56 protein-coding genes (1 of these 56 running past the window's edge) are annotated in these 57,671 nt (G+C 31.2%); 17 read left to right on the top strand and 39 right to left on the bottom strand.

What is annotated here, in order from left to right; all coding sequences use genetic code 11:
• The 4 genes from N4A42_RS00835 to lptB all read left to right on the top strand — a co-directional run.
• A protein-coding gene (locus N4A42_RS00835) for a KpsF/GutQ family sugar-phosphate isomerase (RefSeq protein ID WP_294068595.1) crosses the window boundary here: on the top strand, positions 1 to 154 show its 3' end. The gene continues 812 nt to the left of window position 1, outside the view; only the last 154 of its 966 coding nucleotides appear in the window; the start codon falls outside the window, past its left edge; it ends in the stop codon at positions 152 to 154.
• Complete coding sequence (tatC, locus tag N4A42_RS00830) at positions 154 to 978, top strand: twin-arginine translocase subunit TatC (RefSeq protein ID WP_294068593.1); 825 nt, start codon at positions 154 to 156, stop codon at positions 976 to 978. The genes N4A42_RS00835 and tatC overlap by 1 nt, the downstream gene beginning before the upstream one ends.
• Entirely contained in the window at positions 971 to 1,318 is a 348-nt protein-coding gene (locus N4A42_RS00825) for a carboxymuconolactone decarboxylase family protein (RefSeq protein WP_294068591.1), read from the top strand. Before tatC ends, N4A42_RS00825 begins: the two co-directional genes overlap by 8 nt.
• A gap of 73 nt (positions 1,319 to 1,391) precedes the next feature.
• The gene (gene lptB / locus N4A42_RS00820) at positions 1,392 to 2,132 is read left to right on the top strand and encodes an LPS export ABC transporter ATP-binding protein (RefSeq protein ID WP_294068589.1); all 741 of its coding nucleotides are present in this window, start codon (positions 1,392 to 1,394) and stop codon (positions 2,130 to 2,132) included.
• A 13-nt stretch (positions 2,133 to 2,145) separates the two neighbouring features.
• On the opposite strand, the gene N4A42_RS00815 is transcribed toward lptB, so the two are convergent.
• The 3 genes from N4A42_RS00815 to N4A42_RS00805 all read right to left on the bottom strand — a co-directional run bounded on the left by N4A42_RS00815 (position 2,146) and on the right by N4A42_RS00805 (position 4,158).
• Complete coding sequence (locus N4A42_RS00815) at positions 2,146 to 2,448, bottom strand: hypothetical protein (RefSeq protein WP_294068588.1); 303 nt, start codon at positions 2,446 to 2,448, stop codon at positions 2,146 to 2,148.
• A 122-nt stretch (positions 2,449 to 2,570) separates the two neighbouring features.
• Complete coding sequence (locus N4A42_RS00810; protein ID WP_294068586.1) at positions 2,571 to 3,380, bottom strand: tellurium resistance protein TerC; 810 nt, start codon at positions 3,378 to 3,380, stop codon at positions 2,571 to 2,573.
• Between the two features lie 19 nt (positions 3,381 to 3,399).
• Positions 3,400 to 4,158, bottom strand: coding sequence for a CDP-alcohol phosphatidyltransferase family protein (locus tag N4A42_RS00805; RefSeq protein WP_294068584.1), 759 nt, complete (start codon positions 4,156 to 4,158; stop codon positions 3,400 to 3,402).
• Positions 4,159 to 4,301: 143 nt separating this feature from the next.
• Here N4A42_RS00805 and N4A42_RS00800 point away from each other — a divergent pair, with 143 nt between their 5' ends.
• Positions 4,302 to 5,372 (top strand): PorV/PorQ family protein, encoded by a 1,071-nt coding sequence (locus N4A42_RS00800; protein ID WP_294068582.1) that lies wholly within the window; start codon positions 4,302 to 4,304, stop codon positions 5,370 to 5,372.
• 11 nt (positions 5,373 to 5,383) lie between these two features.
• Positions 5,384 to 6,547, top strand: a complete 1,164-nt coding sequence (locus N4A42_RS00795; RefSeq protein ID WP_294068580.1) for a DUF4105 domain-containing protein — start codon at positions 5,384 to 5,386, stop codon at positions 6,545 to 6,547.
• Positions 6,548 to 6,550: 3 nt separating this feature from the next.
• On the opposite strand, the gene N4A42_RS00790 is transcribed toward N4A42_RS00795, so the two are convergent.
• The 26 genes from N4A42_RS00790 to N4A42_RS00665 form a co-directional block, all read right to left on the bottom strand.
• Entirely contained in the window at positions 6,551 to 7,945 is a 1,395-nt protein-coding gene (locus N4A42_RS00790; RefSeq protein ID WP_294068578.1) for a sugar transferase, read from the bottom strand.
• A gap of 54 nt (positions 7,946 to 7,999) precedes the next feature.
• Complete coding sequence (locus N4A42_RS00785; RefSeq protein WP_294068576.1) at positions 8,000 to 9,007, bottom strand: glycosyltransferase family 4 protein; 1,008 nt, start codon at positions 9,005 to 9,007, stop codon at positions 8,000 to 8,002.
• The gene (locus tag N4A42_RS00780) at positions 8,961 to 10,313 is read right to left on the bottom strand and encodes an O-antigen ligase family protein (protein ID WP_294068574.1); all 1,353 of its coding nucleotides are present in this window, start codon (positions 10,311 to 10,313) and stop codon (positions 8,961 to 8,963) included. Before N4A42_RS00780 ends, N4A42_RS00785 begins: the two co-directional genes overlap by 47 nt.
• Positions 10,314 to 10,336: 23 nt before the next feature.
• Positions 10,337 to 11,077, bottom strand: coding sequence for a transglutaminase domain-containing protein (locus tag N4A42_RS00775; RefSeq protein ID WP_294068572.1), 741 nt, complete (start codon positions 11,075 to 11,077; stop codon positions 10,337 to 10,339).
• A gap of 198 nt (positions 11,078 to 11,275) precedes the next feature.
• Positions 11,276 to 12,400, bottom strand: a complete 1,125-nt coding sequence (locus N4A42_RS00770; RefSeq protein ID WP_294068570.1) for a glycosyltransferase — start codon at positions 12,398 to 12,400, stop codon at positions 11,276 to 11,278.
• 6 nt (positions 12,401 to 12,406) lie between these two features.
• A complete protein-coding gene (locus N4A42_RS00765; RefSeq protein ID WP_294068568.1) occupies positions 12,407 to 13,480 on the bottom strand; it encodes a glycosyltransferase in 1,074 nt (357 codons plus the stop codon).
• A 2-nt stretch (positions 13,481 to 13,482) separates the two neighbouring features.
• Complete coding sequence (locus N4A42_RS00760; RefSeq protein WP_294068567.1) at positions 13,483 to 14,805, bottom strand: glycosyltransferase family 2 protein; 1,323 nt, start codon at positions 14,803 to 14,805, stop codon at positions 13,483 to 13,485.
• Positions 14,798 to 15,331 carry a DapH/DapD/GlmU-related protein gene (locus N4A42_RS00755; RefSeq protein WP_294068565.1) on the bottom strand — a complete coding sequence of 178 codons (534 nt, stop codon included), beginning with the start codon at positions 15,329 to 15,331 and terminating at the stop codon, positions 14,798 to 14,800. Before N4A42_RS00755 ends, N4A42_RS00760 begins: the two co-directional genes overlap by 8 nt.
• Before the next feature lie 40 nt (positions 15,332 to 15,371).
• The gene (locus tag N4A42_RS00750; RefSeq protein ID WP_294068563.1) at positions 15,372 to 16,433 is read right to left on the bottom strand and encodes an exostosin family protein; all 1,062 of its coding nucleotides are present in this window, start codon (positions 16,431 to 16,433) and stop codon (positions 15,372 to 15,374) included.
• 53 nt (positions 16,434 to 16,486) lie between these two features.
• Positions 16,487 to 17,668, bottom strand: coding sequence for a glycosyltransferase family 4 protein (locus N4A42_RS00745; RefSeq protein WP_294068561.1), 1,182 nt, complete (start codon positions 17,666 to 17,668; stop codon positions 16,487 to 16,489).
• 13 nt (positions 17,669 to 17,681) lie between these two features.
• Complete coding sequence (locus tag N4A42_RS00740; RefSeq protein WP_294068559.1) at positions 17,682 to 18,527, bottom strand: sulfotransferase domain-containing protein; 846 nt, start codon at positions 18,525 to 18,527, stop codon at positions 17,682 to 17,684.
• 10 nt (positions 18,528 to 18,537) lie between these two features.
• Positions 18,538 to 19,584 (bottom strand): glycosyltransferase family 4 protein, encoded by a 1,047-nt coding sequence (locus tag N4A42_RS00735; protein ID WP_294068558.1) that lies wholly within the window; start codon positions 19,582 to 19,584, stop codon positions 18,538 to 18,540.
• 2 nt (positions 19,585 to 19,586) lie between these two features.
• Positions 19,587 to 20,969: an asparagine synthase-related protein gene (locus N4A42_RS00730; protein ID WP_294068556.1), complete on the bottom strand. Its 1,383-nt coding sequence runs from the start codon at positions 20,967 to 20,969 to the stop codon at positions 19,587 to 19,589.
• Between the two features lie 15 nt (positions 20,970 to 20,984).
• Positions 20,985 to 22,178, bottom strand: a complete 1,194-nt coding sequence (locus tag N4A42_RS00725; RefSeq protein ID WP_294068554.1) for a glycosyltransferase family 4 protein — start codon at positions 22,176 to 22,178, stop codon at positions 20,985 to 20,987.
• Positions 22,179 to 22,185: 7 nt separating this feature from the next.
• Positions 22,186 to 23,187 carry a glycosyltransferase family 2 protein gene (locus tag N4A42_RS00720; protein WP_294068552.1) on the bottom strand — a complete coding sequence of 334 codons (1,002 nt, stop codon included), beginning with the start codon at positions 23,185 to 23,187 and terminating at the stop codon, positions 22,186 to 22,188.
• A 25-nt stretch (positions 23,188 to 23,212) separates the two neighbouring features.
• Positions 23,213 to 23,926, bottom strand: a complete 714-nt coding sequence (locus N4A42_RS00715) for a bifunctional 2-polyprenyl-6-hydroxyphenol methylase/3-demethylubiquinol 3-O-methyltransferase UbiG (protein WP_294068551.1) — start codon at positions 23,924 to 23,926, stop codon at positions 23,213 to 23,215.
• Position 23,927: 1 nt separating this feature from the next.
• On the bottom strand, positions 23,928 to 24,872 hold the full coding sequence (locus N4A42_RS00710) for a glycosyltransferase family A protein (protein ID WP_294068549.1): 945 nt from the start codon (positions 24,870 to 24,872) through the stop codon (positions 23,928 to 23,930).
• Between the two features lie 32 nt (positions 24,873 to 24,904).
• Complete coding sequence (locus N4A42_RS00705) at positions 24,905 to 26,038, bottom strand: polysaccharide pyruvyl transferase family protein (protein ID WP_294068547.1); 1,134 nt, start codon at positions 26,036 to 26,038, stop codon at positions 24,905 to 24,907.
• Positions 26,019 to 26,942 carry a nitroreductase family protein gene (locus tag N4A42_RS00700; protein WP_294068546.1) on the bottom strand — a complete coding sequence of 308 codons (924 nt, stop codon included), beginning with the start codon at positions 26,940 to 26,942 and terminating at the stop codon, positions 26,019 to 26,021. The genes N4A42_RS00705 and N4A42_RS00700 overlap by 20 nt, the downstream gene beginning before the upstream one ends.
• A gap of 136 nt (positions 26,943 to 27,078) precedes the next feature.
• The gene (locus tag N4A42_RS00695) at positions 27,079 to 28,332 is read right to left on the bottom strand and encodes an ABC transporter ATP-binding protein (RefSeq protein WP_294068545.1); all 1,254 of its coding nucleotides are present in this window, start codon (positions 28,330 to 28,332) and stop codon (positions 27,079 to 27,081) included.
• 5 nt (positions 28,333 to 28,337) lie between these two features.
• Positions 28,338 to 29,204 carry an ABC transporter permease gene (locus tag N4A42_RS00690; RefSeq protein ID WP_294068543.1) on the bottom strand — a complete coding sequence of 289 codons (867 nt, stop codon included), beginning with the start codon at positions 29,202 to 29,204 and terminating at the stop codon, positions 28,338 to 28,340.
• A 79-nt stretch (positions 29,205 to 29,283) separates the two neighbouring features.
• Positions 29,284 to 30,261, bottom strand: coding sequence for an SDR family oxidoreductase (locus N4A42_RS00685; RefSeq protein ID WP_294068542.1), 978 nt, complete (start codon positions 30,259 to 30,261; stop codon positions 29,284 to 29,286).
• Positions 30,262 to 30,281: 20 nt separating this feature from the next.
• On the bottom strand, positions 30,282 to 31,577 hold the full coding sequence (locus N4A42_RS00680; RefSeq protein ID WP_294068541.1) for a nucleotide sugar dehydrogenase: 1,296 nt from the start codon (positions 31,575 to 31,577) through the stop codon (positions 30,282 to 30,284).
• On the bottom strand, positions 31,574 to 32,164 hold the full coding sequence (locus N4A42_RS00675; protein WP_294068540.1) for a sugar transferase: 591 nt from the start codon (positions 32,162 to 32,164) through the stop codon (positions 31,574 to 31,576). Before N4A42_RS00675 ends, N4A42_RS00680 begins: the two co-directional genes overlap by 4 nt.
• Positions 32,165 to 32,182: 18 nt before the next feature.
• Positions 32,183 to 34,660, bottom strand: a complete 2,478-nt coding sequence (locus N4A42_RS00670) for a polysaccharide biosynthesis tyrosine autokinase (RefSeq protein ID WP_294068539.1) — start codon at positions 34,658 to 34,660, stop codon at positions 32,183 to 32,185.
• A gap of 2 nt (positions 34,661 to 34,662) precedes the next feature.
• A complete protein-coding gene (locus N4A42_RS00665) occupies positions 34,663 to 35,463 on the bottom strand; it encodes a polysaccharide biosynthesis/export family protein (RefSeq protein ID WP_294068538.1) in 801 nt (266 codons plus the stop codon).
• Between the two features lie 101 nt (positions 35,464 to 35,564).
• On the opposite strand from N4A42_RS00665, the gene N4A42_RS00660 reads away from it, so the two are divergent.
• The 6 genes from N4A42_RS00660 to secA all read left to right on the top strand — a co-directional run bounded on the left by N4A42_RS00660 (position 35,565) and on the right by secA (position 43,815).
• Positions 35,565 to 37,427: an ABC-F family ATP-binding cassette domain-containing protein gene (locus N4A42_RS00660; protein WP_294068536.1), complete on the top strand. Its 1,863-nt coding sequence runs from the start codon at positions 35,565 to 35,567 to the stop codon at positions 37,425 to 37,427.
• A gap of 69 nt (positions 37,428 to 37,496) precedes the next feature.
• Positions 37,497 to 38,258: an O-methyltransferase gene (locus tag N4A42_RS00655; RefSeq protein ID WP_294068535.1), complete on the top strand. Its 762-nt coding sequence runs from the start codon at positions 37,497 to 37,499 to the stop codon at positions 38,256 to 38,258.
• A gap of 90 nt (positions 38,259 to 38,348) precedes the next feature.
• A complete protein-coding gene (locus N4A42_RS00650) occupies positions 38,349 to 39,035 on the top strand; it encodes an ABC transporter ATP-binding protein (protein WP_294068533.1) in 687 nt (228 codons plus the stop codon).
• Between the two features lie 135 nt (positions 39,036 to 39,170).
• Positions 39,171 to 39,746 carry a cob(I)yrinic acid a,c-diamide adenosyltransferase gene (locus tag N4A42_RS00645; RefSeq protein WP_294068531.1) on the top strand — a complete coding sequence of 192 codons (576 nt, stop codon included), beginning with the start codon at positions 39,171 to 39,173 and terminating at the stop codon, positions 39,744 to 39,746.
• Positions 39,747 to 39,996: 250 nt separating this feature from the next.
• Positions 39,997 to 40,218 carry a DUF2795 domain-containing protein gene (locus N4A42_RS00640; protein ID WP_008272287.1) on the top strand — a complete coding sequence of 74 codons (222 nt, stop codon included), beginning with the start codon at positions 39,997 to 39,999 and terminating at the stop codon, positions 40,216 to 40,218.
• Positions 40,219 to 40,458: 240 nt separating this feature from the next.
• Positions 40,459 to 43,815: a preprotein translocase subunit SecA gene (gene secA / locus N4A42_RS00635; protein WP_294068499.1), complete on the top strand. Its 3,357-nt coding sequence runs from the start codon at positions 40,459 to 40,461 to the stop codon at positions 43,813 to 43,815.
• A gap of 372 nt (positions 43,816 to 44,187) precedes the next feature.
• Here secA and N4A42_RS00630 read toward each other — a convergent pair whose 3' ends face one another.
• Positions 44,188 to 44,610 (bottom strand): DoxX family protein, encoded by a 423-nt coding sequence (locus N4A42_RS00630; RefSeq protein ID WP_294068497.1) that lies wholly within the window; start codon positions 44,608 to 44,610, stop codon positions 44,188 to 44,190.
• Positions 44,611 to 44,872: 262 nt separating this feature from the next.
• On the opposite strand from N4A42_RS00630, the gene N4A42_RS00625 reads away from it, so the two are divergent.
• Positions 44,873 to 45,283, top strand: coding sequence for a hypothetical protein (locus N4A42_RS00625; protein ID WP_294068495.1), 411 nt, complete (start codon positions 44,873 to 44,875; stop codon positions 45,281 to 45,283).
• Complete coding sequence (locus N4A42_RS00620; RefSeq protein WP_294068493.1) at positions 45,280 to 45,804, top strand: nuclear transport factor 2 family protein; 525 nt, start codon at positions 45,280 to 45,282, stop codon at positions 45,802 to 45,804. Before N4A42_RS00625 ends, N4A42_RS00620 begins: the two co-directional genes overlap by 4 nt.
• A 174-nt stretch (positions 45,805 to 45,978) precedes the next feature.
• On the opposite strand, the gene N4A42_RS00615 is transcribed toward N4A42_RS00620, so the two are convergent.
• The 3 genes from N4A42_RS00615 to N4A42_RS00605 all read right to left on the bottom strand — a co-directional run bounded on the left by N4A42_RS00615 (position 45,979) and on the right by N4A42_RS00605 (position 48,797).
• The gene (locus tag N4A42_RS00615; RefSeq protein WP_294068491.1) at positions 45,979 to 47,604 is read right to left on the bottom strand and encodes a hypothetical protein; all 1,626 of its coding nucleotides are present in this window, start codon (positions 47,602 to 47,604) and stop codon (positions 45,979 to 45,981) included.
• A gap of 79 nt (positions 47,605 to 47,683) precedes the next feature.
• Positions 47,684 to 48,256 carry a hypothetical protein gene (locus N4A42_RS00610; protein WP_294068490.1) on the bottom strand — a complete coding sequence of 191 codons (573 nt, stop codon included), beginning with the start codon at positions 48,254 to 48,256 and terminating at the stop codon, positions 47,684 to 47,686.
• A complete protein-coding gene (locus N4A42_RS00605; protein WP_294068615.1) occupies positions 48,240 to 48,797 on the bottom strand; it encodes an RNA polymerase sigma factor in 558 nt (185 codons plus the stop codon). The genes N4A42_RS00610 and N4A42_RS00605 overlap by 17 nt, the downstream gene beginning before the upstream one ends.
• Positions 48,798 to 49,001: 204 nt before the next feature.
• On the opposite strand from N4A42_RS00605, the gene N4A42_RS00600 reads away from it, so the two are divergent.
• The 3 genes from N4A42_RS00600 (at position 49,002) to N4A42_RS00590 (ending at position 51,447) form a co-directional block, all read left to right on the top strand.
• The gene (locus tag N4A42_RS00600) at positions 49,002 to 49,565 is read left to right on the top strand and encodes a DUF2911 domain-containing protein (protein ID WP_294068488.1); all 564 of its coding nucleotides are present in this window, start codon (positions 49,002 to 49,004) and stop codon (positions 49,563 to 49,565) included.
• 12 nt (positions 49,566 to 49,577) lie between these two features.
• On the top strand, positions 49,578 to 50,657 hold the full coding sequence (meaB, locus tag N4A42_RS00595) for a methylmalonyl Co-A mutase-associated GTPase MeaB (RefSeq protein WP_294068486.1): 1,080 nt from the start codon (positions 49,578 to 49,580) through the stop codon (positions 50,655 to 50,657).
• A gap of 73 nt (positions 50,658 to 50,730) precedes the next feature.
• Positions 50,731 to 51,447 (top strand): glycosyltransferase family 2 protein, encoded by a 717-nt coding sequence (locus N4A42_RS00590; protein ID WP_294068484.1) that lies wholly within the window; start codon positions 50,731 to 50,733, stop codon positions 51,445 to 51,447.
• 59 nt (positions 51,448 to 51,506) lie between these two features.
• On the opposite strand, the gene N4A42_RS00585 is transcribed toward N4A42_RS00590, so the two are convergent.
• From N4A42_RS00585 to mnmA, 6 genes are all read right to left on the bottom strand, one after another.
• Positions 51,507 to 52,073, bottom strand: a complete 567-nt coding sequence (locus tag N4A42_RS00585; RefSeq protein WP_294068482.1) for a phosphatase PAP2 family protein — start codon at positions 52,071 to 52,073, stop codon at positions 51,507 to 51,509.
• Positions 52,073 to 52,300: a hypothetical protein gene (locus N4A42_RS00580; RefSeq protein WP_294068480.1), complete on the bottom strand. Its 228-nt coding sequence runs from the start codon at positions 52,298 to 52,300 to the stop codon at positions 52,073 to 52,075. Before N4A42_RS00580 ends, N4A42_RS00585 begins: the two co-directional genes overlap by 1 nt.
• A gap of 65 nt (positions 52,301 to 52,365) precedes the next feature.
• Positions 52,366 to 53,742, bottom strand: a complete 1,377-nt coding sequence (locus N4A42_RS00575; RefSeq protein WP_294068613.1) for an MATE family efflux transporter — start codon at positions 53,740 to 53,742, stop codon at positions 52,366 to 52,368.
• A gap of 120 nt (positions 53,743 to 53,862) precedes the next feature.
• Positions 53,863 to 54,804: a nitronate monooxygenase gene (locus tag N4A42_RS00570; protein WP_294068478.1), complete on the bottom strand. Its 942-nt coding sequence runs from the start codon at positions 54,802 to 54,804 to the stop codon at positions 53,863 to 53,865.
• 270 nt (positions 54,805 to 55,074) lie between these two features.
• Entirely contained in the window at positions 55,075 to 56,691 is a 1,617-nt protein-coding gene (locus N4A42_RS00565; RefSeq protein ID WP_294068476.1) for a S8 family serine peptidase, read from the bottom strand.
• An 82-nt stretch (positions 56,692 to 56,773) separates the two neighbouring features.
• Positions 56,774 to 57,671: tRNA 2-thiouridine(34) synthase MnmA (gene mnmA / locus N4A42_RS00560; RefSeq protein ID WP_294068474.1), on the bottom strand; the 898-nt coding region annotated here is incomplete at its 5' end.

The raw sequence follows: 57,671 nt of genomic DNA, 5'->3' as shown, positions 1-57,671 counted from the left end.
TACAAACCCAAGGCGTATTACTGAAGACGCCATGGCTGTAGATGCCAAAGAACTCATGGAAGAATTTGGTATTTCTCAATTATTAGTAGAACATAACGAAAAATATGCTGGTGTAGTTCATCTACATGATTTAATAAAAGAAGGCATTATATAATGACAAAAAAGAGTATTGACGACATGTCTTTTTTAGACCATCTTGAAGAGTTAAGATGGCATCTTATTAGAGCAACTTTAGGTATTGTAATTGCGGCTACTATTGCTGGTATTTTTTATAAATTTATTTTTGATGTGATTATTTTTGGTCCAACAAGAATGAGTTTCCCCACCTATGAGGGGCTTTGCAACATGTCACAACTTATTGGTGTAAAAGACACTACATTTTGTGCTGAAAAGTTTCCGTTCATTATTCAAAACAGAACTGTTGCAGGACAGTTCTCTGCGCATATATGGACCTCAATTTATGCAGGATTTATAATCGCTTTTCCATATGTACTATATCAGTTATGGAGCTTTATTAGCCCTGGATTAATGCCAAACGAACGTAAAAACTCTAAAGGCTTTTTAATTATTGCTTCGTTTTTATTCTTTTTGGGCGTAGTCTTTGGTTATTATATTATAACTCCGTTGTCTATCAACTTTTTAGCCAACTATAACATTAGTGAGCAAATTTCAAATGAGTTTGATATTAGCTCTGTTATTGCTATAGTCCGTTCATCATCTCTAGCATCTGGTTTTGTATTTGAGTTACCTATTATCATCTATTTTTTAACTAAAATAGGATTAGTAACTCCTCAATTTTTAAGAAAATACAGAAAGTATGCCCTAGTTATTGTTTTAATACTATCTGCAATTATTACTCCACCAGATATTGCGAGCCAGGTCATTGTTGCTATACCAATATTAATACTCTACCAAGTTAGTATTTATATTTCAGCAATTGTTGTAAGAAATCAAAAAAGAAAAACTAAACATGTCTGATATCGTTAAAGAATTCAATGATTATCGTTCTAAAATGAACGATAAAATTTTAGCTGATAATAATAAAATTGTAAAGCGTATTTTTAACCTAGACACTAATGCATTTACCGAAGGTGCTTTAGATAAAAAAACCAAAGAACTACTTGGATTAGTAGCTTCTACGGTACTACGTTGCGATGATTGTGTAAAATATCATTTAGAAGCTTCGTATAATGAAGGCTTAACCAAATCCGAAGTTAGTGAAGCACTTGGTATTGCAACACTTATTGGTGGTACCATTGTTATTCCGCATTTAAGACGTGCGCACGAGTATTGGGAAGCGTTGGAAAATCAAGGTTAAACTTTTAACAAAACGCCATCTATTTTAACCGAATCTATATGATTTTGCTATTTTTAACGTTTTAAGTAAACTTATGAAATTACGTGCAGAAAATTTAATGAAGTCCTATAGCGGACGAAAAGTAGTTAAAGATGTATCTCTTGAGGTAAATCAAGGTGAAATTGTAGGTTTACTTGGTCCTAATGGTGCTGGTAAAACCACTTCGTTTTATATGATTGTAGGTATCATAAAACCTAATGGAGGAAACATTTACTTAGACAGTACCAATATTACCAAATTTCCTATGTATAAACGTGCTCAAAACGGTATTGGTTATTTGGCACAAGAGGCTTCTGTTTTTAGAAAACTAAGTATTGAAGATAACATTTTAAGTGTGTTGCAGCTTACTAAATTAAGTAAAAAAGAGCAGCACGAAAAGATGGAATCTTTAATTGAAGAATTTGGTCTTGGACATATAAGAACTAATCGTGGTGATTTACTTTCAGGAGGTGAGCGTCGTCGTACTGAGATTGCTCGTGCTCTAGCTACAGATCCTAGTTTTATTTTATTAGACGAACCTTTTGCTGGTGTTGACCCTGTTGCTGTAGAAGATATTCAACGTATTGTTGCCAAGCTTACAAAGAAAAATATTGGTATTCTTATTACCGATCACAATGTACAAGAAACATTAGCTATTACCGATAGAACGTATCTAATGTTTGAAGGTGGTATTCTTAAAGCTGGTAAGCCTGAAGAATTAGCTAGCGACGAAATGGTGCGTAAAGTCTATCTAGGACAAAACTTTGAGTTACGTAAGAAGAAATTGGAATTCTAAATTGAATAGAAATTTACTTTAGCTTTTTTCTAACCCTTTTAAAGCTCAAAATCCCTAAGTAAATAACCGCAGACTGAATAAATAAATTCACAACCCAATACATTGCTCTTATGTACAAACTTTCATGTACATAAAAAGGAAGATTTCTATGTATACCATTTATAGGTAAACTAAAAATCGTGATTACTGGATTGGTAATAGAGGTTAAACTGCTTTCACTTTTTGTTAATTGAACATCTACATATACAATTATAAATTGAATCACCATTAAAATAAAAAAAATGATGATAAACGGTTTTAATTTTAGTTTTTTCATAAGTTATTTTATTGTTTAACTAATGGTTAACCTTCTGATAAACTAAGGGCTTTATATAGAATCTTTGATGGCTAAATACACCTTGAACACAATAGGACAAAATTATTTTAATCCTATTGGTTTCATTTTTTTGCGATTTCTTCTTTTATTAATTTCTTCTGATAACGTCCTTGAACAATATCTACAATTACAAGAACAGCTATAACAAAATAAAATGTTGTTTTACTCATTGGTACAATCTCATTACCAAATATTTTTAAGTGCGCCAAATGACCTCCTTCGGTAATTAACATAATACCTACAATAAATAATATAAACAAACCTAACACCTCATACATTCTATTCTTTGCTAAGAATACAGATATTTTATCAGCTAATAACAACATTAAAAGTCCACTAGCTACTATTGCTATTGCCATAACAATAAAAGCTGTAGTAGAGTTTTCTAAATCACTTGTTAAGCCAATGGCTGCTAAAATAGAATCGAATGAAAATACTAAATTCATAATTACAATGCTCACTATTGCTGCATTGGCAGATTTGCTTCGTTTTGCCCCGCCATCACTTTCAACATCATGGCTTAAATCACTTGTAGATATCATATGCCAAATCTCTTTAATAGCTGTATAAATTATAAATCCACCACCTGCTAACACAATAATACTGTGTCCATTAAACGCAAACTTAAACACATCTTTTATTTCTCCAGTTAAAAACGAAAATGGTTCTTGAAAATACTCAATTACAGACACTAAAACAAAAAGCAACACTATTCTTAATACAATTGCTATTAAAATCCCAACCTTTCTTACACGCTTTTGTTCGTCTATTGGTGCTTTTTTAGACTCTAGAGAGATATAAAGTAAATTATCAAATCCTAGAACCGCTTGAAGCATTACTAGCATTAAGAGTGTAAAAATAACTTCAGCCATTTTCTAAAAGATTAAATTATTAATGAATGTTTTTTCTATCTATTATAGATAAGATGATGTAAAGTATAATGATAATAGGTACAGCTGCAAATTGTAACACAATAAGCGCAACTAAACTTATAATTAAGAATACATATCGTATAGCATTATTCTTAAAACTCCAATCTTTAAACTTTAAGGCAAACAACTTAATTTTAGAATTTAAAAGGTAACAACTCAAAAACGTTAGCCCTATTAAAAACCACTTGTTTATAATAATAGAGTTCATTACATCATTATTTTGATATTCTAAAATTAGAGGTAATGCTAATATTAATAATGTATTTGCAGGAACTGGCAAGCCTTTAAAATAAGTTTGCTGGTCTTCATCTAAATTAAATTTTGCCAATCTGTAAGCTGAAGCTAGTGGAATAAATAACCCAATTAATGGTACAAGAGACAACTTAAAGTTTTGCCAATGAAAAATAGAATTCCAACTCTCAGAGTACGAAGCATAATCTGGACCATCTACAGTTAAAGAAAGAAGCTTAAACATTATTACACCAGGAACCACGCCACTCGTCACCAAATCTGCTAACGAGTCCAACTGTATACCTAATGGGCTTTGCACATTTAACTTGCGTGCTAACAACCCATCAAAAAAATCGAAAAATATACCTAAAAAAACAAACATTGCAGCTACAACAAAATTACCATGCACTGCAAATATTAAAGCAATACAACCAGAAAATAGATTAAGAAGTGTAACTATATTAGGAATGTGTCGCTTAAAACTCATAGATATAATTTTTGTAAAAATATAAAAGTATTTGAGCTTAGCTTATAATTTTTTTCAAATTGTAGGTATTTTAAAACAATAAGATGGCATTTTTAAAGTTAAATAGATAGAAAAATTGTGCATCTTTGTAAAAAATTTTGCTGTTGAAAAATTACATTGTAATTCTCTTAACACTTATAACTTATATAGCTTCAGCGCAAAGCACTAGAAAATATTCTAACGAATTTATGAATATTGGTGTTGATGCTGCTGCTTTGGGTATGAGTAATGCTGTAGTATCGCAAACTGCAGATGTTAATTCTGGATATTGGAATCCGGCTGGATTAGTACATCTTGAAGACAACCAATTGGCTTTAATGCACTCTAGCTATTTCGCAAATATAGCTAACTACAATTATATCGCTTACGGTATGCCTTTAGACGATAGAAGTGCTATTGGTATATCTTTAATCAGATTTGGTGTAGATGATATTTTAGACACTACACAGTTAATTGACGATCAAGGCAATATAAATTACGATAGAATTAGTACGTTTTCTACTGCAGATTATGGGCTAACATTCTCCTATGCCAGAAAATTGCCGATGGATGGCCTCAACTTTGGCGTTAATGCTAAAATTATACGACGTATTATCGGAGACTTTGCCTCTTCTTGGGGATTTGGTTTAGATGCTGGTATTCAGTTTGAAAATAAATCGGGTTGGAAATTTGGTATTATGGCTAGAGACATAACAACAACTTATAACTCTTGGTCTATTGACGAAGATAAGTTTGAACAGATTAGTGGCGCTGTTGAAGGACAAAACCAAGAATTACCAGAGACTACAGAAATTACAATTCCGAAATTAGAAATAGGAATGTCTAAAAAATGGATTTTTCATTATGATTATTCATTACTAGCAGCAACAAGTCTAAATATACGTTTCGAAGAAAACAATGATATATTTTCTACATCATTTGCGAGTGTAAATCCGGCTTTAGGCTTTGAATTTGGATATACTGATTTGGTTTTTCTTAGAGGTGGTGTTGGTAACTTTCAGAATGAAACACAAATTGACAACTCTGAAGATTTAACATTTCAACCAAATTTTGGTTTAGGTTTTAAATATAAAGGCATACAGATAGATTATGCTTTTACAGATATTGGAGACCAAAGTGCTGCGTTATATTCTAATGTCTTCTCATTAAAAATAGATTTTAGCATTTTTAGATAGTAGCTGTTATTATGATGAAACTAAAATTATCATTTCTTGCATTATTTATTTCTATATTTAGTTTTAGCCAACAACTTAGCTTAAGTGATAAAGCTGAAGTATCTGTCTTAACCTTTGGACCTGGTAACTCTTTAAATGATGCCTTTGGTCACAATGCATTTAGAATTAAAGATAAAGACAAAGGAATTGATATTGTTTATGGCTATGGTGAGTACGATTTTGATGCACCTAATTTTTACTTAAAATTCGCTAGGGGTAAACTTAACTATCTTATTAGTAGACATCATTTTTCTGATATTTTTTATTTCTATTCAAAATACAATAGAAGTATTAATGAACAAGTTCTAAATTTCTCAAAAGAAGAAAAACAAAAGCTATATAATTACTTAGAAAACAACTACAAGCCCGAGAACAGAAGATATCTCTACGATTTTTTTTATGATAATTGTGCCACAAAAATTAGAGATGTTAGTCAAACTAGCACCAATAATTCTATAGCATTTAATTTACCTAAAGATTTTGAGCAAAAAACATTTAGGCAGCTTATATATGAGCATGTTGACCGAAATACTTGGGGAAGTTTGGGCATTGATATTGCTTTAGGCTCAGTAATAGACATAAATGCTTCTGCTAAAGAGTATATGTTTTTACCAAAATATATTCATTCTTTTTTTGAAGTAGCAAAAATCAACAATAGTAATCTAGTTAAATCTTCATCTACGCTTTATCAAAAAAAAGAACAAGGCACAACTTTCAATATTCTTTTTAGCCCATTAGTAATTCTCAGCTTATTAGCTATTGTTATTCTTTATATAACCTACAAAGATTCTAAAAACAACAACAGAACTAAATGGCTAGACGTTGCTTTATTTAGTTTAACTGGTCTTATAGGTGTTGCACTTTTATTCTTGTGGTTTGGTACAGATCACTCTACTACTACGCATAATTACAATCTACTTTGGGCATTTCCTTTAAACCTTTTTGTTATTTCTCAATTGTTTAAAAAACAAGCTAAAAACTGGTTTAAAAGTTACCTAAAGCTATTAGTTATAATATTTTGCCTCTTAACTATGCATTGGCTTATTGGTGTTCAAGTTTTTGCTGTTGCTCTAATCCCTCTTCTTTTAGCTATACTAATAAGGTTGGTTTACTTGGTAAAATCTTTTAACAAGTAAAAGCTACTGTCCTCTGTAATATAAAATTGTGCTTAGTGTTTTTATGGCAATATTAAAGTCTAAAAACACACTTCTGTGTTTTATATAATACAAATCATATTGAAGTTTTATAAGGCTATCGTCTACTGAAGAACCATATCTTGTACTAACTTGTGCCCAACCTGTAAGTCCTGGTTTAATAATATGCCTTGTTTCATAAAAGGGTATAATACTTGAAAGCTCACTAACAAAAAATGGCCTTTCTGGTCTTGGACCAATGATACTCATTTCACCTTTTAATACATTGTAAAACTGTGGAATTTCATCTAAACGAGATCTTCTTAAAAACCTACCAAATGCGGTAATTCTTTGATCATTCTTTTTTGCCCACTTTATACCATCTTTTTCGGCATTAACAACCATAGTTCTTAACTTTATAATCCTAAAAGGCTTACTATTTTTACCAATACGCTCTTGCGAATAAAACAATGGTCCCTTATTACCGATTATATTTCCGATTAAAATGAAAGGTGATAATAAAATCCCTATAAACAAACCTAAAACTGAAAATACTATATCAAATGTTCTTTGAAAGAAAATGTAGAGTTTATTTTCATTACTTCTACTAAATGGAAAATACTTGTAAAAATCCTTACCAACAAACTGAATAGGTACTCTATGAAGTAATTCTTCGTAAACCTGTGTATAGTCTCTTATCTTAAAACCTCTTTCAAGCAGCATAATAAGATCGTGATAAACCTCTGCTATAATAGTTTCTGTATTAAAACTAGCTACTAAAACTTCTGAAATCCTCTCTTTCTCAATTGTTTCTAAAAATTTTTTGGATTCAAACTCTTTAAGGCCTTTAAATTTCACAGATTCATTAGTTGAAACTTCACTATTAATAAAACCTATTATTTTATAATTAGGATCACTAGCCCCAAAAACTTTAACTAATCCATCAATATTAGACGTTTCGCCTACAATAAGTACGCGCTTATAAAACCTTGGTGATCCTATAAGATTTATATATATAAAGCGCCAAAATAAAATTGACATTAATATCGCTAAATAAAAATATGCTATTTGAATACGTTCTTCTGGCAAGTATGGTGATAAAACAGGCGTTAAAAGATAAAATAAAACAACCGTAGATGTAGTAATTACAATATTTTTAAAAGTTGTATCTAATTTGCTCGCTTTTTGCAAATCATAAAGTTCAAAAATGGTTCCAAAAATAGATATATAAATACCCAATAAAATAAGTGCTACTATGTTATCCTTGCCAAAATAAAGATATTCAAATTCAGGGTAAAGATTTAAGCAATATATAGCAAAAAAAACTATTATTAAATCCGCAACTCTAAGGAGAACTTTTCTTTCAGAAACTTCAAAATGAATACCTCTTTTATGCTTCATGTATTAGTATAGTAAAGTGTAAATATAACAAGTACAATTTACTTTTACATTTATCTAAGACAAAAGTCTCTCCCATTTCAGCTTAACTTGTTCCCAATCAAAATGTTCTGCTTTTTTCCTCGCATTTAAAACTATACTATTTTTAAGATTTATATTAGACTTTAATCGTATTACAGCCTTAACCATAGCTTCAATATCATTTGGAGAAACTAACAATCCATCCTCGTTATCAGAAATTAAATGTGGTAAACCACCTACATTTGTAGAGACAACTGGTAAACCTAAAGCCATAGCTTCTATTACACTTATTGGAGTGTTATCAAAATTAGTTGTATTTATAAATACATTGCTTTTCTTTGATAATTCTATCCACTTTTTCTTGGGTAATTTATTGGTAAAAACAACATCTAAGTCGTTGCTTAATGCCAAATTCTTAGCCTCTGATAATGATCCATCAGTTTCTGGGCCTACCATGGTGAGACTTGCACTATATCCTTTCTCTATCAAACTTTTTAATACAAATACAGCTTGCTTAGGATTATAAATTTTATTGAAAGATCTTACCCAAAGTAAATTTATTGTATCTATTTGTCTATTAAAGAAATTAAGATTTTTTAGCTCAATTGTGTTAGGAATATGCTCTATTTTAGAGTATCCGTAATTTTCAAATACTTCTTTCAAAAAACCTGATGGAGATACTAGTTTATATGCATTGCAAAAAATCATTTTAGATAATCTTGGATTATTCTTTAGACGCTGCTCTAAATTACCTCCATGTAAAATTGGTATATATTTAGTTTTGAACCTCCTTGAAAGTTGACTAATAACAAGTGCGTAATAAAAATTAGTTGTGCTATATGTATCTATTAGTACAAAATCAGCAGTTTTTCTGTTAACATATACTAATCGTATCATATCTAATAAACGTAAGACTTTATTAGATTTATCTGATGCTATCTTTACAGAGCAAAATTCACTTAAATGTAAACTTAAACTTTCAACAGATGTTAAGTTTTTACCTTTTTGCGACAAGGCGTTTCCTACGTATAGGATGTTTTTCATATTCAATATCTAATAATGCCAGTGCATAAAAAAAAGCTGGCGCTGCAATTCGCATAGCAGAATGATTGATTGTTGCAAACCAAAAAGCCAAAAAGGCATAAAAAAAGACATTTTTTCTATTTTCACTCCTATAAGACAATGGCGTAAATATTAAAATTAATAAAATAAAAATACCAAAGACACCATGCTCTGATAATAACCTTGTAAGTTCGTTGTGGGTTACAACTTCCTTACCCTCTCTATTATACTTTGTATTACTAGCACCAATACCAAAAAAGGGATTTTCAATAAAGCCATCTAATTCATTAAATACCAATTCTACTCTTCCTGTTGTAAAATCAGCTTTCTCTCTACCTAAGGAATCTTGATTAGCATATCGTTTATCTATTAAACCCAAAGTATTAGAAGAACTAATAAACCATGAGGCAATCATTGCCATGAATAATACTAAAACCGATCCTATTATCTTGGTCTTAACTCTTGGCAATGCTTTAGCATAAAAAATTACAACAAAAGCAACAATTGTAATAATAGCAGCAAGCACACCTCCTCTACTAAATGTAATTATTGCTCTATAAGCAATTAAAACTAGGAAAAAAGAATTGAACAATTTAAGAAAAATTGTAGGCGACTTAATTAACAATCTTACAGTAAAAACAAACACACCCAAACCTAGTATTGTTGAAACCTGATTTGGACCAAAACCACCCGAAGACACATAGTTTGATGCTGTATTCTTAATAGTTTCTTTAACAGATGGGTTAAAAACCATAAGATACGTTGTCATAGTAACTATAGGCATAGACATATAAGCCAGCATATTAACAATATCTTTATGCTTTACTTTTCTTTCAAAGAAAAAAAGTGCTGCTAAACCTAAACAAACTGGCCCACTTAACACAAATGCTAAATTTGTTCTAAAGTTTGCATCAATATTTAAATCTAGAGAAGCTATCACAATTGATGGTACCAATAAAATTAAATAAACAAAATACGGATATCCTCTATCTGAAATCCCCTTATAAACCATACCCAATACAACAAAAAAGATAACAAGATACTTAGACGCCTCATAAGACATTCCGCCTTTAGTCATTCTAAAAAACACCTCAGCACCAATAAAATAAGCACAAGCATTCATTATTGCAGTTGTTTTCTTAGACTTATGAGCTACAACAACACTACCAACAAAAAAAATTAATGCTGTAAAAAAATAAAATTTTGATAATGGCTTAAGGGCATAGATAAGGAAACCTATAACAACATGAATCAATATTAAAGAAATATACTTACTATCGCTATTCAAAATCTACCCCAAATTTTTTAAAACTAAGAAAAACTAGATTTAAACATTTTTCTATAATCCCTTAAAGGAAACTTATAATTATAACTTTTACCAATCAAGTATATGTAAAAATGAACAAAGAATATTGGATATTTAGAATTATTTTTTTTCAAATACTTATCATAAACAAAGTTATTGTATTTACTGATTAAAAAAGGGGTAGCTTTTTTATTGTAATAATAATTTTTAATTTGAGTATCACTCTCTATTGTTTTATAAAACGAATAGTATTCTTTAGAAAAACTTGACGTAAATACTTCGAAAAGCGAGAGTGGTTTTTCTTTGTTTTTATAATAAAACAATATGCATTTAGAAACATCAATTAATATCCATTTATCTAATTCTTTAGAAAAAACTTCGTTAGTTGCATGTCCTCCATATTTTTTATTAAATGGTATTATCGTAATTCCCCATTCTCTTACTCTTATATCATTTATAACACAAAAATTATTGAAAATCTGAGTCATATCGCTACAAACACCACCATTACCATTAATCATTTCCTTCAGTGCTTCATCAGAAGCTAAACTTAAGCCTTTACCTCCTTTTATATGTTTTTTTAACCATAAAGCTATATACATAGCTTTTTCAATGTCTGTATCTGGACTTTCGTGTTCAAATATTACTTTGTTTATATCGTAAAAATAACTTGGTATAACAGCTTTGTCATTATTAGTATTGTAACATTCCTTTTCTAGCCTCTTAATAGTAGAATTTTTGGACAATAACCAAAACCTTATGTAGTATAATAGTGGGTGTCTCCGCAAAGCCCATGAGATTGATTTAAATTTCAAAATGAGTTATATAATTGATTAATAGCAACATAAATATATAAATTATAAAAACATTATGCTAAAAATCAATTTTTTATACGAACATCACACCACTTTATCAATGGAATAATTAAGGAATAAAGTTAGATATTATTCTACCAACTTTTTTATTCGATCCACATAATATGGATAAGAGAATTTTTTCACTATTAATTTGCAATTGAAAACAAATGACCTATACTTTTCATTAGGCATTAAAAGTGCCTTTTCTATATTATTTTTCACCTGATTTTCATTAACAGGCTGAATTAGAAAACCGTTAACTTCTTCCGTAACATATTGGCCAATTGATGATATATTAGAAACAATTGGCAAGCATCCAAAATTCATAGCTTCAGCAATCACTTTAGGAAACCCTTCAGAAGCTGTAGTTGGCATTAAAAAGAAATGAGAGGCTTTATAAATTTGAAATAGCTTATCTGTTGGCAAAAATCCATGAAAGACAAAGTTAATTTTACTTGTTACAGTTAAACTTTTAAAATATTCAATTTCAGATCCGTTTCCTATTAAATGTACCTGTCCTACTTTATTAGACATAGTGTCATCTAAACTATTAAAAGCCTTAATAATACGCTCTACACCTTTTTCTCGCTCTAACCTACCAGCATAACAAAAGTTAATTAAACCGTTATTATTCTTAGTAGAACGCACCTGTATTCCTTCTTTTAAGTCAGAATCGGTAAGGCATGGATTTTCAAAAGTTAAACAATGTTTTTTTTGATTTTGCCAATGACCATTAATAGTTACTTTTCTGCTTTGGTGTTTTAGCATAAATCGTTGCAAGGCATATCCTAAAGGTGGCGACTCTTGACTCCAATTACCTGCATACTTATACCATCCTTTTTTCTTAGAAAATAGCGTTAAATACGGAATTAAAAAAACACCTATTCCTGTTGGAGTTCTTAATTGAAAACAGTCTGATTTTTTTAAAACTGAATTTACCATTTTTACAACCGTTGGTGCAGATAAAGCAACTTTAATTTTATCTAAAACCGAATGACCTCCTGATGGTTTAATGGGCACAAACTTTATTTTATTACTCGTATATGGCAATGAACTCTCTGGTGCTTTTACATCATGAAACATAGCTACATGGTAGATTTCATCAAAAATTTGCGACAGAAAATTGATTTCGGTTATTGTTGGTCCCCAACCTACTATAGTACCATCTTCTAATTTGTAATGCTCTGTATGAGATATTATTGTAAGCTTCAAAAAAGTTTATATTTTAGTTGAATTAAGTAGCGTATTGTAAATTAACACACAAGATTTAAGATATGCTTCCTCAGAAAATTTTTGATTGTAAAACAGTTTTATATCATGCTTTAATTCTTCCTTATTTTTTAGAATAATATCAATATTTTTTAACCATTTATCTACCTCAAAATTATGCTGTATAAAGTTATCAAATTCTAATTTTACGATGCTAGCAACCTCACCTGTATTATAGGCTATAAATGGCAAACCTTGGCTAAGGTATTCTATAGCTACTAAAGGACCTGTTTCTGATTTTGCAGTATGTAAGCCAACATCAAATTTATGTAACTCCCTTTTAACATCGTTACACTTTGTTACAATATTAATTTTGTTAGAAATACCTAAAGTACTTATGAGCGACTCTATTTTCTGAAAATATGCTACATCAACAATTTGCCCAAATATGGTAAAACAGTAATTCTCTGGACTATTACTTATAAGTTCTAAAAGATACTCGTAGTTTTTTTGTGGTCTAAAGTTACCAACCGAAACTATCCTAATATTACCATCTGACTTTTTGATTGGTTCAATTTTACAATCTTCTTTTCTAATAATATTAGTCAGCTTATAAATATTGACATTAAGCCTATTCTCTTTTGCCCAACCTACAAGTTCTTCGCCTACTCCAATATATGCAGCACATCTTTCAATAGCACTTTTTATACTTTTACTTAAGGTTTTATTTTCGGCAATTTTACCAAAATGATCATGAAAAACCACAACACGCTTTTTATGCAATTGTGTTATATAAAAAAGCAATGAGACATACCTAAGCACTTGCCTTAAATGAACATGTACAACATCATACTTAATCAATTCTTTATACAGTTTATAAAGATAAATTGGGTTGTACTTATTCTTTCTTTGTATGTAAGTTATGTTAATGTCTGAGTGTAATTGCTTATCTAATTGTCCTTCTTTTAATAAGCAAACCAAACTTACATCATAATTATGCTCATGCAATAAATTAGTAAGATCTACAAGCACACGTTCTGCGCCTCCTACTTCTAACCTATCTATAACCTGAACAACTTTCACTTTTACAAATATTCTATTTTTGCACCTTGATTAAGCTTGATAGAAGCCAACCTCCACGATTTTAACACCTGAAACAAAATGAGTGGAAAAATTAAAACTGAAACAAACAATCCTACAACCTTCAAAACCTTATTTCCTTTAAAACGATAAGGCATAACTGAAGAAGGAACTGTTCTTAACAGCTCTAACTTTGCTCTATAATTACCAAAATAATGACGATACAAGTATAAAACACTTGGTATTGGTCTAGGTGCCAATATGTTTTTTGGTCTAAAGGCATCCCAACTTCCCATTTCTCTTAATCCGCCAGAGCCTACTTTTAAATGTACGCGTTTTGCATAAGGATTAGAAACATTAATAAAACCATGTTTATGAGCTCTTAATCCAAACTCACCATCTCCCATACGTTGTTTTTCAAATTGCCTATCAAAAAGTCCTATGTCTTTAAAAACTTGTTTTCTAATCAATACGTTTCCTGTATCTAACTGATCTGAGCGTCTAAAAAACGAATAATTCTCTGGGATTTTATCACCTAATACAGAAAGAGATACACCTGATGAAATGTCTGCATTAAAAAAATCGACACATCTTATATGATTAGAAATCCAGTTTGGCTCTACCCTACTATCATCATCAAATAACAAAATAAACTCACCTTTACTTAATTTAACAGCCTTATTTCTTGCCAACCAAAGGGCTTTCTCTTCTTGATATTCTACAGTAATATCTAATGTAAAAGATTCATAAAAAGAGGCATTAAAAGGCTCTGATTGGTCTATGATAATAACTTCAAAATTGGTGTAATCTTGCTGTTCTAAATCTTTTAATACATCATGCAAATATTCATACCTATTTAAAGTAGGAATAATGACACTCACCTTAGGGTTTTCTCTAATTAATGAAGAATTAAACGTTTTCCAATTATCATAAGTAATCGGTTTTTTGAGATAGTTTGATCGCTTAGTATTTCTGCTTTTTATAAAACCGCTTATCTCTTTAATTGGATTTTCAAAACTTAACAACCTGACAAACAAAACATAAATTGCCCAAAACGAATTAAAGTATTTTCTTAAAAAATAATAATTATCGTTTACTGAAGTGTTTTCAAAAGCTCTATAAGTATGTGCTTTACCAACGTAACCTAATTGAATAGCTTGCCAAGATAAATCGTAATGTTTTGCTATTTCTGAAGCATAATTATCATCGGGTTGTAATTGTTTTTTTACTTCATCTGAAAGTGTGTCATAAACAGGAAACACGTAAGATGCTTTTGATGGCAACGCAAAATAATGGGTTGGCTGTATGTATTTTAGAAAATTAAACATTGCCTATTGGTTTTGCAGGAATACCAACAAGTACTACATTAGAATCTAGATACGAATTAAGCACACATGCATTTGCGCCAATCTTTATTTTATCACCCAATTTAACCGGACCAATTATGGTTGCATTAGCACCTAGATTACAATCGTTACCTATTACAAAATCACCTTTTTTACAAGATTTATTTACACCTATGGCATTGCCTCCTGTTAGTGTTAAGTTAGAGCCAATAATACACACACCATTTACAACGACTCCTAAAGCAGGATGATGCACCAACACACCTCCTTTTATATCGGCTTTGTAATGTATATCTATATTAGATATTATTTGAAATAAAAAAGAAATCGGCAAGTATACTATTCTAATTACAGAATAAAAATCACCAATCAATCTATAACCACATCGTTCTAAACGATAGTTAAAAAGTCCCCAAAATGTTCTCGTGAATAAAACAGTAAAAACTCTCAGCTTTTTTCTACCAATAGATCTTTTTACATCTTGAATAAAATAACTTAATTGCTCCAATTTTTAATTCTATTTTAAACCTTATTCATAATTAAGCATTTCAAATGTATTTAAACAAAGTTAGAAAGTAAGTCTTTAGTTTTAATTTATCCTCCCAAAGCTTTCTGTTTGCTTCAAACAAGTTATTTAATTTTTCATCGTCTAACTTACTATGAAATTCTGTAACAATATCTGCAACGCTATGTCTATCTTTATAATCTACCCATACAACATGATCTTTCCAGTTTAAATAAGCTTCATGAGGCAACATACAATCTGTATTTATAAATACAGGAATTCTACCCATTGCTAAGGTTTCATAAAACCTTACCGAAAAGTTACCCACACCTCTAGCACAAAGCACATAATCTGAATCTTTTATATTATCAAAAAAATCTAATGTAGTTTGATGAATATCACGATTTTTTAACCTCTCTACACCTCCTCTATGTTGTTTTCTTAAAATAAAATTGCTTTTAATTTTAGCGTTGTTTTGTAACAGCCTCAACAACTTTGACCTTAAATATTTGGTTGCGATAATCTTGTGTGGTTTTTTGTACCAAACTCTAAGATAGGATAATGCATTTCTAGCAATAATTTTTGTTACTTCTTTAAGTGCCTCTAACTTACTATTATCTACTTGTCCGCAAAACCCAACAGTAGGTAAAACAGTATAAGGCCTTTTAAAAACTATAGCCCTATTATAGTACTTTTTTAAAGGGTCTTCAATAAATACTGGCACACAATAATGGTTACTACTTAACTTAGATTTATAGCCTTGTTCTCTTATAATAATTACATCTAATTTTTTTGGAATATTAATTCCAAAATCGCTTGGTAATGCTACAATAACTTTTTTTCCAAGTTGGTTTGATTCTTTTATAAACGCTACTGCCTTATCAACTTGTTTTGTTATTACATAGTACATCCAAGACATAGTTAATACCACAAAATCTGCTTCATCAATACTCTTTGCAAAAGCAATATCCTTTTCAGAAATTCCATAGTTCAAAACCCTATTTTCATCATTATAACCAGCTTCTTTAATAAATGGTTTTAACAACGCAAATAAATGCCTTCTGTAATTGCTATCATAATGCTTTTTGGGAAAAAACAATGTCATAAGTAAACAATAATATTCTTGAGTTAATGATTTTTATCTTTCTAGTTTTCTTTTTAAGAGTTATAAAATTGATTAAACTTTAAATTTTGAGTTCTAAGCATGAATTCTTCTTGAACTCTTTTCATAGCTTTTTCAGAAATAACAGTTTTCTCGGTTTCTGTAAGTTGAATAACTTCAATTATTTTTTTTGCAAATAACTTAGGTCTTTGTGACTCAACCAACCATCCTGTTTCACCATTAATTATATTTTCTTTTAATCCACCTACATTAGATACTATACATAATTTTCCTAAAGCTTGTGCTTCTAAAACAGCATTACAAAATCCTTCATTTAAACTGGTTTGCAGGTAAATATTAGATTTACTAACCAACTCTAGCGCCTTATTATGATCTAATTTTTTATGAAACACTACATTTTCCTTCAAACCCAACTGTTTTACTAAAAACTGATAGCGTTCTCTTTCTTTAATGTTTCCATCGCCTATAATATGATAGTTAACTTTAGGATAAGTTACTTTTAGAATTTTTATAGCTTTTATAGCTGTGGTTAAATCTTTAATCCAATTTAATCTCGCTAAAGTACATATTGTCAATGAATCTAATGGTTCTAAACTTTGTTTAGGATTAAATTTATTTAAAACTTCCTCATCTACTGCTGGTGTTATAACTGAAATGGAAGTATTTTTTTTTAAACCTAGCTTATAAGCTTTATTTACTAAATATTCTGAAATTGAATGAACCTTATCTATATTACTCCACACCTCCTTATAACAATTTTTATGCTTTAAGGGAAAAACATTAATATCAAACCCTCTAAAACTTACTGCCATTTTTGCACCTAAGGCTTTGGCAACATACTCACTTCCTACAGCTTGAGTTGTAAAACCAAAATGCAACCAATCTACATTTTTTGTTAATATATGGCTGTTTAAATAAATACGCTTAAATATTTCCGTTAAAGAAAAACCTGCATTTTTCAACAGTTTATAATACTTAATTAGTTTTTTAGGATGTAGTAATAACTTAAAAAAAACACATATAACATTTAGTAAAAATAAAAACTTATTTATTCTAACTTTTGGGCTTTTAACGGTTCTACATAATTTAAAACTTGGGTCAATTGTCTGTGCAAAAACAATCACTTCAAACCCGTTTTTTATTAGGCCTTTTATTTTGTTATTAAAAAACGTTTCTGAATAACTGGGTGTAGATGGTAATACAAGACCTATTCTCATACAAACTTAAGTTTTAAAGTTTATAATTTACAACCTCAAACCTGTTTAGGATATTGGTGATTTTTTCTACAGAATTAGGGTATAAACTATTAGAATCTTTAGAGCCAGATCTAATACTACTATTTGGGTGAGTTTTAGAAGATGGTCTGCTATATTTATCTTCTAAATTAGAAAGTGGTTTTAAATTATAGGTTTTGCATAGGTCATAAAACATATTAATATCTGACTTTAAATCTTCATATTTTACAATCTTTAAATTAGAGCAATTGGTTTCAGACAAATCAAAAACCACCTTATTCTCTATACACCATCTAAGAGTTAATATTTCTATTCTAGAGAAATCATCTACTTCTTCCCATTTAAAGTCATATTTTAAATCTAAAACCTCTGTTATACGCTCTTGATGCTTAAAATGATTTAAATTATACAACCAATCAAACTTAACCCTGTTTTGTGACAAAATCACATCATAAGGGTTTCTTATAATAAACAATAATGGTATTTTAAAATACGAACTCATAAAATGAGCACTCAAATTGCAACGCACAAATTTTACAACATACTTTTTAGGAATAATTGGCCATAAATGCATTTTCAACTTTCGGTTACTAATTTGTGCAATCCAATCATTATCAATTTTATTACTAAATATTTTTTTAAAATATTCTACTTGTTCATTTTGCAAATTATCTTTTGAAATAAATTTGTCGCAAATTAAATAACCTTCCTGAGTTTGATACTCATGCTCTGGCTCAAATAAAAGTCTATATCTAAATTGAAGTGCTATAATTTCAGCTAACCAACTTGTACCACTTCGTGCAGAACCAGCAACAATTATATGTTTATTAAATGATTTCAAATTTTGGTTTTCAGACTAATTTTAAATATAATTTTTTGTAAGCATTAATCTCATTTTTTAGAGAAAAACGAGAAGTTACATTTTTGGTAGCTTCATACCTTAGCTTGTTGTACAAGTCTTTATCTCTATACAAGAGTTTTATTTTTTCAACCAATTCATTTGTTGAATTAAATATATAACCTCCTTTACCTTCTTTTAGAATATATGCTGCACCTCCACCAGAGTTTGAACTCAAAACAGGAACTCCACAAGCCAATGCTTCTAAAATACTAACAGGCAAGCCTTCTTGTTTAGACGCTAATATAAAAACATGCTGTTGAGAAAGTACATGAGGTATTTCATCATTCTTTATAAAACCATTAAATGATACGCGGTCTTGAAAATGATTTTTATCAATTAATTCAATAAGAGTGTTTTTGTAAACTTCATCCTCTTTTCCATATAATTTTAAATGAACGCTATCTGGTAAGTTAGTTAAAGCTTCTATTATTTGAGCCTGATTTTTGTTTGCTACTATATTACCTATACAACAAAGGTTAAATGTTTTTTTAAACTTGTTTTCTTCAAACTTAAACTTATTCAAATCAACTCCATGAGGAATAAAACTAATCTTAGATTTTAAATAAACTGAACTGAAAAATCGAGATTTCATCTCCGGATTATCATAAGCAATATAATGAGCCAATATACTTTTTAGCAACCATCGCTTAGACCAAGCATTATTCTTTTTTGTGTACAGATATTTTACTCCACTTAATCTGCAAGCTACTGCCTCAATAAAATTAGATTTATAATCCCAAGAATGACAAATATCTATACGATGTACTTTTAATATTCTTGAAAACTGCTTAACATCTTTTAATAGCTCTCCTGTATATTGAATATGGATTTGGTTTGAAACTGACACATCATTTGGAATAAGTTCCGGAAATTTTTCTACTGCTAAAAATATTTGAAACTCTTTTGTATCTAAACCTCTTAGTATGGATAGTAAAACATTTTGACTTCCAGCAGTTTTAAAATTAGGAATGGTATATAATATTCTAATTGGCCTCAAACTCAATTATTATTTTTATGCCATAAAGATAAGGTTAATAACATACTTAAAGGATGCGAAAACCTAACATTATCATCTACTTTAAAACTTTCATATATATCATCTATAATGTCTTTCGAAACTAGCTTTAAAAAGTCTTCATTATAGATATGCGCTTCTAATTTTTTAGCATTTTCTTTACCTAAAAATTGTAACTCCCAATTGCGTTGTACATACGGTTTACCTATTGCGTTTTTTATAGTTCTGCCTATTTTATTAATGCCTCTGTAAGGCAAATTATATGGTAATTTATTATAATGATAATTATTTAGGTTAAAAGGTTTTTGCTCTTGCCACGTAATGTTAGATAGTGCTATATTTCTCTTTTTTATATAAGCTATCTGAAGTTTTCTATTTGCCAAATAAGCTTCGGGTATTGTACATATAAACTCACACATTTTATTGTCATAATAAGGTAATGTGATTGGTTGTGCGCTTTCAAAAATAGACAAGTTGGCTGTTGTCCATCTTGGCGCCCAGTACATAGATTTGAAGGCTCTAATCTTTGCACTAGAGTCTTCAATAGTTATTTGAGATAATAAGCTTTTTATTCTCTCCCTTAAATACGCTTCAAAATTACCATCTAAAGCCCAAGATTCCCAAAGTGCTTTTGCTAATTGCAAACCATTTGGTTTAATTATTTTTTTTAAAATCAATGACACCTCCTCTTCTTCTGAAAGCTGCTTATCGGTCGTAGAGTCAAACAGCACATCGCCCCAATGACCGAGAGAAAACAAATCTCCTTTTGACTTTAAAGAATCTATAACAGCCATTTGCCTTGCATGAGTAAAATCAGCATAACAACCATTTATTTGAGATAGTTTTTCTATTTTATCCCAAAGATATCCTTTGTTTATTTTAAATGCTTCAAACGGAAATTCACAAACACTAGCTATTTGCTTTGATATGTTTGCTTCATCATAACCATTTTCAAACGAGTAGCTGTAAGATGCAACATTTTTATTAAGATAATTTAGAGCTACTGCTTGTGTTCTAGAGTCTAAACCGCCTGACAAGGGTAAAATCACCTTCTTATCTTCCGTTTGCCTATCTATGATAGACTCAAAAAGTTCAGTAAACTCCTTAAGAGCATCTTTAAAACTAATGTCTCTTGGTTTATAATACCATTTAAAGTAAGGTTCACTTTTTATTAAATAACCCGATTCATCTATTGTATTGATTGTGCCTGGTTTTAAACAAATCTCGTCTTTGAAGTAAGTATCCTCATCTAAAAAAAAACCAATGGCCGCAAATACGCATATTGCTTCATAATTAAGAACATGCTGTCCTTTAATTTTCACAAAAGTCTGACGGTTAGGAATAATATCTGTTCGTATGGTTTTCACTAAAAAATACTCTGATTATTTATGTTTTAGACATTCATAATATAAATCTTCAAAATCAGCTGTCATTTTCGTTATGTTATGATTTTGTTCTACTTTTTCTCTAGCATTCATTCTAAGTGCATTAATTTTTTCTATAGATAGCGTATCGAAATCTTGAATCTTTTTACTTAGCGCACTCGCATCTCTTATAGGTACTAAAAACCCTGTTTCATTATCTGTAACCAGCTCTACTACTCCGCCACAACGTGTACTTAAAACAGGAAGTCCAATTGCCATTGCTTCAATTATTACATTGGCTATTCCTTCTGCTATACTTGGTAAAACAAGTAAATTTGAATTAGCCATTAATTGATAAACTTCTTTCTGAGGTATAGAATCTGTAACAGTAACATAATCTTGAAGATTAAAATCATTAATCATGTATGCTACCTCTTCATTGCCTTTAGCTCCAATTATAGTGTAATGAAAATTAACTCCATTATTTTTTAAATCCTTGCAAGCTTTTATCATGTAGTCGTAACCTTTAATCCAATGTGGTCTCCCTACAGAAATTAGTTGCAATGCATCTGTTTTTTTATACGAACAAATACTAGGGAATTTATTGAAATTAAAACCTGAATAAATCACCTTATCTATTTTTGAAGGTGACGCATACAATACATTACTTTTTTCTTTTATGGCTTCACTAACTGAATGAAAGCCTCTAATTCCTGGAAATAAGGTCTTTAAATAAGCTTCATTTTCTGCTTCTACAAATGGCCTTACATTTAATTGATATCCAAGCTGACTTAAAACCACATTATAGCTATTTTCTTTAAGGATGGTTTCACAATAAGGCAATAGCGATATCCATTGCACATGAACTATATTAGGTCTTATCTGCTTTAAAGCTAGATTAAAATTAAAGTGTTTTAAACCTGAAGCATCTATATGAGTTATTAATTTTAAAAGCTCAAAAAAGTCTGAAAATACACCGCTTTTGTACAAATTTTTAAAACTAAAAACTAAACTCCTCCAAAGCAGATTTAATTTATTGCTTTGAGTACCTAGATCTATATACTTAACTCCTTTTATTTTTTCATCTACTCTGGTGTCAAAACCTAACACATATATCTGATGCTTTTCACAAAGACTTTTTATGACAGTATTAATGAATGGTCTCGTTTTAAAACTACCATCAAATATTACTATTTTAAGCTCAGATTTCAATTTTAATTTAGTCGTTGATTTTAGAAAATACTTTATTTACACTCGTTATTTTTATTACAGCTTTCTCTCTTCGTTTAAGAAAAAATCTGTTTCTGTTTTTCACCATACTATTTAATTCATTCTCAGAAAACATAATATTAGATTTGTAATAATTCTTAAGTTCTTCTTCTGAATATACTTTTGAATTCACAATATCTCTACACAGTAATTTTAAGGATTCTACTTTGTTTCCCGACAGAAAATGATTTGGCCTATCCTTAAAATTTTTGAATTTTTTTATAAAATCTTCAGCATCAAACATGTGGTAATGCAGCATACCTTTTATAGCAACCGCATTAATAGATTCTCCATTAGCATAAACGTAACGATGCACATTTTTTGGTAGTATTTCTTGTTTAGAATTCACCCTTAAAGCTGCTTTTCCGAGATGTTGTCCATACCAATAAGAAAATTTAATATAGTTCTTATTAAATGGGTTGTAAAACGACTTGTATATTTGATCTATTCTTCGGTTAAACTTATGTGTAATTTTAAAATATGAAGCCTCTGCAAATACATTATTAAAATTGCTTCTGTCTTGTACAATTTCATAAGGCTTAAAATTTACCAAATCTACCGAATCATCAATTTTACTAAAGAAACTATTTAAATCTGAAATTTCATTTTTATCGGTAATTACAAGCTCGTCTGCATCAATAGATATTAACCAATCTACTCCTAATTTCTTACTCTTCTGCAATGCATCATAAGTATTTAAACACTGCCTTGCTGTATGATGTTTTTTTGCTTTTTGAGTAAATTTTTCTAAAACCTTAATGTCATCATATTTATCACCAACTGCATCAGATATTTCTACAATATCAATATCTGAAATACTAGACTTACCATTATCTGTGGTATTATCGAAATAAATAAATACTTTGCAAACACCAATTTCTTTATGGTATAAAATATTGCTACGCAAAATACGAGCTTCATTCTTGGCAGTTATTACAATAGCAATTTTCATTATTTATTCTCTCAATTATTTAATTCTATTGCTTTTGTGCCAAAATACAATGGTGAAGACCATAACCTAATTTAGACAATACAGATTCTCTAAATTTCGCCAATCCTATTTTTTTAAATATGGCAACTGCATATCTGTGATTAATTAATTTATAATAGCCTTTATTGCCAAAATTCATTACAATGCTTTCGTATTTTAATATTTTAAAATTTTGTTGCCTAAGTATCTTTTTCAATTCTTGTTTACTAATTGGTAATTCTATTGGTTGGTCTGACCATGTTTTACCATCAGTCATATGATCTAACACATTTTTATTTGGTGTGGTAAGAATTAAATACCCTTGTGGCTTTAATACATTATAGCAGACATTAATGTATTTACTCTTATCCTCAATGTGTTCTAATACTTCTTGAGAAACAATAACATGATACGTTTTATCTTTAAAGTTAAAAGCCAGCGCATCTCCTTGTTGAAAATTAACATGAGGATATAATTCATTTGCATTATCAACAGCCTGTTGAGAAAGCTCAACAGCATCTGTCATACCAAACTGACCAAGAAATGCTGTTAAACGACCATCACCAGAACCCAAATCTAAGATTAAAGGCTTTCTTATTTTTCTTTTAACAACCGTGAAATATTCTAAAATCTTCACACATCGTCTTAGCTGCAAACTGTTTATAAACTTATTAGTACTCCAATACTTATCGTAAAATGATTTTTGTTCTTCTATATTCATTTTATTTACTTTTCATTAATCTTTTAATTAATGACCAATTTAAATTAGCTCTGGTATTTTTATCACGCATTACTTTTTGTACCAAAAGACATAATCTTGTAACAAGATTTTTGGAACCTAAAAAGTTAATTAAATAATTACGGTTAAAATATCTTATTATTTCTGGTTTTATATTTAAATCAATTGCCCAATCTCTAAGTGTTTTATATTGTCTACTTCTAGTATACTTTGGGTTTGGATTATTTATAAATCGATTATTTAAATGCACTCCTCTTAAAGATACTGGCTTTATAGTTTCGGATGGATATAACTTTAGACAATACGCTAATTGTAACATAAATACAGTATCTTGGTGTAATTTTAAAGATTCGCTAAAATTCACTTTAGATTGCAACAATCTATCTCTTTTAAGAGTTAAAGCAATAATACTAAAATACCCTAATGCATTTTTTTCGTTTTTGTATCCAATTAAATACTCAAACAGATCATTTGGATTAATCGCTTTATTTATAGTATCTATAAACATTTCGTCTTTTCCTGTTTTCTCCCATGAAGCAGAAGCTTCTTTATCTAAATACACCACTCCTGTTGCTCCATAAGCACCATCACAGTTTGGATTAGAATCAAAAACTTCTCTGTCTCTTAAAAATCGTTGAGCCGTGTAAGTGTCATCTGCATCTAAAAACGCAACAAAAGGCATACTAGCTTTTTGTATTCCTAAGTTTCTAGATGCTCCAGCACCTTTGTTTAGTCCTTTTTCATGTTGATATACTTCAACTATATCAAATTGACTATATAATTGTTTACATATTAAAAGTGAATTATCTTTTGAACCATCCTCTACTAATATGATTTGTTTTACTTCATTAAGCTGAATAACACTATCTACTGCCCTTTTAATATATTTTTCGGCATTATAAACTGGTATGACAACAGATACTCTCAAATTCTTATATAATAATGAGTAAGTTCAATTTATTATTCATTATAATTAATAATAGTATTTACTTTCTTCCACATTTCTTCTGTCTTCTTTTTTTCAGAAGCTCCATGGTTTTTTAGATAATTCACACATTTATTATAAGAATCCTTATTATCAATTAGTTCTAATATTTTATTAATACTCTCACTGTAAGCGTCTATATTTAAAACACCATTATGAGAATAATCCTTCATTAATTCTTCGTATTTATGACTCCATGATGTACAATATGTTGGAACCGCTTGAGACAAACCACTTACAACTCCATGAAAACGCGAAGAAACCACAATCTTAGATTTACCAATAATATATTTAACATCATTGGCATTTATATTTGTAACTACAGGATAATTAAAACTCTTATTAATATTTATAATTATATCTAAATCACCTTTACCTTCATGATTTAAAAAGAATAAATCTTCATTCTTTTCTGATAATTTTAAAACTAATGCTTTCATAAAATCAATATACTTGTTAGATTTCTCTTTACTAGTATGTGAAAGCATTTTATAATTTGGAATAATACAAATTTTACCTTCGTATTCTTTATAAATAGAATCTTGTGAAGGGTTATATAAATTTGTGAAATCTGGATATAAAACTAATTTATCTAATTCACCAACTAAGTCAACACATGCTTTGTAAGACACTTTATCTCTAAGGATAAATAAATCTGCATATCTTAATACATTTTTAAAATAATACTTCGAAAGTTTTTTTTCAAATAGTCCTGCAGCTTGGGGCAAAAAAACAATTTTGGTTCCTTGTTTTTTTAATGTCTTGTAATAGTTGAGTTTTTTATCAATATCTACCTTCTTAGTTTTTGAATAAATCCATTGATCTCCTATATGAAATCCGCCAGCATCAAAAACAACATTTATGTTTTCTTTAAATTCTACACCTGAATTTTTAAATTTATTTTTAGGAAAGAAATTGTAGAAATTAATTTTAAAACGTTGAAGCGATATTAACGATAACAATCCTAAAGACGCTTTCTGGCTAAAGGTAGCTTTACCATTAAATATTAAGTTTATTTTACTATCATTCTTATACCTATCTACAATAGAACAAAGCATTAACTCTGCTCCTTTATTGTTAAACCCTGTATTATCTATTTGAATATTCATTATATACTATGATATCTGATGCCTCTTTTTTTTCAGAAAATGGTATCAACCCATTATTTTTCGCATAGCCAAAAGCAACAAAACAGATGCCTCTTTTATATTTAGGAATCTTAAACTGTTCGTAAAAACTTTTTTCTCTATTTTCAATATCTGGCCAATTAATAATACAAGAAGACAAACCTTGAGATTCAAGCCCTAAAATAAAACTCATAACAAACAAACCACCATCTATATAGATAATATGACGATCTCTTTCTTCAGAATAAGAACTTAAATCACCAATTACAATTGCTAAATTTTTTATCTCATCTTTAAAAGTTTTAACTCCCATTGGTAGCTCAACAGCTTTAGAAATTATGTCTTTATTTTGTAAAATAAGCACTTCAAAAGGTTGTCTATTACAAGCACTTGGAGATTGTAAACCTGCACTAACTGCATTTTCAATAAGCTTTTTATCCACCAATTTATCTTCAAAATATCTAACTGAATGCCTCCTCTCTGTTAACTTTAAAAAATCAGAAAATTTAATGTTATTACCCTTCAGTTCCTTATGTGCAAATGGTATTGACTTTGTATTTGTATCAATCCCTAAAGAAATTTGCTCTTTTAAATTATCAAATTCTTTTTTTGATTTCCTGATAATATCAAGAGTATTATCTGCCCTTTTAAAATAAGCGTCTAAAACATCTAAAGCCCAATTTTTTGATTTCTCATCTAAGTCTATATAAGTAACATTAAGCAACTTACATGTTTCATATATGTACCCAAGAGCATAATCTTTTTTAGGGTTGGGCACTATAAGTCCTTTTTCAATTCTATGAATACTCCTACGAATAAATGCTTGATTAGATTCTAGATTGTCATTTCTTAAATCATGTATTTTCTTTCCTAAAAGAACACTCAACATTTCTCTATTAAAAGATGAGTCTAAAAAAAAATAATATAGTTTAGCTAAATAAATACTGTTACTACCTAGCCTTTTTAAGATTTTTTTTGAGCAATATATCTTAATTCTATTTTTTATTTTTTTTAGTTTTCTTTTAAGCATCATTCCAGTCTACATTCATTAAAAACTTACCGTTATTTCTAATTACATTTTTACCAATTCCATAAAAATCACCTGGAGACACTTCAAATGTAAAGACTTCTTTTTCTCGATGATGAGGTTTCCCATAAGCATGCAACGATAAATTAATATGAAATCTTCCCTCAACAAAAGGCAATCTATTTAACTTTATACTCACTTTGGTATTTTCGCTCTTAATTTTATAATTAGTATAGTTGTTTCCAAAATGGGCAATTTTTTCACCATACTCATCATACAATCCAACGAATAAATTAATTGGTATTTGTTGAGTATTTTCAATATTAACAAAAAGATCTAAGTCATCTCCACTGTGAAAATTTGTAGTAGAGATACCTCTATTTTGTATTTCTGCTGATACTATTCTAACCAAGTTTTTCTTAATATCAAACACTTTAATGGAGTCACTACTAAGAACATTAATTTTTAAATACTCTTTTACAGCTTCTGTTGTAGGCTTAATACTTTGAATATGTCCATTATTCAAAATCATACATCTATGACACAAACTTTGAATAGCACCCATATTATGGCTTACAAACAAAACTGTTCTACCCTCCCCTTTAGAGATATCTTGCATTTTGCCCATTGCCTTTTTTTGAAATTCTGCATCGCCTACCGCCAAAACCTCATCTACTACTAAAATGTCTGGTTCTAAAAATGCTGCTACAGCAAATGCTAAACGAACTCTCATACCAGAACTGTAACGCTTAACTGGTGTGTCTATATAACGCTCACAACCAGAAAAATTTATAATCTCTTCCTCTTTTGCCTTAATTTCAGCTTTGGTCATTCCTAAAATGGCTCCGTTAAGATAGATATTTTCTTTCCCTGTAAGTTCTGGATGAAATCCTGTACCTACCTCTAATAAAGAAGCTATGCGCCCTTTAGTTTTTATTTCTCCAGTAGTTGGACTTGTTACACGAGATAATATTTTTAGTAATGTAGACTTACCTGCTCCGTTTTTTCCTATTATACCTAAAACCTCACCTTTTTTAACCTCAAAACTTATATCTTTTATAGCCCAAACATAATCACTCTTGGCCGCTGTACTTCGCTCATTAGTATCACCAATCTTTAGATAAGGATCATCTTTTCCTCTAAGTTTATAAAACCAGCGTTTAAGATCGTGGCTAAGCGTACCAGTACCTACAACACCTAATCGATATTGCTTACTTATGTTTTCGACCTTTAAAATTATCTCAGACATATACTTTAAACGGTATCTATAAACGATTTTTCTGTTCTATTAAAAATAATAAGCCCAACTAAAAACACTATTATACTTATGGATAATGTATAAAAAAAGAGAGAAAGTTTAAAGTCACCAACACTTAACAACATATACCTAAAACCTTCTACTATCTGCGTTACAGGATTATATTCTACAATTTTAGCTATTACAGCAGGAAACTTTGCCTTGGCTTCTGACATTGGATATGGCACTGCTGAAACATACATTAAAAGTTGCACAGCAAAATTTAACAACACAGATAAATCTCTATACTTAGTGGTTAATGAAGAAAAAATCATACCTAGCCCAAGACCTAACATTCCCATTATAACAACATATACAGGAAATAATAAAATATAATTATTTATACTGACACCATATCCTGACATTTTATAATAAGCAAAAAAGCCTATAAAAATTAATAACTGTATTCCAAACTTAAGAAGATTTGAGACCGTTATAGACATTGGTAAAATAACTCTTGGAAAATAAACCTTACCAAAAATATTTTGATTCTTAGTAAATGTATTTGATGTATTAGTTAAGCAGTCCTTAAAATAATTCCAAGCTGTAATACCTGCTAAATTGAATAAAAAATTAGGCACATTATCACCTGTTTCAATTTGCCCTAATTTATTAAAAATCAAAGTAAAAATTACAGATGTAAATAAAGGCTGTATTAAATACCAAAGCGGTCCTAAAATGGTTTGCTTGTAAAGCGTAACTATATCTCGTTTTACAAACAAAAACAACAAGTCTCTATAACGCCAAATTTCTTTAAAATTGAAGTCTATGAACTTTCTCTTAGCTGAGATAGTATAAAGCCATTCTTCTTTATAATTTGACAAGGTAGCGTGTGTTTAATTCGTCTCGCTAATATACTATTAATTAAGGATTGTAATAAGAAGTTTAGAAGTATTTGTTCGCTTAATTAAAGTAATCCCAAGTAATTTTAAGACCTTCTCTAACTGTATATTGAGGTTTATACCCTAAAAGCTTTTCAGCTTTAGAAATATCTGCTAAAGAATCCCTAACATCTCCTTGTCTTGGTGGACCATAGATTGCTTTAAGTTCAGAATCAGCAGCTACTCTTAGAGAATCCCATAAATAATTTACTGATATACGCTCTCCACAAGCTACATTAAACACCTCATTAGCAGCTTCTTTAGATGCAAAAAAACCTCTCACATTAGCTTGTACTGCATTATCTACAAAGGTAAAATCTCTAGTTTGTTCACCATCACCATTTATTTTAGAAGGCTCATTATCTTTAAGTGCTTGCATAAATAATGGAATAACTGCTGCATAAGCTCCATTTGGGCTTTGCTTTGGCCCAAACACATTAAAATAACGTAAGCCTATAACATCTGTATCATAAGTCTTTCCAAACACATCAGCATATAACTCATTAACGTACTTTGTCACTGCATATGGAGACAAAGGCTTACCTATAGTATCTTCTATTTTTGGTAAAGATTTACTATCACCATAAGTAGAGCTCGACGCAGCATATACCATACGTTTTACCGTTGGACTATCTTTTAATGCAATAAGCATATTTAAAAATCCTGAAATATTTACTTCGTTAGAAGTTGCAGGATCATTAATTGAACGTGGCACAGAACCCAACGCTGCCTGATGTGTCACATAATCAACGTCCTCCATAGCTTTTTTACAGGTATCTAAATCTCTAATATCTCCTTCTAAAAGTTCAAAAGAAGGATTATCCATAAACTCTGTTAAGTTTTCACGATAACCGTTAGAAAAATTATCTAAAACCCTTACTTTTTTTGCTCCATACTTTAGTAAATATTCAACAATATTAGAGCCGATAAAGCCTGCACCACCTGTTACTAAAAAACTTAATTGTGATAAATCGTTGGAATGGTATTTGTTTGAATACATCGTTTTGGCTTAAAATTAAATTAAAGGCGTGCGTCTACAATATTTTGTGGTAATAATGATTTTACATCAAAAACCACACATTGATCTGATTTTAAATCATCGATAGACACTTCTAAAAATTCTTTATGAGATACCGCTAATATTATAGCATCATAATTAGATTTTATTTCACTCATTGACGACATTAAATCTAATCCATACTCATGCTTAACCTCTTCTTTAGATGCCCATGGATCATACACATCTACATTGACATGATAAGACTGTAATTCTTCAATAATGTCTATAACTCTAGAGTTTCTAATATCTGGACAATTTTCTTTAAAAGTAATTCCTAATACAAGTGCATTAGACCCTTTAATGGTTGCACCTTTATCAATCATCATCTTTACAGTTTCGGTCGCAACATAACCACCCATACTGTCATTCATTTTACGACCAGCTAAAATAATTTCAGGATTATAACCAGACTCAATTGCTTTTTGTGCTAAATAATAAGGATCTACACCTATACAATGACCACCAACCAAACCAGGTGAAAACTTTAAAAAATTCCATTTTGTACCTGCTGCTTCTAACACCGCTTTAGTATCAATATTTAATAATCTAAAAATTTTAGATAATTCATTAACAAATGCAATATTAATATCCCGCTGAGAGTTTTCTATGACCTTAGCAGCTTCTGCTACTTTTATAGATGGAGCTAAATGAGTACCTGCTATAATTACTTTTTTATAAAGCTGATCTATTTTTTCAGCAATTTCAGGAGTTGAACCAGAAGTTACCTTTAAAATCTTAGTAACCGTATGTTTCTTATCACCTGGATTAATACGTTCTGGAGAATAACCAGCATAAAAATCTTTATTAAACGTAAACCCTGACACTTTTTCTAAAACAGGAATACAAATATCTTCGGTTGCACCAGGATATACTGTTGATTCATATATAACAATATCATTATTCTTAAGCACTTTGCCTACAGTTTCACTAGCTTTAATCAAAGGCGTAAATACTGGTCTCTTAAGTTCATCTGTTGGTGTCGGAACCGTTACAATATATATATTGGCAACTGACAGTGCATCAACATCATCTGTAATATACAATCCCTTTTCGGCATCTAAATCTGTTGTTAGCACTGATTTAAGATTATCGTTATCAACTTCTAATGTTTTATCTACACCAGAATTTAATTCATTAATTCTTTGTTTATTAATGTCAAAACCAACAACAAAAAACTGCTTAGCAAATTCTACTGCTAAGGGCAAACCAACATAACCTAATCCTATAATTGCAATTTTATCTTCAGAATGTGTCATCTGTTAAAAATGGATTTTAAAATGAGTTTCAAATCTAAATAAAAACTATAATTCAAGACATAGTTTTTATTGATTTTTACTTTATCTGCCCAAATAATCGTTCTATTGTAATGCTCTGGTTTTTTTTGACGTTGTAATATAAGGTCTTCATTTTTATATTTTAAAGTAGCCTCACCTGTTACACCTGGTTTAACCATTAAAATAATACGGTCTTCACCTTCTAATCTATCTGCAAAACCTTCAACATCTGGCCTTGGACCAACAAAACTCATATCGCCAACTAAAACATTATACAATTGAGGCAATTCGTCTATTTTAGTTTTTCTTAAATACTTACCTAAAACTGTTGCACTCTTATTTAAACAACCTAACTTGTGCTGTTCATCTCTTAATGTTCTTATTTTATATATTTTAAACAACTTGCCATGTTGCCCAACTCTAACTTGAGAAAACAAACCATATTTCTTTGTATCGAATGTTGCAACAATTACTAAAAATACAATAGGAATAATAAAAAAAGGCAACAAAAATAAAACCAAAACAACATCAAATACTCGTTTAACTTTAAGTTGTGTTTTGGTAATCAAAGTCTAATGTTTTTCTTTTTATATTCTTTTAAAAAAGTTCTTTACCCTTTTTAAAAGTGGTTGATTATCTTTTTCATGATAGGCATTACCGTAAACTCCATAACCGTAACCATAACCGTAACCGTAACCGTAACCATAATTATGATTGTTCTTGTGTTTATAAAAGTTCAATACAAAACTGATATTCTTTAATTCCCCTGTCTTGTATTTAGCATTAACTAATTGAAGCATGCCTTTTTTAGTATAATCTAATCTAACCATAAAGATAGTTGCATCTGCATATTGTGTTAATTCTAACGCATCAGTTACCAAACCTAAAGGTGGTGTATCTAAAATAATAACATCATACTCATTCTTTAATGTTGCTATTAACTCTTTTAGCTTATCACCCATTAATAATTCTGAAGGATTAGGTGGTATTGGCCCTGAAGTAATTAAGTCTAAATTTTCTATATGAGTTGAAGTTGTAATAGCTTTTAAATCACACTCACCTATCAAGTAATTAACGACCCCTTTCTCGTTATCTATATTAAAATCATCAAATATTTTTGGCTTACGTAAATCCAAACCAAGTAACATGGTTTTCTTTCCAGAAAGTGCATAAACAGTAGCAATATTAATAGACGTAAATGTTTTTCCTTCACCACTTACTGAAGACGTTACCATTAATGTATTTGCTCTAGTATCTGATGGGTTGTTCTTAAAAATAAATTGCAAACTAGATCTTATAGCCCTAAATGATTCAGCTACAGCAGATTTAGGCTTTTCATAAGCTACTAAATTATTTTTGTAACGATACTTGCCCACAAGGCCTAAAATCGGAATCCTAGACATTTTTTCTATTTCATCAGATCCATGAATCGTATTATCTAAAAGATAAATAACAAAAATTAAAAACATAGGTGAAAAGAAACCAATCATTAAAGCAATCATATAATTAAGTGATTTCTTTGGCCCAATAGGTGCATTTCCTATATCCTTAGCATTATCTATAACTGTGATATCAGAAACATTTGCTGCTCTTACAATTGCAGCCTCACCTCGTTTTGCTTGATAAATATTATATGCTTCTTGACTTAAATCTAGTTTCCGCTGAATTTTCAAATATTCTTGTTGATCTTCTGGTAAATCTATCAATTTACCCTCAAGATTAGCTATTTTTCTATTTATTGTTCCTAATTGTACACTAATTGTACTACGAGTAGAACTAATAGCCTCTAAAAGAACATTCTTTTCTGTATCTATCTTTCTATCTAAATCATCAAATAAAATAGACCCTTCTTTAGTGCTATATTCTAGATTACGTCTTTCTACAGATAAAGCTATAATTCTACTAACACTAGAGAGGATATTTACTTCTGTTATACCAACCGATGATGGTGCTGCTATCTTTGAATAATCTGTTTTGGTTCTTAAATAATTTTCAAGAGTATTAAGATAGTTTAACTTAGATTGCTCTTGAAGTCGCTCCTGCTCATAGGTTTTTAATTGATCTGAAACTTGAAGTATTTTATCCTCTAAATCAAACACCTTGTTTTGCTTTCTAAACTGATTCATCTCTTCAGTTACTAACTTCAAATTATCATTAACGTTACCAAGACTACTATCAATAAACTTTATTGTATTGGTAGCATATAAATTTTTTCTCTCTAGTTCTGTTCTACTTAAAATAGCTACAGTAGCATTTAGAAAATCGACTATCTTAGATTTATTTTTCCCTACTAAAGACAGCCTAAGCACAGAACTAGCATCTCTAGACGAAGGTCCAATTTTTATTGCATTTTTATAACGATCTACTACCGAATCAAAATTTAAATATCTAATAAAATAATTGTCTTTAGTTTGAATTTTTGCATTAGGCTTTAACTCTACAATTCCATTGAAAAAAGGTAGATCTACCATTTCACCAAACTTATAAGTTTGCCTAAAAACACCTGGTGTTGTAGCTATATCAATTTTAACCTTTGTATTATATAGTTGTCCTATAGCTTTATTACTCTCAAACTCATTATAAAGTTCAAAACTTTGCTCATCTACAATTTTAATACCTATTGGTTTATTAAGTATCTGAGGTTTTGTTTTGTCTGTAATTACAATAAATGGTGCAGACTTATATACATCTAATAAGTGATATTTACCTTCTTTTAGATATTCTTTATAAAATTGAAGCGAATCAACAACTAGTTCATTATGAGTCCTTGTTTTAACTTCTGTTATAATACTACTTACTTTACCTGATACACCTCCCCAATTAAACGATATACTTGTATTAGCTGTAAAGAATGGATTTTGATCATTATTTATAGTAATTAAAGAATCTAACCTATAAATATTCTGTTTTCTTACATTTATAAAATATGCAACTATCAAAGCTACACCTATACAAAGTAAAACTAGCTTCCAAAGGTTTAATGCTTTAAATAAAAAACCCTTAAAGTCAAATCCTACACGCTGAGACTCTAATGATTCTATATCTTCAAAATCTTTATAATCCATAACTATAATCTAGTAAAAAGTAATACTGTAGTTGCTGCCAATGAAACAATGGTTGCTATTGTAGAGATACTAGATACTGCTGTTTCCCCTGTTCCTATAGATTTTTGCCTTAAAGGTTTCACATAAATCATATCATTGGGCTGTATGTAGTAATAAGGAGACTTCATTACATTTATATCTGTTAAATCTAAACTATGAATCTTTTGTCCTTGAGGATATTGCCTAATTATCATTACTTCTTTTCTATTTCCAGTAACTGGTATTTCACCAGCATTAGCTATAGCCTCAAATATATTAACTCGTTCTTTAAAAAGTGTAACTGTTCCTGGCTTGTTTATTTCACCAGTTGCAGTATATCTTAACCCAGCCAATTTAACAGTAACAAAAATGTTTGCTGTTTCTTTAAACTGCTCATCAAGCAATTTTTGCTCTATCTTTTTTTCAATATCATCTGCAGTGTAACCAAGAACATTTAATGTACCTAAATTAGGAATCTTAATATTTCCGTGTATATCTACAGTAAACCCATCAAAATAGGCACGTTCGGCACTATCTGCATTAAGATTAGCCTCACCAATGGGATTAAATATTTGTGTGTTATTTTGATCTAAAACCTTAATTCTAATATTTAAAATATCATCAATCTGAATTCTATATGGCTTTTGTACTTCAGACAAATCATTAGGAATAGTTCTATTAGTTGCATTTTTTTTATTCTGTAAATAAATAGTGTCTTTATGAGGGATACAAGATGAAACAAAAATGCAGCTAAAAACAATAAATAAAAGCGTTATGCCTCTCATAGATATATAGATGTTATACAGACAAATATAAAGTATCAACACCAATAACAAAACTATTAGGTTTCTTTTTGGTTTATTTCGTTCTTTGTAAAAAAATTAGTGTGAATTACCTTAACGTAGAAAATATTTCTAAGGCTTATGGAGAGTTAGTTCTCTTTAAGAATTTATCCTTTAGTATTCATAAAGATCAAAAGATTGCTTTTGTTGCCAAAAATGGAAGTGGTAAAACTTCTATTCTTAACATTCTATCTGGTAAAGACACACCAGACGAAGGGCAAATAGTTATTAGAAAAGGGCTTCGCCTTGCTTTTTTAGATCAAGAACCAGATTTAGATAAAAAACTATCTATTGAAGAAACTATTTTCGCCTCCGAAATTCCGATTTTAAAAATTATTGAATCCTATGAAAATGCGTTAAAAAACCCAGAAGACACTGAAGCTTACCAATTAGCTTTTGATGCGATGGACAGAAACAACGCTTGGGAATTTGAAACTCAATATAAGCAAATACTTTCTCAGCTAAAACTAGACGACCTATCCATAAAAGTAAGCACACTTTCTGGTGGTCAAAAAAAGAGACTAGCATTAGCCCAAGCATTATTAAGCAAACCAGATATCTTAATTTTAGATGAGCCAACCAACCATCTCGATTTAGAAATGATAGAATGGTTAGAAGACTATTTTTCAAAGACTCAACAAACTCTTTTTATGGTAACGCACGACCGCTATTTTTTAGAACGTGTTTGTAATGAAATTATAGAATTAGACCATGGCCAATTATACACATATAAAGGCAATTACTCATACTACTTAGAAAAGAAAGAAGCTCGTATAGAAAATGAAGCTATAGAAACCGGCAAGGCTAAACAATTATTTAAAAAAGAGCTTGATTGGATGCGTCGTCAACCTAAAGCCAGAACCACAAAATCTAAGAGTAGAATTGACGATTTTTTTGAAATAAAGAAAAAAGCACATCAGAGACGAAAAGACCACCAAGTACAATTAGAAATAAACATGGAGCGCCTTGGTAGTAAAATCATAGAATTTCATAATGTTTCTAAAGCTTTTAAGGATAAAAAAATACTCGACGGTTTTGATTACACCTTTAAAAAAGGCGAACGCATTGGTATTATTGGAAAAAATGGCACTGGTAAATCATCATTTTTAAATCTATTAACAGAAAGCCTTCAACCAGATGGAGGAAAAATTGTTATCGGTGAAACCGTAAAAATTGGCTATTACACACAAGGGGGTATTGCTGTAAAACCCGAACAAAAAGTCATAGACGTCATTAGAGCTTATGGAGATTATATCCCATTAGCAAAAGGTCGTCAAATAAGTGCTCAACAATTATTAGAACGTTTCCTATTCGACAGAAAAAAACAATACGACTTTGTTGAAAAACTAAGTGGTGGCGAGCAAAAACGATTGTATTTGTGTACCGTTTTAATTCAAAACCCAAATGTTTTAATCTTAGATGAGCCTACTAATGATTTAGATATTGTAACACTTAACGTATTAGAAAGTTTTCTAATGGATTTTCCAGGAGTACTTTTAGTTGTATCTCACGATCGTTATTTTATGGATAAAATTGTAGATCATTTATTTGTATTTAGAGGAAATGGAGTTGTTGATGATTTCCCAGGAAATTATTCCGATTTTAGAGCTTATGACAGTAGCCAACCCAAGCAGTTAGACACAATAAAAAAGACAGATAACACTAAAGCTATAAAACAAAACGAAGCCAATAAGCTATCTTATAATGAGCAAAAAGAATATAAAAATTTAGAGTCTAAAATCCGCTCTTTAGAACTCGATAAAAAAGCACTTGAAGCTAAGTTTAATAATCCTGAATTATCGCAAGAGGATATCAATAAACTATCTGAAGAACTTCAAGGCATTATTGATACTATTGAAGAAAAAGAAATGCGATGGTTTGAATTGGCTGAAAAACTTGAAGGGTAAAGATAGTAGCACAAAGTGTAACGTGCATTAAGTAAACAAAAATATATTTTCAGCTTCAATTTCCATAGAATGTATCAAATATTATCCTACATAAAATTCTTGCTTAGCTCAACCAATCAACATGGTGTGCATTCACCATTTATTTATGATTTTGTAACCAAGTGCCTTTATGATAAAAAGAAATATTCAGATTATTCTAAACTTTCAAATTATCGCAATAATTTACTCAAAAACAACAACTATATTGAAATAACTGATTTTGGTTCGGGTTCTAGAGTTTTTAAATCTAATAATCGAGCAATAAAACAAATTGCTAAAACATCAGGAACACCTCAAAAACGTGCTAAATTATTTTATAGATTAACTCAATATTTCAAACCAAAAAACACATTAGAATTAGGCACATCTTTAGGAATTGCTACTTACGCAATGGCTTTGGGCAACACCAAAAACAAAATCACATCTATTGAGGGCTGCCCAAATATTTCTAAATTTTCAAAAAGTCATCTAGACCTTGAAAACATAAGCATTGTAAATGGCGAATTCAAAACCATTATTCCCACCTTAAAAGAAAATAAATTCGACCTTATTTTCTTTGATGGTCATCATAGTAAAGATGCAACGATTCAATATTTTGAAACATTATTACCTAAAGCGCATAACGATTCTGTTTTCATTTTTGACGATATTTATTGGTCCAAAGGCATGACTGAAGCTTGGGAATTCATTAAAGCACACCAAGCAGTAACAGTTACTGTAGATTGTTTTCATTTGGGCTTTGTTTTTTTTAGAAAAGAGCAGGTTAGAGAACATTTTATCATAAGACTGTAACAAGCTAATAACTTTAACGTCTTATTTAGGAAACTGATTTTTAAATTCTGTTATCTTGCAGAGGATTTAATCAACCAATACAATTTAAGCATGAGTGACAACGTCATTGAAATTAGAGGTATCATTAGAGATTTTAAATTAGGACAAGAAATTGTTCATGTATTAAAAGGTATCGATTTAGATATTAAACGTGGTGAATATGTTGCCATTATGGGACCATCTGGTTCAGGTAAATCAACGCTTATGAATTTATTAGGTTGTTTAGATACTCCTACTGCTGGCTCATACAAACTCAACGGTAAAGATGTAAGTCAAATGACCGACGATGAGTTAGCAGAAATAAGAAACACCGAGATAGGATTTGTTTTTCAAACCTTTAACCTCTTACCTAGAACCACAGCTTTAGAAAACGTTGCCTTACCAATGGTATATGCTGGTGCTTCAAAAAAAGAAAGAGTCAATCGTGCTTCAGAAGTACTTACAGACGTTGGTCTTGCTGACCGTATGGACCACAAACCCAATCAATTATCGGGTGGACAAAGACAACGTGTAGCCGTTGGAAGAGCTTTGGTTAACAAACCCTCAATTATCTTGGCAGACGAACCTACAGGTAACCTAGATTCTAAAACATCATTAGAAATCATGGATTTATTTGATCAGATTCATGCCTCTGGAAACACAGTCATCATGGTAACTCATGAAGAAGATATTGCAGAACACGCCAAACGCGTTATTAGATTACGTGATGGTTTAATTGAAAGTGACACTTATAATTAGTGATTAATTAAACTAAATAACTTAATAATCCACTAAACAAATACACGAATAAACATCTCTGCAATCAAACAAATCCACAACTAAACAATATATTTACGTTTTACTTTACAACTTTTAACTTGTAACTTTGTTAACATGAAAGTATATACAAAAACAGGTGATAAAGGTACTACTGCTCTATTTGGAGGTACACGTGTACCAAAGCACCATATTCGCATAGAAAGTTACGGCACTATTGATGAGCTAAACTCACATATTGGACTCTTAAGAGATCAGAATATTGATCAATTGTACAAAAACACCTTAATGCATATTCAAGATCGCTTATTTACAGTTGGTGCTATTTTGGCAACAGACCCAGAAAAAGCTACATTAAAAAGCGGAAAAGCTAGATTGAATATTCCAAAAATATCTAATGAAGATATTGAGCGTTTAGAAAAAGAAATGGACAGTATGGAAGCCAGCTTACCACCTATGACACATTTTGTACTACCAGGCGGCCACCCAACGGTGTCATTCTGTCACATAGCACGTACAGTATGCAGAAGAGCAGAACGATTAGCCTCGCATCTCAATGATTTAGAGCCTTTTCAACCAGAAACGCTAATGTATATTAATCGTCTTTCTGACTATCTCTTTGTATTGGCACGGAAGTTGTCACATGATTTGCAAGCTGAAGAAATAAAGTGGATTCCTCAAAAAGAATCGTAATCTATATTCATTCAGCCTTTAAACTAAAATAATGCAATATTGAGGTTTAAAAAAGTTGAAGATTACACGTTCTTTAAATTAATGATTAAACATTTATGAATGATTTTTTGAATTTTTCAAAAGCATAAGCATAAATGTTCATGAGACCAATGATTTAATATATTTTTGGATTACATACTAATTAATTCATTTTTTTCTTGAATTATTCAGCTAAAAATTTATTTTTGCAAAAATTAAAAACTTAACGCAGATGTATTGGACATTAGAATTAGCATCCTATTTAAGTGATGCACCTTGGCCAGCAACAAAAGACGAGCTTATAGATTACGCAATTAGAACTGGCGCACCTCTAGAAGTTGTAGAGAACTTACAAGCTATAGAAGATGAAGGAGATTCTTATGACTCTATTGAAGAGATTTGGCCAGATTATCCAACTGACGAAGATTACCTCTGGAATGAGGACGAATATTAACATATAATAATATCACAAAAAAAGTCTCTTACGTTATCTTAACTGAGAGACTTTTTTTATTTTCGGACGTTCATAATTTATTGAAAACTAAATGTTGATTTGAGTAATATAGACACAGTAATACGCTTTATAATTAAAGCTAAAATTTACCAGTCACACTCAGACCAACAAATAAAATAACTTTTATAATAACAACACACAGCTTGAACGCAAATTCAATCTGTTTTCAAAATACAAAACATGGGCATACTAGATAAAGTACTAAAAGTATTTGTTGGAGATAAATCCAAACAAGATGTTAGTGCAATAAAACCAATCGTAGAAAAAATAAAAACCTTTGAACAAGCGCTCGAAGCCCTATCTCATGATGAACTCAGAGCTAAAACAACTGAGTTTAAAGATAAGATTGCAGAAGCTCGCAAGCCTCTTTTAGAAAAACAAAACGAACTTTTAGAAAAAGCTGAAGTTACTGAAGATATTGATGAACGTGAAGACATCTACGTAGCAGCCGATAAAATCGAAGATGAGATTTACGAAGTTACAGAAACAGTACTTAATGATATTTTACCAGAAGCTTTTGCTGTAGTTAAAGAAACTGCTAAACGTTTTGTACATAATACAGAAATTGCTGTAACGGCAAATGCTTTTGACCGTGAAGTATCTGGCGCAAAAGACTATGTCACTTTAGAAGATGACAAAGCCGTTTGGGCAAATTCTTGGGATGCTGCAGGTAAGCCAATTACTTGGGATATGATTCACTACGATGTGCAACTTATTGGTGGTATTGCTATGCACCAAGGAAAAATTGCCGAAATGCAAACAGGTGAAGGTAAAACCTTAGTAGCAACATTACCTGTATACTTAAATGCTTTAGCTGGTAAAGGTGTACACTTAGTAACCGTAAATGATTACTTAGCAAAACGTGATAGTGCTTGGATGGCACCAATTTTTGAATTTCATGGCCTAAGTGTAGATTGTATAGATCATCACACACCAAACTCAGACGCACGTCGCAAAGCCTATAACGCAGATATTACTTACGGAACTAACAATGAATTTGGTTTCGATTATCTACGTGATAATATGGCACACTCGCCAGAAGATTTAGTACAGCGCCCACATCATTTTGCCATTGTAGATGAGGTAGACTCTGTTTTGGTTGATGATGCTCGCACACCATTAATTATTTCTGGTCCTATTCCAAAAGGAGACGAGCACGAATTTGATATCTTAAAACCTAAGGTAGAACAAATTGAAGCTGTTCAACGCAAATATTTAATTGGTGTTTTGGCTGAAGCCAAAAAATTGATAGCTTCAGGAGATACTAAAGAAGGTGGTTTTCAATTATTAAGAGCTTACAGAGGTATTCCAAAGAATAAAGCTTTAATTAAGTTTTTGAGTGAAGAAGGTGTAAAACTACTACTTCAAAAAACAGAAAACTTTTACATGCAAGATAACAATAGAGAAATGCCAAAAGTAGATGCAGAACTCTATTACGTTATCGACGAAAAAAACAATCAAGTAGAATTGACAGATAAAGGTGTTGAATATTTATCTGGTAAAGACAATCCTAACTTTTTTGTTATGCCAGAAATGGGAACAGAAATTGCTAAGATTGAAAGTAAAGGTCTAGAAGCTGAAGAAGAAGCAGTTCTAAAAGAAGAATTATTTAGAGACTTCTCTATTAAATCTGAGCGTATCCATACACTTAGCCAGTTATTAAAGGCTTATGCCCTTTTTGAAAAAGACGTACAGTATGTGGTCATGGATAATAAAGTAATGATCGTAGATGAGCAAACTGGTCGTATTATGGATGGTCGTCGTTACTCTGATGGTCTTCACCAAGCCATTGAAGCTAAAGAAAACGTAAAGATCGAAGCCGCTACACAAACCTTTGCCACTGTTACACTTCAAAATTACTTTAGAATGTATCGCAAACTGTCTGGTATGACAGGTACTGCTGTAACTGAAGCTGGTGAATTCTGGGAAATCTACAAATTAGATGTTGTAGAAATTCCTACCAACAGACCAATTGCCAGAGACGATAGAGACGATTTAGTTTACAAAACAAAGCGCGAAAAATATAATGCCGTAATTGATGAAGTTGTTGACTTATCTAATGCTGGTAGACCAGTACTAATTGGTACAACAAACGTAGAAATCTCTGAACTTTTAGGAAAAATGTTGAGTATTCGTAAGATTCCGCATAATGTCTTAAACGCAAAACAGCACAAAAAAGAAGCTGATATCGTTGCTGAAGCTGGTAATGCAGGTCAGGTTACCATTGCAACCAATATGGCAGGTCGTGGTACAGATATTAAACTGAGTGACGAAGTTAAAGCAGCTGGTGGTTTAGCCATTGTAGGTACTGAACGTCACGATTCGCGTCGTGTAGACAGACAGTTACGTGGTAGAGCTGGTCGTCAAGGAGATCCAGGAAGTTCTCAATTTTATGTCTCTCTAGAAGATAACTTAATGCGTTTATTCGGTTCTGAACGAATTGCTAAGATGATGGATCGTATGGGACTAAAAGAAGGTGAAGTTATTCAGCACTCTATGATTTCAAAGTCTATTGAACGTGCTCAGAAAAAAGTAGAAGAAAACAACTTTGGCGTACGTAAACGTTTATTAGAATATGATGATGTTATGAACGCTCAACGTGAAGTAGTTTACAAACGTCGTCGTAACGCCTTACATGGTGAACGTCTTCGTGTAGATTTAGCTAACATGATTTTTGATACTTCTGAAGGTATCGCAATGAATAATAAAGCTGCTAACGATTATAAAAACTTTGAGTTTGAATTAATTCGTTACTTCTCAATGGCTTCTCCAATTTCTGAAGGAGAATTTGCTAAAATGGGAGAGCAAGAAATTGCTGGTCTTATTTACAAGGAAGCTTTTAAACACTATCGTGAAAAAATGCAACGTGCTGCAGATTTAGCGTTTCCAGTTATTGAAAATGTTTATAACACACAACGCGATAGATTTAAGCGTATTGTAGTACCATTTACTGATGGTGTAAAGAACTTACAAGTTGTAACCGATTTAGAAAAAGCTTTTGAAACTAAAGGTACGCAACTAATCAATGATTTTGAAAAGAACATTACACTAGCCATTGTAGATGATGCATGGAAAACACATTTACGTAAAATGGATGAGTTAAAGCAATCTGTACAATTAGCGGTACATGAGCAAAAGGATCCTTTATTAATCTACAAGTTTGAGTCTTTTGAGCTATTTAAAGCTATGATAGACCAAGTAAATAAAGATGTAATTTCGTTCTTATTTAAAGGTGAAATTCCGCAAGAAACTGCAGATAATATTCAAGAAGCTAAACGAAGAAAGGAAGAAAAGCTTGAAACACAGAAGGAAGAAATTCCAAACATGGACGAGCGTGCAGCACAAAGTAGAGCTGCTGGAGAAGGTGCTTCTCGTCAACAACAAGTTGTAGAAACTATTGTTAGAGAACAACCAAAAATTGGTCGTAACGATAAAGTAACGATTAAAAATGTAATGAGTGGAGAAAGCAAAGTTGTAAAATATAAACAGGCTATTCCTTTAATTGATAAAGGTGAATGGGTTTTGGTGAATGATTAACACCATAGCTTTTACTGAATTTTATATTTAAAACCTTAAACTCCTGATATATACATCAGGAGTTTTTTCTTGGAAAAAATCAATCAAAATATATGAAAACCTATTTTACATTAATCTTCTTGTACCTTTCTGTATCGTTATTTACTCAAGATAGAATCTAGTACACTTCTTTTAGTATTAATAGCATTGAGACAACAGACATAAACGATCTATACGATGTTTTAAAGCCATAACTGTACAAAGCAAAACGATAGGCAAAATCATTATTGTTGATTACATTTCTAGCTTAAGTATTGCTAACAAAAAATCTATAATTATTAAGATATAATGAAAAAAGAGACTTAGATACTTCTTTTGGTAATAAAACTATTGTTATTGCTGCATTTTTAAATACTTATCTACAGAGTGCCTTCCTGAGCCATAAAACAAAAAGAACACACACACTAATAATACAATAGATGATAATAAGAGATTACCTGAATGCATTTTGCCAATAAAATTGATAATAACCGCGCCAATTAAAATTGGTAGCTGTGCTATTATTGCCCAGCGTGTTAATAAGCCAAAAATAATTAAAAAGCCACCTATAAAATGTGCTGGCGCTATATAATGTACTAACAACACATCTCCTGCTACAGATTTAACAGGCTCAATAAGGTCTATTAAAACATTGAGATTAGAAACAAAGTACACTCCTTTATAAAACAAAAATATACCCAAAGAGATACGTAACATATCAAGTGGGTAATAGGTGTGTGCATTTGCCCATTTATTTAGTGACTTTATATAGCTCATAATACAATAGATATTAATTCTGCCCTATTAAAGTTACGTAATTTTGATGAAAAATCGGTTGTTTCCCACTCTAATTAACACATCAAACACCTAAAAACCAGGGATTTGTGTTATCTTTCTGATATTTCAAGACAATCTATAAGCTTATATTTATTAACCTATGCTATTCCATAATTTAAAACTATTAGGATTGTCTAAGTGTTATTTTACAAACAATTTCTTTTTTTATTATATTAAACCCACTAACTAAACGAATACAATCATGAAAAATGTATTAGCAACTATTGTTGGCTTTATTGCTGCATCTGCATCAGTATTTATTTTTGAAAACTTAATTGGGCACAACCTATTTCCTTTACCTGAAGGAGCCAATGCAATGGATGTGGAATGGATAAAAAATAATATGGATAAAATTCCTTTGGGCTCTAAAATCTTAGTAGTTATTGGACACTTTGTTGGTCCTATTGTTGGTATGTATGTTGCCGCTATAGTTTCTAAAACAAGTATGATTCCATCCTATATTGTTGGTGGTTTAATGATTGTAGCCACATATTTTAATATCATATACCTACCTAAAGAGCTATGGTTTACATTATCTGATGGTCTTTTGGTTATTATAGGTTTCTTAATCGGTAAATCCTTAGCTCAAAAACAAATTAAAAAAACATCATGAAAAAACTTCATTTTACCCTTCTTATCGCTTTCTTATCGATTAGCTATAGTCATTCACAATCCAAAGCCAATTTACAGCAAATCAATTCTACTTGGCTAAAATTTTATAAAGCCTTTTCAACCTTAGATTACACCTTAATGGCAGATATTCATTCTGAAAATTTGGTGCGTATTTCAGGTGGCAAACGTATTTTAGACTACGAAACCTATATTACTAATTACAAAAAAAGTTTTGAACGCGATAAAGCAACTGGGCAAACAAGTGAAATATCGTTACGTTTTTTTGAGAGGTTAAACAACGATAATACTGCAAGCGAACGTGGTATTTATAAATTGATACGAAATAAAGGTACAGATAAAGAAAAAGCCTATTACGGACAATTTCATGTGCTCTTAAAAAAAATTGATGGTTTTTGGAAGATAACCATGGACTACGATTCTTCTGAAGGTGGAACCATTGGCGAAGACGATTATAATAAAGCTTTTGCTATAGATGATTTTGAGAAGTTTATCTCGAATTAATGCTACATTTATTGTTTAAAAAAGAAAAATTCCACCAAAATAAGGAAGTTATTTTTATGGAAAACAAAAGGAAAAAGATTTGAAACAACACTTCAACAGGCTCGTTGTGATAAATCAGCTTTTACTATAATTGGTTGTAAATTACAATTATAGTCACTAATCAAAATTGAAGTATTAATTCATAATAACACTGCTAAATTTAGCATTTACAATAATATTTCTGTCTGAGCTATTCCCTTCAGGATAATTTCTAATGGTTTTTTGAGACGTTGCTTTGTTATTGAATTTAGAGCGATTGCCTTTAAAATACATATTGTAATCAACATTTTTTGGCAAGTTTACAAAAGCGTCACTATTTTCTAATATTAAATTAAGATTCTTAAATGATTCTGTTAAATTAGAAATTGTTAAGTCTCCAAAACTTCCATCAATAATTCCTGTATCTGATAAGTTTTCTATATTAATATTAGATGACTTAGAATTAAGTACCAAACTCTTAGCATTTTTAATTTGGGCTTTATCTACATAATTTAAGTTTAATGTACCTAAATTCCAAGATTTTATAACCACAGGTGAATAAGAGACATTGATGGAAGTCTCACTTCCATCAATGTTATCTGCTACCAAAAAGGCATGTGATATATCTCCGCTTAAATTATAAATAACCGAAGATAGCTTTAATTCACCATGTCTAATATTAGTTTTTAGTTTTGCTTTTTTAGGGATTTTTATTTTAATCACCTTACGCACTTTACTATTACCATCTTCTTTAATACGTTTTGCTAAAATAGAAGCTCTTTCGTTCCTTTCGGCATGTCGTCGTTCTGCTAATTTAGCAGCACGTTCTGCGAGCGCCTCAGTACGCTCAGCATGACGCTCTGCAGCTCTAGCTTGGCGTTCTATAATTCTTTCATTACGTTCTGCTTTTCTTTCTAAAAGTTCTGCCTGTCTTTCCATTTGCTGCTCTAAACGCTCTCCCCAAACTTCCATTTTTTCTGCCCATTCTTTGCCAAATTTCTCACCAAATTCTTCACCCCATTTTTCCATATCCTTAGCATATTTCTCTCCAAACTTCTCGCCCCATTTTTCCATGTCTTTAGCCCATTTTCCTTCAAATCGCTTGCCGTACTCTTCTCCCCATTTTTCCATTTTTTCTTGATAACCAGACTCAGCAAACTTCTTAGCCCATTCTTCCATGCTTTTTTGCAGCTCTTTACCGCCTTTTCGTTCATATTTTTCACTCCATTCTGAAAGATATTTTTCTCCCTCTTTTTGATACCTATCATAATCAAAACTTATAGAATTGATTCCATCTGGCAATTCTGGAAGTTCTGGAAACTCTGGCATTTCTGGCATTTCTGGTAATTCTGGCATAACAGGTAATTCGCCCATTTCTGGCATTTCTGGTAGCACCATAACTTCTGGCATTTCTGGCAAATCTGCTAATTCAAATTCTAAATCCTTTAAAACTGCAGTGTAATCACCATCACTAAATAAACCTAGTGCTCTACCTCCACTAGAAGAAATAACAACTTTATTATTAGACGCATCTACTTTAAGATTCCAAGCTTCTAAAGCGCGCTCTAATTCTTCTTTAGATAATTTATCACTCTCAATATAAGCCTCTACTTCAACAATGTCTCTATTCCAAGTATCAATTTCTATCTCTGCATAACTTGTATTGAGGTCTATAACAACATCTTTATCTACCTTAATAGATTGAGATACTTTACTTAACTTCTTTTGTGCATAACCAAAGCTGGTTAAAAGGCACAATACTAAAACTCTAATTGTGTTCATGTTTTTTTGATTTTTTTAGAGATACCCAATCAAGTTGAGTAAAATCTGTTCGTTTTTTGATTTATGAATGTATAATTGATTAAGATATTACTTCGTTAAAGGCATCATTATTAAACTCTTCTAATTTTTCTTTTAGACGCATTACTAGATTTAATCTCAATTTTAAATTTTCTATTAACGCATCTAAGGTTACTGAGTTTGGACCATTATCATTAAGCTCTACCAACAACTTATCGTATTCTTTATTTAACTCCTGAAGCCTTAACACATAACCATCAAATAATTCTTTATTCTGTGGTGTTAACTCTACTTTAGATAATTCTAAGTTGATACTTGCTAAATAATAATCCTCTACCTTTTTTAAATCTGGAGATACATCACCTAAGGTTTTTAAATCTGTTTCAACAACTTGTTTCTCTATAGGTTCTTCTGTGCTTACATCACCTTTAAAAAACTGATAGGCTCCAAAACTCAACCCTATTAAAACCACCACACTTGCAGCAATATTTAAAAAGCTAAAGCCGCTAGACTTTTTCTCTATTGGCAACTCTTTATTGAGCTTGTCTAAAAAGCGTGCTTCATGACCATTAGACATTGTTACATGCTGTGCTTTTGTATCTTCATCGAATAAATTTCTAAGATCTTGTGCCATTCTTCTTTGTTTTTAATACAGTTTGTAACTTTTGTTTTCCTCTTGATAATTGTGTTCTCGATGCAACTTCAGAAATATTCAAAATTTCAGATATTTCTTGGTGATCATACCCTTCAATTAAATAAAGCATTACAACATATTTATATTTTTCTGGCAGCTGCTCAATGGCTGCTTTTACATCTTCTATAGTTACCTCATCATCTACTAACCACTCACTTTCATAATCGGCATCAACAACATTAAGATGGTGCTCATCTAATTCTATTAATCGTTGACGTTTATATTTTAGAGCATCAATACATTTATTTATAACAATCCGTTTTAACCATGCGCCAAAACTCACTTCTGCCTTATATTGATCTAATTTTGTAAATGCCTTTATAAAAGCTTCTTGAACAATATCTTCAGCTTCCATTGTATCTTTTATAAAACGAAGTGCTACTATGAGCATACCATTGCAATACTGATTGTACAATTGCATTTGCGCTTGTCTATCATTCGTTTTGCATCTTTCAACAATATGAACTTGGAACGTGCTAATGATTATTTGTTTTTTTTGATTGGTTTACTCTAAAGACGATACAAAATTTTAAGTGTTGCAAAAAATTTAAAAAAATTAACTTAACTCTACTGAGTTAATTAAATTCATTATATAAGATTTGCTTAAAATTCAGCTTTCTGTTCTATAAATTTAGGGAATTGAATTATCTTTAAATTTTAATTAAAACCGCTTAAGAAAAAGACCATGTTAAAACGTCTCCTCATTATATTATCTATTATAGCATTAGGCTTACTTATTTACTCAGTTTTTGTTGAAAATATTTTTGCACCAAGACTTAGTCCTAAAGATACTGCTAAGATTGCGCTTAACGACTTAAAGCTAAAAGTAGAATATAACAGACCATCTAAACGAGAGCGAGATGTCTTTGGAGCACTTGTACCCTATGATAAAGTCTGGAGAACTGGTGCCAACGAAGCAACTACTTTTGAGACCAATAAAGATTTAATGATTGATGGCATATTATTAAAAAAAGGAAAATATACACTTTGGACAGTACCTATGGAAAACTCTTGGAAAGTGATGTTTAACACCAAACAATATGATTGGGGAGTTAATGAAAAAATGGAACCTATGTGGGACCCAAATTATGATGCCATTGAGATAGAAGTTGATAAACAAGACATTGATGAAACTGTTGAAAAATTTACGATTGCCTTTGATAACAAAACAGGAAAACTTAAATTAACTATGGCTTGGGATCAGACGTTAATTGAAATTCCTATGCATATTTATCCTCATAAACACTAAAAATATTCTTAAGTGGCTAAAAAGGAGAACACATATAAATCTGCTTTGCATGAACAAGATGGTATAGAACCACCTAAAATCTTAAACGTTAACTCTGCAAAATTTATAAAGGCCAAACGTAAAAAACAGCCTTCTGTAGATGACTTGGTGTCTGGTATTACATCAGGAAATATTACAGATTTAAGTAGAGCCATAACTTTAGTAGAGAGCACCAATTCAACCCATACAAGCAAAGCGCATGATATTATTACAGCATGCTTACCACATGCTAACAAATCTGTTAGAATAGGTATAACAGGAGTACCTGGTGTTGGTAAGAGTACTTTTATTGAAGCCTTTGGTATTTATCTTACAGGTATTGGTAAAAAAGTAGCTGTTTTAGCAGTTGACCCAAGTAGCACACTTAGTAAAGGGAGCATTCTTGGAGATAAAACCCGAATGGAAGATTTGGTAAAAGATAAAAATGCTTTTATTCGCCCTTCACCTTCTGGCGATTCTTTGGGAGGTGTTGCCCGAAAAACCAGAGAAACTATTATTCTCTGCGAAGCTGCTGGATTTGATACCATTATTATAGAAACCGTTGGTGTTGGTCAGAGTGAAACTGCTGTACACAGCATGGTAGATTTCTTTTTACTATTAAAACTTGCTGGTGCTGGTGACGAATTACAAGGTATTAAACGCGGTATTATTGAAATGGCAGATGCTATTGTTATTAACAAAGCCGATGGAGATAATCTTAAAGCTGCCAAAGCAGCCAAAATAGAATTTAAAAGAGCCTTACACCTTTATCCAGAAAAAGACTCTGGTTGGTCACCTAAAGTATCGCTTTGTAGTGCCTTAAAGCAACAAGGCATTTCTGATATATGGGAATTAATTCAAGATTATTTAAAAATTACTACATCAAAAAATTATTTTGAATTAAACAGAAATGACCAAAATAAGTTTTGGTTACTTCAAACTATAGAAGAACGTTTAAAATCTAACTTTTATAGCTCAGAAAAAATTAAGCACGAATTAGAATCTCAAATAAAATTGGTTGAAGCTGGTAAAACAACTCCTTTTGCTGCAGCAGAATATTTGCTTAATATATAAATTCACTTAAACCATTTAGTTTCTAAGCTTTAAACTAAAAAACATACTTTTGCGGCAGAAACTCTATTAACTCATGGCATACAAGTTAACCATCATTGTTCCTGTATATAATGAAGAGAGTAATCTTGAGCGTGTAGAGAAAGAACTATCTAATTATCTAAAAATTGCTGCTGTTCCTACATCTGTTTTGTTTATTAATGATGGTTCTATAGACAAAAGCCAAACTATGATTGAAGATATTTGCAATCGTAATGAAGCTTTTGAATATATTCTTTTTAAAAAAAACAGAGGCTTAAGTACTGCCATAAAAGCTGGCTTTGATTATACTGATACCGAATTGGTTGGTTATATAGATTCTGATTTACAAACTACTCCTGAAGATTTCAACCGTCTTTTAGAACATATTGACAACAATGAGCTCGTTACAGGAGTTCGTATTAATCGTAAAGATTCTTTTATAAAAAATTTGTCTTCTAAAATTGCTAATGTTATAAGACGCGCTTTTACAAAAGATGGTATGGATGACACTAACTGTCCTCTAAAAATCATTAAAACCGATTATGCTAAACGTATCCCTATGTTTAGAGGCTTGCATCGTTTTTTACCTGCAATGATCTTGTTGCAAAACGGAAGAGTTACTCAAATACCAGTACGTCATTTTTCAAGAACTGCTGGTACATCAAAATTTGGTCTTTGGAATAGGCTTATTGGTCCGTTATTAGATTGTTTTGCTTATCTATGGATGAAGAGAAAATATATTAACTACCAAGTTTCAAAAACCAGTAAATAATCACCCATTTAAACGCAGTCAAAAACATTCGTTTAAAAATTAAAAATAAGATTTAAGAATTAACTAAATCGCTTTAATATGTACTTATTCAATTTATAAAAACCAAAACCAGAAAAAGCACCAAAGATCATTCCGCATGTAATATCAACAGGAAAATGCACACCAACATAAATACGACTGTAAGCCACTAAAAATGCCCAAAACAAGAGTATAAAAATTAGATTTTTATAATATGGTCGCAATAACAATCCACCAAATACTGCTGCTGCCATAGAGTTTGCTGCATGACCAGAGAAAAAGCTTCTGTTGGTACTACAACGCTCAGCGATATAACGAATAATATCTTTAATCTCATCACAAGCACATGGCCTAAAACGCAATACAGAACGCTTTACCACATTGGTAGTTTGGTCTGTAAAGAGAATCATTAATGTGATGGTTACCATAATCAATAATAAAGATTTCCAACCTAATTTTTTATAAATGAGAAACAGCAATAAAGCATAAAGCGGAATAAAAGTGAACTTATTGGTTATAAACAACCACAATCCATCCCAAGTTGGCGAACCCAAGCTATTAAGGTAAACAAACAGTTCAGTATCTAATTCTAATAGTCTATCTAACATTAGTCATTGTAACGGGCCACTTCTCTATCATAGAATTCAGTAGCTAATTTTATATAATTTTCAGTTTCGGTTTCAAGTTCTTTTTGATCGTGCTGATCAAATTCCTCAAACCATTCTACTTCATCATTTTCAAGATTAATAATAAATCTAGGAAACTCAGTGTGAATTATAAAAATAGCATCAGGATAATCTGTGTTATCGCCTAATATGAATTTTGGTAGCTCCATCTTTTTAGTTTGAAGTTAGAAAGCAAAAATACAAATTTAGTTATGAGATAAAAGTACTTATAGCTCTATGCACTCTTTTCTATCAACTTTTTAGTTAAATAATTAAATCGAATGAACAACAATATTGCAGCAGTAGTTAATCCTCCCAATAATCCTAACCAAATTCCTAAGCTACCATAAGCATCTTCTTTGCCTAAAAAATAACTAATCGGAAAACCAACTACCCAATACGATATAAATGTTATTACAGTCGGAATCTTAACATCTTGCAGTCCTCGTAAAGCACCAAGCACTATAACCTGTAAGCTATCACTAATTTGAAACACTGCCGAAGCCAACAATAACGTTGCGGCTATTTTCACCACTTCTGCAGTATCCATAGCATTGGCAGGATCGTCTAAATCTACATACAAATCTGGTAAAACCTTATGAAATATTACAAATAACAATGCAAAAACTACAGCAAACACAAACCCAACTAAAAAGATAGATTCTGCAATTCGTTTTAAGTTTTTATAATCCTTAAGCCCTTTTTGGTTACCAACACGTATCATAGCTGCGACACTTAATCCCATAGCCACCATAAAAGTCATGGATGATAAGTTTAAGGCAATCTGATTGGCAGCTTGTGCATTTTTACCCAAAAGACCGCTTAACCAAATGGCTGCTGTAAAAATTGCGACCTCAAAAAACATCTGCATAGCACTCGGAAAACCTAAATTGGTTAATTTTTTAAGTGGCTGTTTACTCAATTTAAAGAAATTAATATTGGTAACATAAGCTTTAGACCTGTGTCGTTTTGCCAAAAGCCACCATAAGAAAAAGAGCATTACAAAACGTGATATCAAAGTACCAACAGCTGCACCAACAATACCCATTTCCGGAAAACCAAACTTTCCAAAAATGAGCACATAATTTATTGCTACATTAAGAATATTAGCTAGTAAAGTCGCATACATTGGGTATTTGGTTAAAGACATACCATCGCTAAACTGCTTAAACGCCTGAAAAACAATTAAAGGTACCAAAGAAAATGCCACCAAATCTAAATACGGAATAGCCAATTCTACCACTTCTTTGGGCTGATCCATTACAGACATTAAGGGTTTAGCCACCAACTCTAAAAGAAATAAAAGTATGCCTAAAACTGTACAAAGAAAAAAGCCATGTTTAAAGACCGACTTACCTTTAACAAAGTTTTGTTCAGAGTCAGCCTCTGCTACTAAAGGTGTAATCGCTGTAGAAAACCCAATACCCAAAGACATGGCAATAAAAATAAAGCTATTACCCAAAGATACAGCTGCTAATTCTGCCGAACCTAACTGCCCAACCATCACATTATCTACAAAGCTCACAAAAGTATGCCCAAGCATACCTAACATTACTGGTGATGCTAGTTTTAGGTTGTATTTAAATTCTTTAGTATAGTTGCTCAAAACCATGGTGCGAAGGTAGCACATAGGTTTTTGTTGTGCGAATTAAATTTTAAAGAAAAGAAATCTGCATTTACTGACACTTGTATATTTCATATTTAAACCCTTTTTGAGAATACATGACTTGGTCTAAAATGAGTTGACTAGCTTTTTCGCCTCCTCAAACTCAGCAACCATCTCGTTTACAATCTCAGCTACTGGTTTTATATCGTGAATTAAACCTGCAATTTGCCCAATTTCGAGTTCTCCATCTTCTAAATCGCCTTCAAACATACCACGTTTAGCTCTGGCTCTACCTAAAAGTTCTTTGAGTTGTTCTGGTGTTGGTGCAGTTTTATAAAGTTCTTCTACCTCATTATAAAACTTGTTTTTTATCAATCGTACTGGTGCCAATTCCTTTAAGGTTAATTGAGTATCTCCTTCTTTAGCATCTACAACGACTTGTTTAAAATCTTGATGCGCTGAGGATTCTTCACTCGCTACAAAACGGCTACCAACCTGTACTCCATCGGCTCCCAATACCATACAAGCTAACATTGCTTTACCTGTAGCAATACCACCTGCTGCAATTAAAGGAATTTCTAATTGCTCCTTTACCATAGGAATTAAGGTTAAAGTTGTGGTTTCATCGCGTCCGTTGTGACCTCCAGCTTCAAAACCTTCGGCTACCACAGCATCTACTCCGGCAGCTTGTGCTTTTAACGCAAACTTTACAGAACTGACTACATGTACAACCGTAATCCCTTTTTCTTGCAACCATTTGGTCCAAGTTTTTGGGTTTCCGGCAGAAGTGAATACAATTTTTACTCCTTCTTCTACAATGATGTTCATAATCTCTTCAATATTTGGGTAAAGCATTGGTACATTTACACCAAAAGGTTGGTCTGTAGTAGCTTTGCATTTTTGGATATGCTCTCGTAATACCTCTGGATACATTGAGCCTGCTCCTATTAAACCTAATATACCTGAGTTACTTGCTGCTGAAGCGAGTCTCCAGCCACTATTCCAGATCATTCCTGCTTGTACGATTGGATATTTTATATTGAAAAGTTCTGTAATTCTGTTTGTCATGGTTAGGTTTTATATTACAAGATGCTTCGACTGCACTTCGACAAGCGCAGTGTGACATTAAAGTTTTTATAAAATTCGTCAATTAGAGTGAATTTAACGAATGGAAATAGAGAAATTTTATTAAGAATAAGAATTGATTGCTAATAGTTCTCGATACAATTTGCTCGCGCACTCACAAACCAATCGAACTGACGGTTGAGATTCAATTTGTAATTTACGTCACTTTGAGTGCCTCCAAAGCATGAGGAATTGTATCTAGAAGTTGCTTACCTAATATTTACCTTTTATAAACTTCAAGGTTTTAGAATTACTTTCTGAAGACAATTGAATAAGGTAAATACCAGAAGATAACTCAGAAACATCTATCGTATTAAACTCATGACTAATAGACTTTTCACTTACCTTTTGTCCTAATTGACTATATATAGCAACTTGAAAATCATCAATATCTACAGGAAGATTAAATTTCAATAGATCTTTCACAGGATTAGGATAAAAACTAAAACTATCAAAAGCTTCTTGCTCAACACCTAAAGTTCTTGCTAAAGCTAAATCTGGAATACCATAACCTAAAAATTCATCTGGCATAGTGTATTGCGAAGCAGATTGACGCACATAGTCCATAACTTCAACAGGACTTGCATTTGGTATCGCTTGCCAAAGCGAAGCGATACCTCCACACAAAATAGGACTGCTAAATGAAGTGCCATTGTTTTGAGTGATTACATTGTTTTCATCTACAACATAGGCTGTACCTGCACGTGCCACAACGTCTGGTTTTTGATAACCTACCTGTGCTACACTACCTTGAGAACTGAACGCAACATAATTACCAGCTTCATCAACACCTCCAATAGACAGTACATTTGGTGAATCTGCAGGAGCACCTACCGTTTGCCATGATGAAGCACCAGCATTACCAGCACTCACTACAACCAAAATTCCTTTTTCGGCAGCTATAGAAGCACCTTTAGTAATAAATGCTACTTGACCATTCATATCTGCAGGTGTGTAATTGTAATTAGAATTATCGTACTGTGTGTATCCCAAAGAGGTATTTATCATATCTACACCCAAACTATCTGCGCGTTCTGCAGCTTCTACCCAATAACTTTCTTCTACAGGGTTTTCGCTAGTAGCATCTTCTGTTAGAAATAAATAATACGACGCATCTGGTGCAGTACCAACAAATTCATCTTGAACAAAAGCTGCCATAGTACTTAAAACTCTGGTGCCATGTGAGTTTATGGTACTCGCATAAACATTGTCGTCTCTATTTACAAAATCATAGCCATCTAATAAATCTCCATTATCGCGTAATCGCTGAAATGCTGCCATAGTATTTACGTTAGGAAAACCAGCATCCATTACTGCAATAGTAATCCCTTCGCCTGTAAAATCATCTAAATGCAAATTATCTGCATTAATCATTTCTACCTGATTTTGTGTATTTCCGTAGGTAAAAACAATACTTGCATCTTCTATTTCTGTTTTGTCATAAACAGCCGCAGAACGAGATCCTGTATCTAATCCATTATCAGCAAAATCTATATTATCTACAAATGGTAAACTCGTTAAAGCAGAAATATCGGTTTCGGTTCCTCTTACATGCACTGCATTAAACCATTTAGATTTTGCCATTACCGTTATACCAGTCTGACTTTTTAAAGTTGCGATGTAAGGCTCGTGTACAGGAACATCTCTTACATCAATTGCAATTCCATGATTTTGTTTTCTATCTAAAGCTTTTTGTGTGAGTATTGAAATTGGGTTATTTAATGCTACAGTTTCATTTGGTTTATCTGTTAAATAAACCCAAGCATCTTCTTGTGCATAGCTACATATAGTAACTAAGAATAATAAAAGTAGGGTTATTTTTTTAAGCATTGCTTTCTTTTGTATTGCAATTTAAGGATTTGTAGTGAATTCTATAAATGCAATAGAGATTCCTGCCTTCGCAGGAATTTTATTAAGAAATTACACCAGAACCTAGTAACTCATCGTTGTTGTACCAAGCCACAAATTGACCTTCAGTAATAGCAGATTGCTTGTTTTCAAACTCTACATAAAGACCAGATGACACTTTATGAAGTGTTGCCTTTTCTAGAGGTTGTCTGTAACGGATTCTTGCCATAACTTCCATGGTTTCATCTACATCTAAAGCTAAATCTTCTCTTATCCAATGCAATTCATCATTAGACACAAACAGCACATTACGTAATAAACCTGGATGATTTTTTCCTTGACCTGTATAAATGACATTCTCTTCCACATCTGTATCAATAACAAAAAGTGGTGCTTTGGTTCCTCCAACAGCTAAGCCTTTACGTTGTCCTTTGGTAAAATAGTGCGCACCTTGATGCTGACCAACAACTTTACCATCAGCTAGAGAATATTCTGGCTTTTTAGCTAAATATGCAAGCTTTTTTTCTTTTGAAGTAAACTCTGGTTGCGCCTGATTGTAAACTTCTAAAGCCTCATCAACCTCAACAATAACACCTTCTTTTGGTTTTAATTGTTGTTGTAAGAAATCTGGAAGCCTCACTTTCCCTATAAAACAAAGCCCTTGTGAATCTTTCTTTTCTGCGGTAATTAAATCTTGTGCTTTAGCAATTTCCCTAACTTCAGGCTTTGTTAATTCACCTATTGGAAATAATGCTTTTGCTAGTTGTGCTTGTGATAATTGGCACAAAAAATATGATTGATCTTTATTATTATCCTTTCCAGCTAAAAGCTGATGAATCTCTTTTCCGTCTTTTTCAATAGTATCTTTTCGGCAATAATGACCAGTTGCTACGTAATCTGCACCAAGTTCCATAGCTATATCCATAAAGACATCGAATTTGATCTCGCGATTACATAATACA

It is taken from the genome of Winogradskyella sp. (genome assembly GCF_025210595.1).
Lineage (GTDB): Bacteria > Bacteroidota > Bacteroidia > Flavobacteriales > Flavobacteriaceae > Winogradskyella.
The sequence above is the reverse complement of the archived record's forward strand: the minus strand, read 5'-3'. Positions and strand labels throughout refer to the sequence as shown.

Excerpts from the sequence above, each read along its gene's own strand:
- tatC (WP_294068593.1), top strand. The coding sequence starts at position 154 with ATGACAAAAAAGAGTATTGACGACATGTCTTTTTTAGACCATCTTGAA.
- N4A42_RS00825 (WP_294068591.1), top strand. The coding sequence starts at position 971 with ATGTCTGATATCGTTAAAGAATTCAATGATTATCGTTCTAAAATGAAC.
- lptB (WP_294068589.1), top strand. The coding sequence starts at position 1,392 with ATGAAATTACGTGCAGAAAATTTAATGAAGTCCTATAGCGGACGAAAA.
- N4A42_RS00815 (WP_294068588.1), bottom strand. The coding sequence starts at position 2,448 with ATGAAAAAACTAAAATTAAAACCGTTTATCATCATTTTTTTTATTTTA.
- N4A42_RS00810 (WP_294068586.1), bottom strand. The coding sequence starts at position 3,380 with ATGGCTGAAGTTATTTTTACACTCTTAATGCTAGTAATGCTTCAAGCG.
- N4A42_RS00805 (WP_294068584.1), bottom strand. The coding sequence starts at position 4,158 with ATGAGTTTTAAGCGACACATTCCTAATATAGTTACACTTCTTAATCTA.
- N4A42_RS00795 (WP_294068580.1), top strand. The coding sequence starts at position 5,384 with ATGATGAAACTAAAATTATCATTTCTTGCATTATTTATTTCTATATTT.
- N4A42_RS00790 (WP_294068578.1), bottom strand. The coding sequence starts at position 7,945 with ATGAAGCATAAAAGAGGTATTCATTTTGAAGTTTCTGAAAGAAAAGTT.
- N4A42_RS00785 (WP_294068576.1), bottom strand. The coding sequence starts at position 9,007 with ATGAAAAACATCCTATACGTAGGAAACGCCTTGTCGCAAAAAGGTAAA.
- N4A42_RS00760 (WP_294068567.1), bottom strand. The coding sequence starts at position 14,805 with ATGTTTAATTTTCTAAAATACATACAGCCAACCCATTATTTTGCGTTG.
- N4A42_RS00750 (WP_294068563.1), bottom strand. The coding sequence starts at position 16,433 with ATGACATTGTTTTTTCCCAAAAAGCATTATGATAGCAATTACAGAAGG.
- N4A42_RS00745 (WP_294068561.1), bottom strand. The coding sequence starts at position 17,668 with ATGAGAATAGGTCTTGTATTACCATCTACACCCAGTTATTCAGAAACG.
- N4A42_RS00720 (WP_294068552.1), bottom strand. The coding sequence starts at position 23,187 with ATGAAAATTGCTATTGTAATAACTGCCAAGAATGAAGCTCGTATTTTG.
- N4A42_RS00715 (WP_294068551.1), bottom strand. The coding sequence starts at position 23,926 with ATGAATATAGAAGAACAAAAATCATTTTACGATAAGTATTGGAGTACT.
- N4A42_RS00705 (WP_294068547.1), bottom strand. The coding sequence starts at position 26,038 with ATGAATATTCAAATAGATAATACAGGGTTTAACAATAAAGGAGCAGAG.
- N4A42_RS00695 (WP_294068545.1), bottom strand. The coding sequence starts at position 28,332 with ATGTCTGAGATAATTTTAAAGGTCGAAAACATAAGTAAGCAATATCGA.
- N4A42_RS00685 (WP_294068542.1), bottom strand. The coding sequence starts at position 30,261 with ATGTATTCAAACAAATACCATTCCAACGATTTATCACAATTAAGTTTT.
- N4A42_RS00680 (WP_294068541.1), bottom strand. The coding sequence starts at position 31,577 with ATGACACATTCTGAAGATAAAATTGCAATTATAGGATTAGGTTATGTT.
- N4A42_RS00670 (WP_294068539.1), bottom strand. The coding sequence starts at position 34,660 with ATGGATTATAAAGATTTTGAAGATATAGAATCATTAGAGTCTCAGCGT.
- N4A42_RS00665 (WP_294068538.1), bottom strand. The coding sequence starts at position 35,463 with ATGAGAGGCATAACGCTTTTATTTATTGTTTTTAGCTGCATTTTTGTT.
- N4A42_RS00655 (WP_294068535.1), top strand. The coding sequence starts at position 37,497 with ATGTATCAAATATTATCCTACATAAAATTCTTGCTTAGCTCAACCAAT.
- N4A42_RS00650 (WP_294068533.1), top strand. The coding sequence starts at position 38,349 with ATGAGTGACAACGTCATTGAAATTAGAGGTATCATTAGAGATTTTAAA.
- N4A42_RS00645 (WP_294068531.1), top strand. The coding sequence starts at position 39,171 with ATGAAAGTATATACAAAAACAGGTGATAAAGGTACTACTGCTCTATTT.
- N4A42_RS00640 (WP_008272287.1), top strand. The coding sequence starts at position 39,997 with ATGTATTGGACATTAGAATTAGCATCCTATTTAAGTGATGCACCTTGG.
- secA (WP_294068499.1), top strand. The coding sequence starts at position 40,459 with ATGGGCATACTAGATAAAGTACTAAAAGTATTTGTTGGAGATAAATCC.
- N4A42_RS00630 (WP_294068497.1), bottom strand. The coding sequence starts at position 44,610 with ATGAGCTATATAAAGTCACTAAATAAATGGGCAAATGCACACACCTAT.
- N4A42_RS00625 (WP_294068495.1), top strand. The coding sequence starts at position 44,873 with ATGAAAAATGTATTAGCAACTATTGTTGGCTTTATTGCTGCATCTGCA.
- N4A42_RS00620 (WP_294068493.1), top strand. The coding sequence starts at position 45,280 with ATGAAAAAACTTCATTTTACCCTTCTTATCGCTTTCTTATCGATTAGC.
- N4A42_RS00615 (WP_294068491.1), bottom strand. The coding sequence starts at position 47,604 with ATGAACACAATTAGAGTTTTAGTATTGTGCCTTTTAACCAGCTTTGGT.
- N4A42_RS00610 (WP_294068490.1), bottom strand. The coding sequence starts at position 48,256 with ATGGCACAAGATCTTAGAAATTTATTCGATGAAGATACAAAAGCACAG.
- N4A42_RS00600 (WP_294068488.1), top strand. The coding sequence starts at position 49,002 with ATGTTAAAACGTCTCCTCATTATATTATCTATTATAGCATTAGGCTTA.
- N4A42_RS00590 (WP_294068484.1), top strand. The coding sequence starts at position 50,731 with ATGGCATACAAGTTAACCATCATTGTTCCTGTATATAATGAAGAGAGT.
- N4A42_RS00585 (WP_294068482.1), bottom strand. The coding sequence starts at position 52,073 with ATGTTAGATAGACTATTAGAATTAGATACTGAACTGTTTGTTTACCTT.
- N4A42_RS00580 (WP_294068480.1), bottom strand. The coding sequence starts at position 52,300 with ATGGAGCTACCAAAATTCATATTAGGCGATAACACAGATTATCCTGAT.
- N4A42_RS00575 (WP_294068613.1), bottom strand. The coding sequence starts at position 53,742 with ATGGTTTTGAGCAACTATACTAAAGAATTTAAATACAACCTAAAACTA.
- N4A42_RS00570 (WP_294068478.1), bottom strand. The coding sequence starts at position 54,804 with ATGACAAACAGAATTACAGAACTTTTCAATATAAAATATCCAATCGTA.
- N4A42_RS00565 (WP_294068476.1), bottom strand. The coding sequence starts at position 56,691 with ATGCTTAAAAAAATAACCCTACTTTTATTATTCTTAGTTACTATATGT.